Annotated in this window: 54 protein-coding genes; 43 read left to right on the forward strand and 11 right to left on the reverse strand. The window is 35.5% G+C overall.

Going from position 1 to position 57,671, the window contains the following annotated elements; all coding sequences use genetic code 11:
• The 27 genes from BLV53_RS00005 to BLV53_RS00135 all read left to right on the forward strand — a co-directional run.
• The coding region (locus tag BLV53_RS00005) for a UPF0236 family transposase-like protein (protein WP_170830712.1) at positions 1 to 654 on the forward strand (654 nt) is incomplete at its 5' end.
• 439 nt (positions 655 to 1,093) lie between these two features.
• Positions 1,094 to 2,188, forward strand: coding sequence for a hypothetical protein (locus BLV53_RS00010; protein WP_139298908.1), 1,095 nt, complete (start codon positions 1,094 to 1,096; stop codon positions 2,186 to 2,188).
• A 24-nt stretch (positions 2,189 to 2,212) separates the two neighbouring features.
• Positions 2,213 to 2,701: a hypothetical protein gene (locus tag BLV53_RS00015; protein WP_090295333.1), complete on the forward strand. Its 489-nt coding sequence runs from the start codon at positions 2,213 to 2,215 to the stop codon at positions 2,699 to 2,701.
• A 29-nt stretch (positions 2,702 to 2,730) separates the two neighbouring features.
• Entirely contained in the window at positions 2,731 to 4,665 is a 1,935-nt protein-coding gene (locus tag BLV53_RS00020; RefSeq protein WP_090295335.1) for a P-loop NTPase fold protein, read from the forward strand.
• A 32-nt stretch (positions 4,666 to 4,697) separates the two neighbouring features.
• Positions 4,698 to 7,265, forward strand: coding sequence for a DUF4268 domain-containing protein (locus BLV53_RS00025; RefSeq protein ID WP_090295338.1), 2,568 nt, complete (start codon positions 4,698 to 4,700; stop codon positions 7,263 to 7,265).
• A 313-nt stretch (positions 7,266 to 7,578) separates the two neighbouring features.
• Positions 7,579 to 8,109, forward strand: a complete 531-nt coding sequence (locus BLV53_RS00030; RefSeq protein ID WP_090295341.1) for a hypothetical protein — start codon at positions 7,579 to 7,581, stop codon at positions 8,107 to 8,109.
• A 17-nt stretch (positions 8,110 to 8,126) separates the two neighbouring features.
• Complete coding sequence (locus BLV53_RS00035; protein ID WP_090295343.1) at positions 8,127 to 9,059, forward strand: DUF4747 family protein; 933 nt, start codon at positions 8,127 to 8,129, stop codon at positions 9,057 to 9,059.
• A 359-nt stretch (positions 9,060 to 9,418) separates the two neighbouring features.
• Positions 9,419 to 10,453: a ribonuclease III domain-containing protein gene (locus tag BLV53_RS00040; RefSeq protein ID WP_090295346.1), complete on the forward strand. Its 1,035-nt coding sequence runs from the start codon at positions 9,419 to 9,421 to the stop codon at positions 10,451 to 10,453.
• Between the two features lie 205 nt (positions 10,454 to 10,658).
• Entirely contained in the window at positions 10,659 to 10,979 is a 321-nt protein-coding gene (locus BLV53_RS00045; RefSeq protein WP_090295348.1) for a DMT family transporter, read from the forward strand.
• Between the two features lie 17 nt (positions 10,980 to 10,996).
• Positions 10,997 to 11,569, forward strand: a complete 573-nt coding sequence (locus BLV53_RS00050; RefSeq protein ID WP_090295351.1) for an NUDIX hydrolase — start codon at positions 10,997 to 10,999, stop codon at positions 11,567 to 11,569.
• A 246-nt stretch (positions 11,570 to 11,815) separates the two neighbouring features.
• Entirely contained in the window at positions 11,816 to 12,157 is a 342-nt protein-coding gene (locus tag BLV53_RS00055) for an arsenate reductase family protein (protein ID WP_090295353.1), read from the forward strand.
• 245 nt (positions 12,158 to 12,402) lie between these two features.
• Positions 12,403 to 15,453: a DEAD/DEAH box helicase gene (locus BLV53_RS00060; protein ID WP_090295356.1), complete on the forward strand. Its 3,051-nt coding sequence runs from the start codon at positions 12,403 to 12,405 to the stop codon at positions 15,451 to 15,453.
• A gap of 20 nt (positions 15,454 to 15,473) precedes the next feature.
• Positions 15,474 to 18,620 (forward strand): sacsin N-terminal ATP-binding-like domain-containing protein, encoded by a 3,147-nt coding sequence (locus tag BLV53_RS00065; RefSeq protein ID WP_090295358.1) that lies wholly within the window; start codon positions 15,474 to 15,476, stop codon positions 18,618 to 18,620.
• A 9-nt stretch (positions 18,621 to 18,629) separates the two neighbouring features.
• Complete coding sequence (locus BLV53_RS00070; protein ID WP_090295361.1) at positions 18,630 to 22,382, forward strand: helicase domain-containing protein; 3,753 nt, start codon at positions 18,630 to 18,632, stop codon at positions 22,380 to 22,382.
• 187 nt (positions 22,383 to 22,569) lie between these two features.
• Positions 22,570 to 22,914, forward strand: coding sequence for a hypothetical protein (locus BLV53_RS00075; protein ID WP_090295362.1), 345 nt, complete (start codon positions 22,570 to 22,572; stop codon positions 22,912 to 22,914).
• An 11-nt stretch (positions 22,915 to 22,925) separates the two neighbouring features.
• Positions 22,926 to 23,228: a hypothetical protein gene (locus BLV53_RS00080; RefSeq protein WP_090295365.1), complete on the forward strand. Its 303-nt coding sequence runs from the start codon at positions 22,926 to 22,928 to the stop codon at positions 23,226 to 23,228.
• A 24-nt stretch (positions 23,229 to 23,252) separates the two neighbouring features.
• Complete coding sequence (locus BLV53_RS00085) at positions 23,253 to 23,468, forward strand: hypothetical protein (protein WP_090295367.1); 216 nt, start codon at positions 23,253 to 23,255, stop codon at positions 23,466 to 23,468.
• Positions 23,469 to 23,587: 119 nt separating this feature from the next.
• Positions 23,588 to 23,770 (forward strand): hypothetical protein, encoded by a 183-nt coding sequence (locus BLV53_RS00090; RefSeq protein WP_090295370.1) that lies wholly within the window; start codon positions 23,588 to 23,590, stop codon positions 23,768 to 23,770.
• 72 nt (positions 23,771 to 23,842) lie between these two features.
• A complete protein-coding gene (locus tag BLV53_RS00095) occupies positions 23,843 to 24,190 on the forward strand; it encodes a type II toxin-antitoxin system RelE/ParE family toxin (RefSeq protein ID WP_090295372.1) in 348 nt (115 codons plus the stop codon).
• Positions 24,187 to 24,477 carry a helix-turn-helix domain-containing protein gene (locus BLV53_RS00100; RefSeq protein WP_090295375.1) on the forward strand — a complete coding sequence of 97 codons (291 nt, stop codon included), beginning with the start codon at positions 24,187 to 24,189 and terminating at the stop codon, positions 24,475 to 24,477. Before BLV53_RS00095 ends, BLV53_RS00100 begins: the two co-directional genes overlap by 4 nt.
• 119 nt (positions 24,478 to 24,596) lie before the next feature.
• Positions 24,597 to 24,890, forward strand: coding sequence for an HNH endonuclease (locus BLV53_RS00105; RefSeq protein WP_090295378.1), 294 nt, complete (start codon positions 24,597 to 24,599; stop codon positions 24,888 to 24,890).
• Positions 24,883 to 25,308 (forward strand): hypothetical protein, encoded by a 426-nt coding sequence (locus BLV53_RS00110; RefSeq protein WP_090295381.1) that lies wholly within the window; start codon positions 24,883 to 24,885, stop codon positions 25,306 to 25,308. Before BLV53_RS00105 ends, BLV53_RS00110 begins: the two co-directional genes overlap by 8 nt.
• An 11-nt stretch (positions 25,309 to 25,319) precedes the next feature.
• A complete protein-coding gene (locus BLV53_RS00115) occupies positions 25,320 to 25,505 on the forward strand; it encodes a hypothetical protein (RefSeq protein WP_139298909.1) in 186 nt (61 codons plus the stop codon).
• Between the two features lie 25 nt (positions 25,506 to 25,530).
• Positions 25,531 to 25,785: a hypothetical protein gene (locus BLV53_RS00120; protein WP_090295385.1), complete on the forward strand. Its 255-nt coding sequence runs from the start codon at positions 25,531 to 25,533 to the stop codon at positions 25,783 to 25,785.
• A gap of 199 nt (positions 25,786 to 25,984) precedes the next feature.
• Complete coding sequence (locus BLV53_RS00125) at positions 25,985 to 26,698, forward strand: LytR/AlgR family response regulator transcription factor (RefSeq protein ID WP_090295387.1); 714 nt, start codon at positions 25,985 to 25,987, stop codon at positions 26,696 to 26,698.
• A 1-nt stretch (position 26,699) separates the two neighbouring features.
• Entirely contained in the window at positions 26,700 to 27,998 is a 1,299-nt protein-coding gene (locus tag BLV53_RS00130) for an ATP-binding protein (protein WP_090295390.1), read from the forward strand.
• A 120-nt stretch (positions 27,999 to 28,118) separates the two neighbouring features.
• Positions 28,119 to 31,184, forward strand: a complete 3,066-nt coding sequence (locus BLV53_RS00135; RefSeq protein ID WP_090295393.1) for a glycoside hydrolase family 3 N-terminal domain-containing protein — start codon at positions 28,119 to 28,121, stop codon at positions 31,182 to 31,184.
• A 125-nt stretch (positions 31,185 to 31,309) separates the two neighbouring features.
• On the opposite strand, the gene BLV53_RS00140 is transcribed toward BLV53_RS00135, so the two are convergent.
• The 6 genes from BLV53_RS00140 to BLV53_RS00165 form a co-directional block, all read right to left on the reverse strand.
• Positions 31,310 to 31,843: a 3'-5' exonuclease gene (locus tag BLV53_RS00140; protein WP_090295395.1), complete on the reverse strand. Its 534-nt coding sequence runs from the start codon at positions 31,841 to 31,843 to the stop codon at positions 31,310 to 31,312.
• A 28-nt stretch (positions 31,844 to 31,871) separates the two neighbouring features.
• A complete protein-coding gene (locus tag BLV53_RS00145) occupies positions 31,872 to 32,159 on the reverse strand; it encodes a hypothetical protein (protein ID WP_090295398.1) in 288 nt (95 codons plus the stop codon).
• A 50-nt stretch (positions 32,160 to 32,209) separates the two neighbouring features.
• The gene (locus tag BLV53_RS00150) at positions 32,210 to 32,437 is read right to left on the reverse strand and encodes a hypothetical protein (protein ID WP_090295400.1); all 228 of its coding nucleotides are present in this window, start codon (positions 32,435 to 32,437) and stop codon (positions 32,210 to 32,212) included.
• A gap of 64 nt (positions 32,438 to 32,501) precedes the next feature.
• Entirely contained in the window at positions 32,502 to 33,917 is a 1,416-nt protein-coding gene (locus BLV53_RS00155; protein ID WP_090295403.1) for a Y-family DNA polymerase, read from the reverse strand.
• A gap of 265 nt (positions 33,918 to 34,182) precedes the next feature.
• Positions 34,183 to 34,971 (reverse strand): hypothetical protein, encoded by a 789-nt coding sequence (locus BLV53_RS00160; protein ID WP_090295406.1) that lies wholly within the window; start codon positions 34,969 to 34,971, stop codon positions 34,183 to 34,185.
• 12 nt (positions 34,972 to 34,983) lie between these two features.
• Positions 34,984 to 35,628: a DUF4230 domain-containing protein gene (locus BLV53_RS00165; RefSeq protein ID WP_090295408.1), complete on the reverse strand. Its 645-nt coding sequence runs from the start codon at positions 35,626 to 35,628 to the stop codon at positions 34,984 to 34,986.
• 216 nt (positions 35,629 to 35,844) lie between these two features.
• Here BLV53_RS00165 and BLV53_RS16940 point away from each other — a divergent pair, with 216 nt between their 5' ends.
• The gene (locus tag BLV53_RS16940; protein WP_170830713.1) at positions 35,845 to 36,000 is read left to right on the forward strand and encodes a hypothetical protein; all 156 of its coding nucleotides are present in this window, start codon (positions 35,845 to 35,847) and stop codon (positions 35,998 to 36,000) included.
• Here the strand turns inward: BLV53_RS16940 and BLV53_RS00170 are convergent.
• Positions 35,971 to 36,594 (reverse strand): SOS response-associated peptidase, encoded by a 624-nt coding sequence (locus BLV53_RS00170; RefSeq protein ID WP_090295411.1) that lies wholly within the window; start codon positions 36,592 to 36,594, stop codon positions 35,971 to 35,973. The two genes, BLV53_RS16940 and BLV53_RS00170, sit on opposite strands and share 30 nt — an antisense overlap.
• Before the next feature lie 525 nt (positions 36,595 to 37,119).
• Between BLV53_RS00170 and BLV53_RS00175 the strand changes: the two genes are divergently transcribed.
• The 10 genes from BLV53_RS00175 to BLV53_RS00220 all read left to right on the forward strand — a co-directional run bounded on the left by BLV53_RS00175 (position 37,120) and on the right by BLV53_RS00220 (position 49,485).
• A complete protein-coding gene (locus BLV53_RS00175) occupies positions 37,120 to 37,746 on the forward strand; it encodes a GNAT family N-acetyltransferase (protein WP_090295413.1) in 627 nt (208 codons plus the stop codon).
• A gap of 116 nt (positions 37,747 to 37,862) precedes the next feature.
• Positions 37,863 to 38,687, forward strand: coding sequence for a phosphatase PAP2 family protein (locus BLV53_RS00180; RefSeq protein ID WP_090295416.1), 825 nt, complete (start codon positions 37,863 to 37,865; stop codon positions 38,685 to 38,687).
• 30 nt (positions 38,688 to 38,717) lie between these two features.
• Positions 38,718 to 39,509: a M15 family metallopeptidase gene (locus tag BLV53_RS00185; protein WP_090295419.1), complete on the forward strand. Its 792-nt coding sequence runs from the start codon at positions 38,718 to 38,720 to the stop codon at positions 39,507 to 39,509.
• A 133-nt stretch (positions 39,510 to 39,642) separates the two neighbouring features.
• On the forward strand, positions 39,643 to 40,911 hold the full coding sequence (locus BLV53_RS00190; RefSeq protein ID WP_090295422.1) for an extracellular solute-binding protein: 1,269 nt from the start codon (positions 39,643 to 39,645) through the stop codon (positions 40,909 to 40,911).
• 63 nt (positions 40,912 to 40,974) lie between these two features.
• Positions 40,975 to 42,306, forward strand: a complete 1,332-nt coding sequence (locus BLV53_RS00195) for a carbohydrate ABC transporter permease (RefSeq protein WP_090295425.1) — start codon at positions 40,975 to 40,977, stop codon at positions 42,304 to 42,306.
• Positions 42,306 to 43,148 carry a sugar ABC transporter permease gene (locus BLV53_RS00200; RefSeq protein WP_090295428.1) on the forward strand — a complete coding sequence of 281 codons (843 nt, stop codon included), beginning with the start codon at positions 42,306 to 42,308 and terminating at the stop codon, positions 43,146 to 43,148. The genes BLV53_RS00195 and BLV53_RS00200 overlap by 1 nt, the downstream gene beginning before the upstream one ends.
• 2 nt (positions 43,149 to 43,150) lie before the next feature.
• Positions 43,151 to 45,007 (forward strand): type I pullulanase, encoded by a 1,857-nt coding sequence (pulA, locus tag BLV53_RS00205; RefSeq protein ID WP_090295431.1) that lies wholly within the window; start codon positions 43,151 to 43,153, stop codon positions 45,005 to 45,007.
• Between the two features lie 3 nt (positions 45,008 to 45,010).
• Complete coding sequence (locus BLV53_RS00210) at positions 45,011 to 46,585, forward strand: response regulator transcription factor (RefSeq protein ID WP_090295433.1); 1,575 nt, start codon at positions 45,011 to 45,013, stop codon at positions 46,583 to 46,585.
• A gap of 1 nt (position 46,586) precedes the next feature.
• The gene (locus BLV53_RS00215; protein WP_090295436.1) at positions 46,587 to 48,329 is read left to right on the forward strand and encodes a sensor histidine kinase; all 1,743 of its coding nucleotides are present in this window, start codon (positions 46,587 to 46,589) and stop codon (positions 48,327 to 48,329) included.
• Positions 48,319 to 49,485, forward strand: coding sequence for an ABC transporter substrate-binding protein (locus tag BLV53_RS00220; protein ID WP_090295438.1), 1,167 nt, complete (start codon positions 48,319 to 48,321; stop codon positions 49,483 to 49,485). The genes BLV53_RS00215 and BLV53_RS00220 overlap by 11 nt, the downstream gene beginning before the upstream one ends.
• A gap of 135 nt (positions 49,486 to 49,620) precedes the next feature.
• Here BLV53_RS00220 and BLV53_RS00225 read toward each other — a convergent pair whose 3' ends face one another.
• Together BLV53_RS00225 and BLV53_RS00230 are read right to left on the reverse strand one after the other, a co-directional pair.
• A complete protein-coding gene (locus BLV53_RS00225; RefSeq protein ID WP_090295441.1) occupies positions 49,621 to 50,136 on the reverse strand; it encodes a SprT-like domain-containing protein in 516 nt (171 codons plus the stop codon).
• Between the two features lie 76 nt (positions 50,137 to 50,212).
• On the reverse strand, positions 50,213 to 50,680 hold the full coding sequence (locus tag BLV53_RS00230; RefSeq protein WP_090295444.1) for a methylglyoxal synthase: 468 nt from the start codon (positions 50,678 to 50,680) through the stop codon (positions 50,213 to 50,215).
• Between the two features lie 274 nt (positions 50,681 to 50,954).
• Between BLV53_RS00230 and BLV53_RS00235 the strand changes: the two genes are divergently transcribed.
• From BLV53_RS00235 to BLV53_RS00250, 4 genes are read left to right on the forward strand one after another with little or no spacing between them, the layout of a single operon-like run.
• Positions 50,955 to 52,148, forward strand: coding sequence for an efflux RND transporter periplasmic adaptor subunit (locus BLV53_RS00235; RefSeq protein WP_090295446.1), 1,194 nt, complete (start codon positions 50,955 to 50,957; stop codon positions 52,146 to 52,148).
• 2 nt (positions 52,149 to 52,150) lie between these two features.
• Positions 52,151 to 52,855 (forward strand): ABC transporter ATP-binding protein, encoded by a 705-nt coding sequence (locus tag BLV53_RS00240; protein ID WP_090295449.1) that lies wholly within the window; start codon positions 52,151 to 52,153, stop codon positions 52,853 to 52,855.
• On the forward strand, positions 52,839 to 54,401 hold the full coding sequence (locus BLV53_RS00245; RefSeq protein ID WP_090295452.1) for an efflux RND transporter periplasmic adaptor subunit: 1,563 nt from the start codon (positions 52,839 to 52,841) through the stop codon (positions 54,399 to 54,401). The genes BLV53_RS00240 and BLV53_RS00245 overlap by 17 nt, the downstream gene beginning before the upstream one ends.
• Positions 54,401 to 55,654, forward strand: coding sequence for an ABC transporter permease (locus BLV53_RS00250; protein WP_090295453.1), 1,254 nt, complete (start codon positions 54,401 to 54,403; stop codon positions 55,652 to 55,654). The genes BLV53_RS00245 and BLV53_RS00250 overlap by 1 nt, the downstream gene beginning before the upstream one ends.
• Before the next feature lie 58 nt (positions 55,655 to 55,712).
• Here the strand turns inward: BLV53_RS00250 and BLV53_RS00255 are convergent, their stop codons facing one another.
• On the reverse strand, positions 55,713 to 56,183 hold the full coding sequence (locus tag BLV53_RS00255) for a hypothetical protein (protein WP_090295456.1): 471 nt from the start codon (positions 56,181 to 56,183) through the stop codon (positions 55,713 to 55,715).
• Between the two features lie 18 nt (positions 56,184 to 56,201).
• Positions 56,202 to 56,957, reverse strand: a complete 756-nt coding sequence (locus tag BLV53_RS00260; RefSeq protein WP_090295459.1) for an exodeoxyribonuclease III — start codon at positions 56,955 to 56,957, stop codon at positions 56,202 to 56,204.
• A 172-nt stretch (positions 56,958 to 57,129) separates the two neighbouring features.
• On the opposite strand from BLV53_RS00260, the gene BLV53_RS16945 reads away from it, so the two are divergent.
• Positions 57,130 to 57,294, forward strand: a complete 165-nt coding sequence (locus tag BLV53_RS16945) for a hypothetical protein (protein WP_170830714.1) — start codon at positions 57,130 to 57,132, stop codon at positions 57,292 to 57,294.
• The last annotated feature ends 377 nt before the right edge of the window (positions 57,295 to 57,671 follow it).

Consider the following 57,671-nt stretch of genomic DNA (forward strand, 5'->3'; position numbering starts at 1 on the left):
GACGGAGGCGCCTGGATAAAAAGTGGATACAGAGGATTAGCTGATGTCACATTTGTACTTGATGAGTTCCACTTGTCTAAATATGTTTTGAAAATGACAGGCCATATGAAAGATTCTCAGGATGATGCAATAGCAGAAATATATGACTGTATCAGAAGCAAGAAAAAAGCTGATTTTCTTGAAGTAGTAGAAAAACTTAAGGGGTGTACTGATTCAGAAAAGATACAGGCAAAGATAGATAAAGCAGCTCAATATATATCATCTAACTGGACGGCCGCTAAATATAGATTGAGAAAAAGTGAGAGTGTTAAAGCCTGCTCTGCTGAGGGACATGTTTACCATGTATTATCGAGTAGGATGAGTACACAGGCTATGGGATGGAGCAATCTTGGAGCAGGTAAAATGGCTCATTTAAGAGAGTATTATTACAATAACGGAGATATGCTTGAACTGGCAAAGTTCCAAAAAGAAGAAATGCAGGCGGCTGCCGGTGCTGAAGAAGTGGTTCTTAGTGCTTCAGCAATACTTGCATCTGAAAAAGGTAATAGAAGTAAAATGATGATGGAGTATGGAAAATACTCTGAAAGAATACATTCAACGTTGTCACTGCAAAATTCAAAACAGCTTATGTTTTATCTAAATGGAAAAATCTAAAAGGAAACAACACCTAACGGTGTTGCCTTGAATAAAAGTGCTACGCACAGAGTTAATCTTTCATTTGCTTGATTACAGCGTATCTGCTCTGAAATGGGTGTCAAGGATGCTTTGCACCGAAGGCGTTGTCCTTGAACACCCATTTCAAAGCAGATAAAATATCAACAAGCAAACGAAGGATTATTTGTTGTACAAAAAAGTACGCATCAAGCACTAAATCAGAGGCCTTCGTAGCAGGGCTTCCTTTTGAAAGAGAAAAAGAGTAAGATAGTCACAAATCTAATTCTTATCACAAACACACAGGGATTGTCTTTTCTGTGATTTCCGAGAAAAAATTTACGCTGCCATTATAACTAGATTTCGTTGAACGAAATCGGTGAAATGATATACTTTTAATTAGGGTATTTTCTGGAATATTGATATTTATGAAAGGTAGGAGATGGGTAATAAATATTGTGGGAAATTAAAAAAGACTGCGGAGCGGATGGTAATTCGCGATGGACAAACGATATCTTCCGTTCTGATTAACAGTCCTTATAGGACAATAGTGTCAATGTTGTTGTTGCCTTACGCAGGTCTTTATTGCAAAGAGGCAGAAGAGTTTTATGGGAAAAAGGTTGTTTCTCCAGAAATCGATACTCAGATTGTAGACTTACGAAATTCAATCAAGATATTTTGCGGAAAGTATAACGCATTAGAAAGAGAGTTCTTACTTTCAGATGAAGAACAAGATGAATATTTCAAGAGTCTTCTCAGATTTGATTTCGTTAGACAGATGAATATTCATTATAATTTAGGAATATATTTTGATAATGATGGGCATGTTATCGGCAATACTCAGTTAATCAATTTTCATTTGAAAACTGTGACTATGGGGGATTCTGATGCAAGTGTGAAAGTATATAAGCTTGGAAATGCAGTTGGTGTATCTGTTAAGCGTATATTAATGTTTTCGAATACAAAAGTTAACACTTGGATTCCTAAAGGAAATCGAAATTTCTGTGTAGGATATATTGATTATAACTCAAATAATGATAATTCTCCTTTTGTATATGATGGACAAAAAGGGCTAAATCTTTTGATGCTTCATATTCTTGGGTTACTTGGTATATGTAAATATGTGCTTAGAGTTTTTTTTAATGATAACAATCAGTGGTTATATCGTTGTGAATATGTTATTTCTCATAATATATGGACAGGGTTGAGGATAATAAAAGCTCATTATGAACAGGATAAATCACTTGATATCGATTTAGATTTTTTAGCGAAACTAGTCGAGCACGGAAGGAATTTATTCCCATCCTCATATAGAAATTGTATGATGCATTACAATTTAGTTCATGAAGGGGAGCCTTGTATTAAAGAAGAGTATTACAGACCTGACATTCCATTATATGGTTTAGTTGAAAGCTGTTTTTCTGGTAAAACAGCTGCAGAGTATTACAGTGATTTAAGGTCGTATATAGATGAGGTAGAAGATTATCTAATTACTTGGTTTACTTTTGATTATGCAAAAATTCGTTGGGATTTATAGATGTAATGTTGTGAAGGGAGTTTTATGGATTTAAATGGATTAGATAGAGTATTTGCTAATTCTGCAAGGCGGGTTGCGGAAATACATAATGCCATGGATGCAATGAATAGTATTAAAATTGAAGCAGACAAGAAATATGAACGGCGTGAAAAGGAGAACCACGATAATATTGAGTATCTTTCAAAAAGCGCCCAAGAATCGAATCAGATTCTAAGGGAAATGAATGAAATGCTAAGACAGAATAATGCATTACTTTCAGAAAAAAATGAAATGCTTGAGAATTCTTTAGAAGGAATAAATCAGTTATTACAGAATATATTTGATTTGAATACAATAAATAGCGAGGAGCAGAAAGAATTGCTACAACAGGCAAATGCATTAGCTTGTGAAATAGCGGTTTCTCTTGATAAAGGAGAGAAAATAAACTGGAAAGATAAAGCTGCTGATGTGGGGGTTCAAACTGTTGTATCAGCAATAGGATTATTGCTTCGCATGAAGGGAATTATTATTTAATAACGAATAGAATTATTTGAGGGAGAGGTATGACGGAGAAACAGATAGTAGATGAAATTCTTAGATATCTAAAAGATGATACATATAATTATGCGGTTCTTATTGATGGGGAATGGGGCTGTGGTAAAACTTACTTTGCAAAGAATGCTCTTACAGATGCTATAGAAAATCAAGAGGAGCATTGTGGAAGAAAAAGGGCAATAAAATATATTTCACTGTATGGCTGTAAAACAATTAGTGATGTACAAGAGAACATTGCATGGAATTTTGCAGAAAATGCACAGGCTAAAATTAGGGATAGGCTTCATTGGAAAGATAGGGCAGACACAGTTGTTGGAAATGCGGTTAACACATCAAGACAAATCGGAAACATTATCCTGAAAAAGTATTTACCTGAAGCAGCTGTTTATAAAATAGCGGCTGAATGGTTAGACTTGGGGTCATTTATTTTTCTTATAGATGATTTAGAGCGTTGTGAGTGTCCTATTAATGAAGTTTTTGGCTTTTTCAATGAATTAGTTGAACATGAAGATACAAAAGTGATTTTTTTAGCTAATGAGAAAGAAATTTCAGGTTTCGCGGAGAATAATAATCTTGAATTGCAATACCTATTGTCATTGAGTAAAGAGGTCGAATGGCCAAAGGGTGAAGATAGTTTCTTTTATCAGTTAAATAAAAGAAATAGTAATTTGCTTACATTCGACGAGATGGAACGAAGGAGATCATTACTATTTCCACAGAAAGAGGCCAATGGCCAATATAGAAGGGTTAGGGAAAAATTAATTGGTGAATCATTAGAGTATACCCCGGATTTGAATAGCATAATTCCTAAGATGATTGCGCATACCTCTTGTTCAATGGAAGCAAAGGAAATCTTAAAAACTGAACTTGATTATTTCTGTAGTTCTATGAAGAGTTATAGACATTGTAATCTTAGAACGTTCCAATTTTTTATATCAAAGGTTATTTTTCTTTTGGATGAATTAGAAAAAGTCGATGGAATTGATGATGAACTGAAGGCAAAACTGCAACTTCGTATTTCATCTGATACATTTGTGAGTGTAGTGATATATAAATCGAATTATAAGCCACCAAAAGCATCATTAGAATGGCTTAAAGATGAGCAAGAAGAAAAATCGACATTCATAAAAGAGTATATAGAAAATGGAAGATATGATTTTAAGACGTTTAGAGATAATGTTTTTGTTTTACAAGAGATGCTTGCTACACATTTAGATGCGGACGATCCATTTAATATCGTATATCATGAGTACTATACTAAGACTCAGGATGAGTGCGAGAAAGCCTTAAATAGATTAGTACAAAGACTAAGTGAGGGAAGATATCCGACTTCTTTATACGCAAAGATAATTATGGGAACTCAGAGACTTATCGATTTGGGGTTTGCTGAGGCATACATGGATGATATAAAGAATTCCATGCTTAGAAATATTGAATCAAATGGTAATGTAGATAAAATTGATCCAGAATTGTGGTATTTAGATGATAAGGCATTTAAGGAACGAGTATCAGTTCACATTAATGATATAAATGTGGCCATAACTAGTCGTTCTAATGATGCGAAGCAAAAGAGTATTCAAGAATTGTTAAATGAAGATGATTGGGTAAACAAACTGCAGACTTATGTTAATCCTACTAACGAAAGGTTTGTTCAGGATATTTCAGTTTTTGAGAAGGCACCGGTAGAACAATGGATTAAGGCTATTCATAGTGCTACACCAATTGTTATAAATGATTTCAGAAAAGTATTAGGAGAAGTGTATCCTAGAGATGTGCATAGAAAATCATTTGATATAGATAAGACTACGATTCTGGATATAAGAAAACAGTTAGATGAATTGGAAGAAACAGATTTGATAAAAAAAGCTTCGTTGGGGTGGTTAGCATACCAGTTTGATGAAATTATAAGGCAACATATGCCTTTAGTTAACAATGAAGGATAAGAACAAAAATTATAGAAAAAGAATGTAAAAAGATGGACGGAAAAGCAATTCGATTAGTACAATATTTGGAGGGGTCAGATAAACGATTTATTATTCCTGTTTATCAGAGAAATTATTCATGGAAAAAGGACAATTGTAGGCAGCTGTATGATGATTTGATTCGTGTAATAACTAATAAGCGAAAGATGCATTTCTTTGGGAGTATAGTTAGTGTTTACAATAGTTCTTACGAGGAATACTTGGTTATTGATGGTCAACAAAGACTAACAACAATTTCGCTTTTGCTTCTTGCAATACATAATGCTTTGAAAGATGGGAAAGTTAAAAGTGATGATGACAAACTTGAAAGCAGAGTTCTTGATGAATATCTTGTAGATAAATATGAGCCAACAGAAAAAAGAATAAAGTTAAAGGCTGTAAATAAAGATCTTGAAGCATTTACAAAGCTATTTGAAGAGGAACCGGAAGATTACCTTCATGATTCTGATATTACATTAAATTATGAGTATTTCTATGATCGGATTCAAAAAGAGGAAATAACAGCTGATCAATTATTCGATGCAATTAAAAAATTGATGGTTATAAATATAACAGTTAGCCCGGAAGATAATCCGCAATTAATATTTGAGAGTCTTAATTCAACTGGCGTAGATCTGACAGAAGGAGATAAGATTCGTAATTTCATTTTGATGGGACTTGAGCGTGATAAACAGGAAGAGTTCTATAAAAAGTATTGGGTCAAAATTGAATTGAACACAAAAGGAGATAATAACACTGATGTAAGTGCGTTTATTCGTGATTATCTCAGCATGAAAAATCTGGAGACACCTTCGTTAGATAAGGTATATCCCGTTTTCAAGCTTCATGTTCAAGGTAAGGGTATTGAAACAGAAGAGCTGTTACAGGATTTGTTGTATCACTCTAAAAATTATTCTGTATTATTAAAGGCCAATTTTGGAGATGAAGTGGTAGATGCAAGTATTGCAAGATTAAATCATTTAGAAACGGTTGTTTGTAGGCCATTCTATTTAGTTGTTTTAGATCATTATAAAAATGATGAATTATCAATTCAGGATGTTCGTGCAATAAGTAATGTTGTTGAGAACTACCTTTTTAGAAGAAATATATGTGATGTAGCTACAAATGCGTTGAATAAGATTTTCTTGCTATTAGATAGAGATATTTCAAAGCTGGAAGGTAGTTCATATGTTGAGAGGATGAAGTATGTTTTATCCATGAAGAAAGAGAGTGGACGCTTCCCAACTGATACCGAATTTAGGCAGGCGTTATCTGAAAAGCAAGTATATAAAATGCGCGGACGCTATAAGACTTATCTATTTGAGCGCTATGAAAACTGGGGAACGGATGAGATTAAGGATGTATATCAAAGAATTGAATCTGGGAAATACACGATTGAGCATATTATGCCTCAACATCTGACTCCGGCATGGGAAGAAGCTTTAGGACAGGATTATAAGCTGGTTCATGAAGAATGGCTGCATAGATTAGGAAATCTTACTTTGACTGCTTATAACAGCACATATTCAAATAATACTTTTTTGGAAAAACGTGACGCTGAAAATGGCTTTGCTAATAGCGGAATTAGAATGAATATAGAGATTGCCAAGAAGGATAAATGGACATTAGAAGAAATCGAAGAACGTAGTGATAGGATGGTTGAGAAAGCCATATCAATATGGTCTTACCCGTACACTAATTATAAGCCAGCTGAGAAGGAGTTAGAATCTGTTTCATTAGACGATGATGATGTTGATTTGACTGGATGCACTCTTGCTAAGTTTTCATTTAAAAATGCTGAGCAGCCTGCAGAGAGTTGGACGGATATGTATGTTAAAGTGCTGAAAATGCTTCATTCAGATGATGCATCGTTATTGACAAGATTAGCATATGAAAATGATGTTAATGTAGACTTATCTACATATTTTTCCACAAATGAAAATGCGTTCAATAGTAATTCAGAAATTGCAGCAGGCATATATGTACTTACTGGTTTATCAACTCAACAAAAAGCTTCTGTTCTTAGACGTGTTTTTAAATTATATGGAGTTGATGCGTCAGAATTAGTATTTTTTTTGAAAGATCAGGAAACAGAGGAAAAAGCGGTTAAGAGTGAAGCTGCTAGATTTGAGTTAAGAAGACGTTATTGGAGTTTTGCATTGCCATATATTCAGAAAGAGCATGGTGTAAATGGTTCTTTCAGTAATGTTCATCCTGGCAAGGATAATTGGTTATCAGGGTGGTTTGGAATTAGTGGATTCAATGTGAGCTGCGTAGCAAATTATGACTTGGCGCGTATAGATTTTTATATGGGTAAATCAAATAGAGATTTGAATAAACAGGCCTTTGATTTGCTTGTGAAACATAAATCTGAAATTGAAGAAGAATTAGGTGTTTCTCTTAACTGGGATCGAGGTGAAAATATAAAAGCTTCTTTTATATCATATGCCTTAAATGGTGTGAGTATTACAAATGAAACTGATTGGATACGTATGGCAAAATTCCATGCTGAGTGGAGTAAAAAAATATGTGATGTGTTATTGCCATATTTAAAGGATTTGTATCCAGATGTTAAAGCGTAGTTTATTGAAAAAAATAGTCTTATGACGCGGTGTTGTTATAAGCGGGGTAGAGATAGTATTGTAAATACGTTGAAGAATTACTACAACAGTAATACAATAAGTACTGGTCGCATGGCATCTTTCAGGAGGCTTTTTAAGGAGGTTTTATGAAGTGGTTTTATGATATTATCCCTGGCAACGTAAAAAAATATGAGGCAACGAATAAAGAAAAAATTCACAGAATAAAAGTGTATCATTTTTTCTACATTGTGGCTATTGTTCAATAGTATCTACATACTTGGTTTTCTATAACTGCATTGATGAAAATAGAAAATTGTCAGATACCATAGCTCTTGGTTCAATTTTTGCTACGTTTGGCTCTTCAGTGGTTGCTATTTTTTCTATGAGCTTAAATACTCTTTATGATAGATTTTTATCTGATTTTATGATTTTTTCTAAATCACTTGAGCCAGAGAAATATTGGATTCGTTGGTCTTTTATAAAAAGAAAATCGCATCATATTTTATATAACGGAGTGTCTACATATCAAGAATTGACTAATTCTATGGTAAAGTTTAATGTTGGAAGTCATACTATAGAGTTTTTCATTCCAACGATAAAGGAAGATTTTTATGATTTACCTAATTGGAAATCTCTTTTAGTGATGAAAAAAAGAAAAAAAGATTATGAAAGCTATGTTTTAAATAATAGTGAGGAACCAGCAAATGCGCTAATGATATGGGATTGTATTTATGATGAATTGTGTTGTATAGCAAAATATAGAATGGCTAGATTTGCTGTTGTACTTGGAGAAGCATACATATTAACAAGTATTATTATGGCGTTTTTATACAGATTAATATAACTGGGAGGTAAGATTAGTTGGCAGCAATCGCATTATATTTTGGAAAAGTAAACTTAGTGTCAGGAGAAATTAATGGTGTTATATATAATGAAATATCATTAAGAAACATTTTAGAGCAGGTGTCAGTTGCATTAGTAGATGGGATATCTTTTAAAACAGAGAAACCTATAAAAGTTGATGATGAATTTAAGTCAGAAGAAATAGAGTATTCATTAGCAATAAAGGAAAAAAATGATTCTTATGTGAGAGGATATATATATAAAAAATCATATATTCATTACAAAGATTATAATGAGAATACAAAGGATTTAGATTCAAAAAAAATACCAAATACAGAAGGAGTAGAATTTCTTTATGAGTATTATAGAGAAATGATTGCTTACCAGCGTACACAAAGATTTGGATATAAAGAAGTATTAAATGCATTTGAAGGAATTATAAATTGTGCGTGCACAAATAATGGTTTGTCATATAAGTTCTCAATAGCACAATATACAGAAGGACTTGAGCTGGATCAATTAAAAGATTATTTAATTGAGAGACCGGTTCAGGAATTAAATATTAAATATCAAATTCCTAATCCAAACTCAGAATTATTAGATAGTATACGAGCTAATCGTGAAAAAACTATAGAGGAGTTTACTGCTGCAAATTTAACAACTAAAAGTGTGATATATCACACAAATTCGAAGAAGGGAATAAATATAGAATCTGAAATGATTGAAAATGAACTAAATCATATTTCAAGTTTACATAGTGAAATAGATGTAAGTCATGCTTTACGAAATGGTTATGTTGTTGTTGAAGCAACAGACATTAATGGAGTAAAAAAATCTTCGGCTGATATGAGACCGTTAATAAAGCATATTGATGAAAGCATTGATTTTATGGAAGCTGCGCATAGTACTATTACGGCGTCAGTTGAACGAGAGATAAGAAAAAATCAGTAAGAAGATTTTAATTGTTAATGAGAGATAATAGTATATAAGCTTGTGATTATTTGGTCATAAGTTTATATACAAAATTACTCTTCGCTCAGAAAATTTCATAATAATGATGATGTTTTCGACTTTTTCGTTGTGCGAATCTAAAAAATAGTTATAATTGTATATGTAGATGTTGTAAGGTATAAAAGCTTAAATTGAAGACAATGTATCTGTTTATTTATTAGTGTTTATGCAAGTGGGCATTAGTAAATAGTTTGAAGCAAAGAATTTAATTTAATCTTATTAGGTCTGGCAAGTCTTTTTGTGATATCAAAATGCCAGGCTATTATTATGCCTTCTTATAGCAAAAGGAGGTGTCTATTATGGATAGAAACGATATTTCTGCTATCCAAAAAATCATTGGTTATGAATTCCATAACAGCGACTTGTTACAGCAAGCATTTATTAGAAGGTCTTATTCTAAGGAAAAGGGCGGAGAGAATAACGAGGTCCTTGAGTTCATAGGAGATAAGGTCTTAGATTTGATTGTTGTAAAAATTCTCTCAGAAGAATTTGGCTCTATAACGAGCGGAGACTTTCATGAGTTTGCATCTGAATATCAAGAGAATAAGCTCACTGAGATAAAGAAGCGTCTTGTTGAAAAGGATACACTTGCAAATTGTATGGATGACCTTGGATTAGCTGATTACCTAATTATGGGTGAGGGCGATCGAAAGAATCACGTTGAGAATTCGCCTTCTGTAATGGAGGACTTATTCGAGGCAATTCTTGGTGCTGTAGCTATTGATTCAAATTATGATTTACAAGCTTTACAGGATGTAGTTGAACTTATGCTTAATCCAGAGACTTTGATTTTTGAGGATGAAATCAATTATATTCAAGAAGTTCAAGATTGGAGTATTCGAAGAACAGGAGAATTACCTGAACGTGAATTTCAAGTAAACTATGGATATTATACGCCTAATCCAGCAATATTAAATCCACATTCTCCAGGAGTAAATGAAAGACATACTTGTTACGTTACTGTGGATGGCGTAAAAAAAGCTGTTGGACATGGAACATCTAAAGTAAAAGCTCATGAAGAAGCTGCGAAAGCAATCTATGATTATTTAGATGAAAATAATATGCTTTATACCATTCAGGATGAAATTGATGAGCCATCACTGAATATGGCAATTAATCAGCTTGAAACACTTGCGCGAAGGGGCTATTTTTCCTTGCCAGAATATACAGCTGAAGAACACCACGATGAGAATGGTAATCCCATTTGGCATGTGGAATGTCATATTGAAGAGGTTGAATATTACTTTGATGCAGAGTCTTCCTCAAAGAAGCAGGCAAAGAAACAAGCGGCTTATGATATGTTGATGTACGTTTTGGATGAGGAGGAACGCTAGCGAATGTTCGATGATGACGATGACTTATGGTAAACATATTCATGAATGCATGATTATTGACTCTGCCTAGTAGTATGCGTTATCATCACATCAATTAAACAAACAGGCGTCCATTGCTACCGAGTAGTGGGATTCACGTCATTCCTTTACCGTTAGGTCTTAGCAGGTGGAGGAATGGCGTATTTTATTATGTGGAGGTTTTTATATGAAGTGGAGTTATCTATTGATTGCCGGAGCGTTGGAAATCACCTGGGCTGTGGCAATGAAAATGTCAAACGGATTTACGGTATTGATTCCATCGATTGTTACGGGAGTGGGCTACATAGCCAGTGCAGTATTTTTGGCAATTGCACTGAGACAGTTGCCGTTGGGTACCGCCTATGCTATGTGGACGGGAATGGGAATCCTTGGAACGACGCTGCTTGGCGTAGTTCTTTTTCATGAAAAACTGTCGGTTCCACAGGTCATATGTGTTATTCTTATTGTAGTTGGAATTGCAGGACTTAAGATTCTTGCAAAAGAATGAGAATAAAAGGGAGCAACATGGCAGAAGAAATTTTTGATATCGTAGATGAAAACGGGCAGCCTACAGGCGAAACAGTGACCAGATTACAGGCGCACGCTGAGGGTATTAGACATAGAACAGCTCACATATGGGTGGTTCGTGAAAAGGAAGATAAGACAGAGGTTCTGCTGCAGAAGAGAGCTATGAATAAGGATTCTTTTCCAGGCAGATATGACACTTCATCAGCTGGGCACATTCAGGCTGGAGACGAGCCATTGGAATCCGCAGTCAGAGAATTGTCTGAGGAGCTTAGTATCCAGGCGGATCTTGATGATTTGCATTTTGCAGGAACATTTTCAATTCAGTATGAAAAGGAATTCCATGGAAAGCCATTCAAGGACAATGAAATAGCATTTGTCTATGTCTATGACGAAGAGGTAAGAATCGATGATCTTACCATCCAAGATGAAGAACTGGACAGTGTAGAGTGGTTCGATTTGGAAGAAGTGTATCAGGCTTGTCAGCCACCGAGAGATGAGAAGCTATGCGTTCCTACGGGCGGATTTGAGATAGTACGTAAGCGCCTTTCTTGCAGAGTGTTAAACATATGACCAGTTTATTAAGAAGGATGGATTGTCAGGTGGATATGGAAGAAGGTCTTCTGGAAGTTCATATGTTATCACTAAATTAATCAAATGGTTTGTAATCCTATTTGTTGTCTGCTTATTAGATGTAATTATTTGCGACATAGGCAGATACTAACTATATTAAATAATCACTATTTGTAGTGAAATATAAGTGGATCACTTTCAAGCTAGCGGAGGTGGCTCAAAATCAAATCAGCGCACGGAGGTTTTATGAATATACAAATTTTTGGCACGAAAAAGTGCAACGATACAAAGAAAGCTGAACGCTTTTTCAAGGAGCGTGGCATCAAATATCAGTTTATCGATATGAAAGAAAAAGGCATGAGCAAGGGGGAACTAACATCAGTTGCTTCTGTTAATGGTGGTATCGCAAATATGGTTAACGTAAATGCGAAGGACCAGGATGCTGTTGCCTTATTTCAGTATATTGCGGATGAAGACAAACTGGAGAAGCTTCTTGAGTCTCAGCAGATTATCAAGACACCAGTTGTAAGAAATGGAAAGCAGTCTACACTTGGCTATCAGCCAGATGTATGGAAAAAGTGGGAGTAACCGTACAGAAGCTTGTCATTGATTCCCATCGGCAAAGCCGATTACAATCCTTCCTTAGTGTAGGTTCAATTATAGATTTCGAGTAGTGAAAAGTCTTGCAGTGGCAATAAATCAGCTACAAATTCAATTACTACCAGTTAAAGAAATGTAAAAGTAAAAGTGAAAGTATTATTTAGCCATAATACTTTCACTTTATTATGTTAAGCTGAATTATTATAAGATTATATTCGTGAGGGGTATAACAAATGGCTAAGTATTTACAAGGTCAACTCATAGTTCTTAAATCTGATAAAAGTGTAGAAGGTGCTATAATGCAAGTTATTGAGGGCACGCCAGAAACACGTTACCAGGTTTTTACAGCTAGTGGTCCGCAGATTTACTATGAATCTCAGTTAGAGGATAAAAAAGATTTATCTAATCAGTTAGAGCAGGTAGATGTTGAGAGATTCAATGCTGGACTAACAGCATCATTGATTAGAAATCCATCGTTGTCATCATTGTATTCGTTGAATGCAGCTAAAATAGATTACATTCCACATCAGTTTAGGCCAGTTCTTAAGTTTATACGTTCTGACAGACCACGTATTCTAATTGCAGATGGTGTTGGTGTAGGTAAGACAATTGAAGCAGGTCTTATTTTAAGAGAGATGCAGGCCCGAATGAATCTGGAGTCTGTTTTGATAATTTGCCCTCGTCCACTAGTTGCGGAGCGCAAGTGGGAAAGTGAAATGAAACGTTTTGACGAGGAATTTACAGCTTTAGATGGTGAAACATTTAGATACTGCATCAAAGAAATGGACATGGAAGGTGATTGGCCTGATAAGTACAAGAAATGCATAATTCCATATTCTCTTTTTGATGATTCAAATATTAACGGTTCAAACAATGGTAGCCGTGCTAGATTAGGATTAACTGAAGTAGATCCACCTAAATTTGATTTAGTAATTGTTGATGAGGCTCATCATATCAGAAATACCGCCACATTTGGTTATAAGGCAGTTGAATATTTTGTTGATTGCGCGGAAGCAGTAGTATTCCTTACAGCTACACCTGTGCAGTTAGAGCAGGATGATTTGTTTGTGCTGCTTAATTTATTGCGTCCAGAATTAATTATTGATAGAAATACATTCCATGACATGGCTGAGCCTAATCAATATATTAATGCAGCAGCTATTGCTATTCGCGCTATGAAGGATGGTTGGCAAGAAACAGCACTTGAGGCTATAAAAAATGCTTGTGTTACTAGTTGGGGGCAGAAAGTTTTCACAGGAAATCCAATTATCAAAAGAATTATTCAGACACTGCAATCAGACGGGATATCTGCAGAAGATAGAGTCCAGCTTATCACAGATATAGAAAATTCTCATACATTCTCAAATATTATCAGTAGAACTAGGCGTAGGGATATTGGTGAGTTTACAGTACGTAAGCCATTTACAAGATCTATTGAATTTACACCTGCTCAGAAGCAATTGCATGATGGTATTTTGGATATTATTCATCAGATTTTTTCAGCGATTTATTGTACCGACAATACTAAATTCATGATGACTACAATAAGGCGCCAGACAGCAAGCTGCTTGTTTGGTCTTGTTCCTATGCTTAATGATATTTTGTACAAGCACGTTTATGAGCTCGTTGATGATGGCGAAGACTATGGCATCTCTATGGATAAAGAGAAAGATGCTAAGACTATTATTGAAAAGATTAAGGACATTATTGAATTAGCGGAGAGGCTTCCAGAGGATGATCCCAAACTAGAGGATATGCTTAAAATTGTAGATGCAAAGCTGGCTTCCGATAAGCCTAAGGTCATGATATTTAGTAGCTTTAAGCATACGCTTAACTATATTTATAAAAAGCTGATTTCAAGAGGATATAGAGTAGGTCTAATTCATGGTGATGTTCCAGATGAGGAGAGACGTAGCCTCCGTGAAAGATTTAATCCTCAGCAGACACCATCGGATAATCCATCAGCAATTGATGTATTACTTTTTTCAGAAGTTGGTTGCGAAGGTTTGGATTATCAATTCTGTGATTGCATGATTAATTATGATTTGCCATGGAATCCAATGAGGGTTGAACAGCGTATTGGTCGTATCGATAGAAATGGTCAGACAAGCGAGAGTGTGTCAATCTATAATTTGATTACTCCAGGAACTGTTGATGCAGACATTTATGACAGGTGCCTTATGAGAATCGGTGTTTTCCATAGTTCAGTAGGTGATTGCGAGGATATCCTTGGCGATTTAACAAGTGAGATTAAACGCATAGCAGAAGATTTTGAACTTACAGATGAGGAACGTAGGGCAAAGCTTCAGCAGCTTACTGATAACAAAGTCAGATACCTAAAAGAGCAAGAGGAACTTGAAGAGAAGCAGAGAGATTTATTTGGTATCAACATGCCTCAGAATGCTTTTGATGAAGAGGTAAAAGATGCTACTAATTATTGGTTATCAGCTGAGAATATTCAAAACCTTGTTAGTGTTTATTTAAAGAATAGAACTGGAGAGGATAAAGATTATTTTTTAGGTGATAAGGAGCTGAAGACACTCAGATTATCTAAAGAGGCAAGACAGCTTTTACTAGATGATTTTAAGAATGAAAAGTTCAAACGTAGTGAGATGACTCGTTCCTGGGAAAAGTGGCTAAAATCAGGAGAGCAGCATATTCAAATAACATTTGATAACAACTGTAGTAAAGAGAATCCGAGAGTGATGTTTATAAATATTACTCATCCACTGGTTAAACAGGCTGCAGACTATCTTCAGAGCAAGGGTAAAGTTGTTTCTACACTGAAAGCTAAGACGAATGAAGTGGCACCTGGAGTATACCCATTTGCTATTTTCCAGTGGAAGCTTTCAGGAGATAGAGAAGATATTCAAATGAAGCCTATATCTGCTAACGATGAATTGAATAAGGTGATTTTTGATTTACTAAAGACAAGCAGGCAGGCTTCTATAGATGTAAATATGACAGAACATGATTGGGAAGCTGTAGAAACAGTGCATCATCAAATATGGGAAGAGGCGTTAGAAGAACATAAAAGTAAGACACGCGAGATGATTCTTTACAAGGAAAGTAGTTTGAAAACTAGCCATAATGCTCGTATGGCTAGTCTTGAGGAGTCGTTACATAAGAGTAGTAATGCTACTAGAAGAATGCTTCAAGAAGGAAAAATCAAACGTGCAGTAGATGACTTTGAATATCATATGGCAAAACTGGAAGAGGCTAAGGAGAAGGCTGATATTTTATTTGAGTTGCTTTCATATGGATTACTTGAGGTTGAAGCTTAATAATTAATTGGAGTTCAATAATGGATTTATATGAGAAGATAAGGCAAGATAGCAAAGTTAAATATGGAACTGAAGTAAGCAATTATATTCAGCTTATTATTCAGCAGTATAGTGATCGTACTCACTTTATCTATGAGCTTTTGCAGAATGCTGAAGATGCGGGTGCTACATATATAAAGTTTCATTTATTCCAAAGTAATCTCACTCTTTATCACAACGGAAGACCTTTTAACGAAGCAGACATAAATGGTGTCTGTGGTATTGCAAGGGGAACAAAAGGTGACGGCACACGCATAGGTCACTTTGGAATTGGATTCAAAGCCGTCTACGGATATACCATGAATCCAGAAATTTATTCTGATAATTATTGCTTTAAGATTGATAGTTTTGTAAATCCGTATGAAATAAAGGGAAAGCCAGGCTTAGCTGCAAAGGAAACTTGTATGATATTGCCATTTAATAATGAGGCAGTATCAGAACAAATTGCTTTTAGAGAAATAAAAGATGCGTTACTACATAAAATTAGTGCTGAAAGTATACTTATTCTTGACTCAATAAAAGATATTGAGATAAAGATTGAGGGAATGCCCGAAACCATCAGCATAAATAAAGAGAAGAGAGCTATAGATGGAGATAATGTTTACGAGTTAAACCTATTATCAGCTCATGGTGATAGAGAACAAGAACAGAACTATTTGTTCTTTACTGATGCAGAGAAAGAGGCTAGTGCTTTAATCTTTAGAGTAGATAATAAAGAGATTCAAGCAGTAAAGAACAGCAAAATATACGCATTCTTTCCAACAGCAAAAGAAGCGCATCAAAATTTTTATATACATGCCCCATTTGATACTACACCAGCCAGAGATAACTTCAAAGAAGGCGAAGACTTTGGTAAGCATAATATCAAGCTTGTAAATAATATTTGCAGACTTATTCAGTTTACATTTATTTGGCTAAGAGATAATGGATATTTGACTTTCGAAGCTTTAAACAAGGTCTATCCAATATATGAGTATGAAGAAACTGATTTACTGTATGCCATATATGAAAATAGTATAGATTTTATTAAATCAGGAGAGCCATTACTTCCAACAAATACTGAAGGTGTTTTCAAAAGCATAAATGATATCTGTGTTCCAGAAAACATGGGAATAGTTAATGTTTTCAATGATGAGGATCTTCAAAGAATAATTGGTAATCACAAAATCTTTTGGCTTTCTAAAGAAATATCAACAAGAGAATACGTTGATTTTAAGAAATTTTTGGATAAGAATTTTGAGTTTAAGACATACGAATGGCGGCATCTTGTCCTAAAGCTTACCGCAAGATTTCTAGAAGCGAAAAGCATAACGTGGCTTGAAAGACTATTAGGAAATATAGAAGGATTTTGTGTAAAGAGAATAGACAACAAGAGTCATTATATGAATGTGTCAGCTATTCCATTTGTGAGGTTAAATAGTGGACGCCACATATGTGCCAAAGAAGATGGCAAATCTCTTGTTTATATCAATAATCCTTCCTCAGCCCCATATAAGATTGACAAAGCCTGCCTAGAAAATGACAGTATTCGCAGTTTTTATGAACGTGCTCTTAACGTATTTCCGTATAATATTGAACAGGATACTATCGATAAGATCTTGCCTAAATATGATTCTCCTGATGTTAAGTTTAAAACAGATAATCATATCAGAGAAAACATTCAAGACTTGAATCAGATTAAGGATGCCTTGCAAACTAGCCCTTATATGATAGATGCAATTATTAATCGATATCTGGTTACGGACGGTCAAAATTGGTATAGACCAAGTGATTTATATATTCGCAGTAATGATGTTAGATGTGGCTATGATCTAGTAAGAGGAATAATAGACATAAAGTATCTTGCTAATAGTTATTTTGATGATACAGTTCTGAATGTTTCTCTTGATGAGGATTTCTTTAAATCTATTGGATGTCCAAAAGGATTAAAAGAATTGAATGTATCTAGAGAAGAGTATATAAGTAAGGTTAAAAAATACTGTGGAAAAGATATCGCTTTAGAATTAAAAACACGTGTTGTAGACAAAACATATATTTCTGAAAAATGGGGGTGGAGTTTTTCTTTTGAAGGATTTCCGCAGATATTTACTGATATTACACAAGAAAAATCCAACAATATTGCTAGGTTTCTTAATGCAAATGAGCCTTACTTTACAATTAATGGAAATCTTGTAGGTTCAGATAGTAAATCATTTTCCGGTAATAGTGTAGATGGAATGGATGCTTACTCAATGTTAGGACTCTATCTGTGCTTCGAAAAATGGGTATATATTAAGTCAGACGATGAGGCGCATAGACCAATTGATGTAGATAGAGATGATTTATTAGATTTCTATAAGGCTTCCAAAAGAATTATTGATGCTCTTCCATTTAAAGAGACTAACTCTGAATTAGAAGAGCTTTTAATTGAAAAAATGGGGGCTAATAATGCTGAAGTTGCCAAGTTTATTCAAACGTTAATTAATAATCCAGAAGAAGCGTTAAGCTATAAGCGAGCCAAGGAAAAAAGTGAAGCTAAATTAGCAGCCCAAGAAGAAAAAAAGCGCAGTTTAAAAGATAGATTAGAAAGCAGTGATAGAGCGCAGCGTGAGGCTGTCAAGGGTAGGGAGTTTGAATCTAATCCAATTTCTGAGAAAGCATTAGAAAAACGTTCTAAGAAATTGGAAGAAGAGTTGGCTGCTTCTTTAGACAACCATATTAATGTTACAAGGGGAGTTCATTTCGCACGACGTGACTGTAACCTAGAGGAAAGGATGTTTTTAAAGGAGGAATATGAAGGCTATTGCCAGATATGTCAGAAAAGAATTGTTAAGTATGATGGTTCTTGTTACTTTGAGGCAATAAATGTCATTAAGCAAAGCACAATTTATGACGAGCTTGCTAATAGTTTTGGTCTGGGTTGGAATTCACTGAGTCTTTGTCCCAATTGTGCAGCTGAATACAATTATTGCTCAAAAAAAATTTCTTCTATATATGAGCAGGTTATGTCTACTGAAATAGAACCAGAATCAGAAGAATTCATTGATATTGATGTGGAAATCCCAGAGGGAAAACAACGGACGATTAAGTATAGTCCACGCCATTTCTTGGCATTAAAAAAAGCCTTTGAAGTATTAGCAAAGGAATAAGGGATTTTTATGGCGCTTAGTTTTTTTACTCAAAGAGATATTGATAATTTTGATTTAAATAATATTCCAGAAGAGTTTGTTAATTATTTTAATGGGTTATCAGATGAACGAAAATCTGGGATTATTTCTTCGCGCCCAGAATTAGGACCAGCTCTTGGTTATAGTCAAAAAGCATCTTTTGATAATGCTGCGGTAGAAGATGATTTTATTGAATCTAATGAGGACATCTTAGAAAGTGATTTTGAAGATAACAATCAGGGTGAAGTGGTAATAGAAAAAACAGATATTGAATCGCAAGAGGAATCAGATTCAGTTCGTTTGAAGGATATAGCCAATAATATTTATGAGTACATTGATTTTTCTATGTATTTAAATAAAGATTTGAATCCATTTGAAGCATTAATTATTTCAAACGGGCAGAAAAAGTGCCGCATTCATAGAAAATCATTCAGTAATCTTCAATTTAAATATAAGGCTGAACGAGGGGGCGTTTATGGCGTAGCCCCTTTGTATTGTGATGAATGTAAGCGTCTGTTCTTAGAACAAGATAGAAGTTCTACTGTTGAGAAAGCTCTGACAGAGCGAAACATTCAAGTGAAGTTGTACTCATTAGAGTTAACCAAAGCATTTATTAATTCATGCTTACCTGTAATTGAAATAACATCTGAATCTGAGATATATTTTCCAGATTCTTGGGTGGAAGATAATCCAATGTGTCAGATTCATCATGAACCACTTGATGAAAGTGATTGCATTATAGGCGCAGAGGAAAATTGTATTAAGTTAAAGGTTTATTATTGCAGCACCTGTGACAAATATCTATTGCGTCGTTCTGCTGCTTTAGATTTAGAAGAGGAATGCTCATCTAAAGGTATACCAATGCCAATAATAAAGCCATTGGTGGCTAAGAGTGTAAATGCCAAGCAGATTTTTAATCGAGATATTATTCCGGATTTCTTTATCCAAGAAGGTGAACAGTTTAATTACAAATATGGTAAGAATGATGAAATAGTTAATCTTTCAGAGAATGATACTATTGTTGTATCTGATTCTATATATTGCAGCTTATCTGGTCATGATTGTGTTGAAACCATGGCTAACTTTGTTGTGGAATTAAAGAAGAAGAGCCATGTAAAGAAGAACTATGTTTGTTCTGTTGGTTATTGTAGTCAATGTAATAAATATTATTTAGCAGAGGAAGACTATAAAGTTGTATATTCTTTAGGACGTCCAGAAGTTAATGTCATAAGTGATATAGAGGATGCAGGTTATCAAATTACATCTGGTGAAGTATTTGAACTTGAAAAACAACATTTAGACGATTTAGAAAACGAATTTGATGAAATTACAGATTCAATTCATGATGCTAAGGATTATGCTAATCAATATGCAACATATAAAGGTGGCTATGATGAGGGAGGACTAAGTGTAGCCAAAGAGCGCAGCAAGAGAAAGTATGGAAAAAAGCTTGGCGATATAGATAAATATAGAGCAAAACCATATTCTTATCGTGTCGATATTACATTTGCTGGTAAAACAGAAGTTTATTACATAGGTGCTGATGATATTGAATTTGAAGACGGAAAACGCGTCTATTCTTTCAATAGTGATTTTGGTAGACAGCTTGTGAATATTAGAAATATCAATATTATCAAAGATGGAAAGCAGTATGATATTGCGCTTACTAGACAATTTGATATCGAGGCTGCTCAACTATATGGTTATGCGAATTTAAGAACAAAAGATGATTTAATATTTAGAGAAGGTATCACAGATCCATTCCTTGTAAAGGTATTAAAGTTAAGAAAACAACAGCATAGTTTGGTTGATATTATAGCTACAGTTCAGGAGAATCAGAATGCAATTGTAGATGAAACTCTTTATAGTAATTTAATCGTACAAGGATGTGCTGGCTCTGGTAAGACAATGGTTCTACTTCATAGATTATCAGCTCTAAAATACAATCATCCTGAATTTGCTTTCGAAGATGCAGTTATTTTAACTCCGAATGAACAGTTTAATCTTCATATTCAGGGGTTGGCAGAAGGATTACAGCTTGGTAATATTCGAAGATTATCTATAGAAGAATATTATCAAGAAGTATTATTAGACTATGATGAAGCTTTTGTTCCATCGTCTAGGGTGGCTAATGAAATAAATGTAAATCAGCAATTTGTAGATTATATATATTCCGATGAATTCATAACAAAGATGAACGAGGCATTTGTCGAAGGTTTAGATGAACGAGGAACTTTAGGAGAAATGCTCGATAGTGTATGCTCATTTTTTAATGAGAATACCATAGATTTTGATAAATATTCACCAAGTGAATTGATGCCAGCTATTAAGCAGAAAAATGTCCATTTTGAAGCAATTGTAGCTGCTCAAGATCAGGAATATAAAGTTGTCAAAGACAAATATGACAATTTATTATCTGAACTTGAGAAAATTAATAAGGAATTACCAAAGGCAAAGAAGAGAGCAAATAATATTGTGAAGGAGGTAATTCCATCTGTATACTTTAAGCTAAGTGAATATGATAGTAATCATGAGAAAGGAATCTATGGAATACAGTCAGAATTAAAACGTTTGCAAGAAGAAGTAAAAAAGACGGAATCACAGTTCTTACCATTTGGGAGAAAAGCTAAACTTGAGGAACTAGATCGTGAAATAGATAAAATCAAACGGCATCGTGCAAATATAATAAAAAAGTTTAAATTAGCGAATGAGGAACTAGCGGAAGATTTAAGTGAATTATCAGATGAAGAGATTATTTCATGGATACAAAAGGTGACATTGTATGTTCCTGAAGTAATGGATGAAGTAAGGCAATGCGTGAATATCAAAAATGCCTATAAAAATCTACAAAAACAAAAGGAAGATACATTAGCACTAACCCTAGAAGAAAATACAACAATGTTGCAAATGGAAAAGAATCTTTATCCAGATGAAATTAAAAAGGCTATAGTATATATTTCTTCAAAAATAGACGAGTATTCTGATTATAATTTTTATTTTAAAGTTTTTGAAGCTGCGACATCAGGATTTCTTAAAGAACACAAATTAAAATCGCTTAAGGGGATTCATAGATATGATTTATATGCAAGAATTCTATTCTGTATAAAATACTATGGAAAAGTAAATGGGACATTAAAGCTTGTATGCGTGGATGAGGGCCAAGATCTTGCATTGAACGAATATAAGATTATTTCGTCAATCAATCAGAATAAGCTATTGTTTAATATTTTTGGTGATACAAATCAATTGCTTAAGCCAGGACGAGGGATATCTGATTGGTCTTCGTTAAAGAACCAATTTGACATGAAAGAATTTGTTCTTAACGAGAATTACCGAAATACTAATCAAATTACAAGATTTTGTAATGATAGCTTTGATATGAAAGTTATGCAAACAGGTGTAGATGGACCTAGCATAAAAGAAATCCGACGAGTTGAATTAGAACAAGAGCTGTCAAATACACCTATTGTAACCGAAAGGGTTGCTATTTTACTCCCCAGGTCTGTACGTAAAACTAGCTATATTAAGAAAGATTTATTACCTACAAAAATATCAAGACTCATTAGTAATAAGATTGATAATGGTCTGATTTCCCTAATGTATGTAGATGAGGTAAAAGGTATTGAATTTGATAGAGTATATGTCATTTCCAATAAGATGACAAAGAACGAGAAGTATATTGCCTTTACTCGTGCACTTACGGAATTGATCGTTGTTGTAGATAATAACATTACTGCAAAATAACATATTTAACCGAAAAGCTTCTGACAGAATACTTTGCAGGAGCTTTTTTGAATAATGACTATAAATTGTGGAAAAGATTAGTAAAATCAAGGCTTTGAGCTGTCCGATAAACCGCGCTAAGATTTGATAATCTATAATCACAAAGAAACAACCAATTGATTAAGGAGATTATCCTGGAGGTAGCACAATGAAAAAGACAATTATTAGCGTATTTGTAATCGCATTAGCTTTTACATTTATAGCACCTATACCAACTCAGGCCAAGACAAAGAGCACCACTAGTTATTCTACATCTAAGTCAAAGTCTACAAGCAAGAGCAAATCATCTAAGAGTAGCCAGTCAAATAGTAAGTCTAAAAGCAAATCATCAAGTAAATCTAAGAAGCATGATTCGTATAATAGCAGCCGTTACAAAGATGCAGATAGTTTTGCAGAGGATTATTACGAAGAGTTTTACGACTACGAAGATTACGAAGATGATGACGATGCTTATGATGGCGCAGTAGATTATTGGCACGATATGAATGATTAGTGAGGAGCGATATGAGATATAAAGTTACACAGACAGAAACAGTTGAATATGTGCTTGAAGCAAAAAATGAGGAAGAGGCATGGGAGTTCATGAAATGCTGTACTACTAGAGAGTTAAGAGCATTGAAGCATGACATAAAAACTCAATACAGTGCAGCTATAGTTGAAAAAACTGTTATGCCTGCAGATTTTCATTATGAGGATGAGGTGCCTGAAATATTTGATGATGTACCGGATTTCCTTTTACATAATAGTAATAATGAAGATACTGAAAAATTTGCTGAGGATATTGATTTATCCTTACCTTTTAATTAAGTGTTTTTTTTAGGAGGTATCCCTATGTTTCCAGGAAGACCAGTAAGAAATGTAGATGAAATGGCTTTTGATTTCGATGGTGATGATTATCTTGATCCTGCAGAGGAAGCAGAAATGGCGCGTTATCTTGATGATGACAAAGAAGACGAAGATGATGACTTTGATGAGGACATGGAAGATGAGGATGAAGATGACTGGGATTTAGATGATGGGGATGATTTTGACGGCGATGACTGGTAAGAGCATTTTCTAAAAAATAATTCAGTTTTTAGTGGTGACTATATTTCTTATAATTGAATCTAATTTATTATAATGGCTGCTGGGCTTGACTCAGCAGCATATTTTAAAAGGAGAAAGTTATGAATAAAAAAGATCAAATGACAGTAGAAAACTTTGTAAGCACAGGTATGGATTTAGAAACCTTATATATTTGTTTTAAAGATTTCTCTAAAGAGGAAATTGCTGACATTTACAATAATTATAAAGAAAATCAGGTTAATGTTAATACGGATAGTACTGGTGTCAGCATTAATTGTTCTTAATATAATAGAATTGTATTTGTATTGACAATATGTTTAATACGACATATTATAATGTTAAGAAAGAGGAGAATTATGTACGAAATTGAGTTTTATGATACCGAGGATGGTCGGTGCCCGGTGCAAGAGTTTTTAGATGATTTAGATCCAAAGATGCATGCTAAAACACTTAGGACTATCGACTTATTGGAGGCTAATGGACCAGCTCTTAGAGAACCTCAGTCAGGATCGATGGGTGATGGTATTTTTGAATTGAGAACAAAGCAAAGTTCAAATATTACAAGAATCTTTTATTTCTTTTTTGTAGGTAAAAAGGCTATCTTGACAAATGGGTTTATTAAGAAAACACAGAAAACACCCAAGGCGGAATTGGAATTGGCTAAAAAATATAAAGCAGATTACGAACGGAGGTATTGTAAATGAGTAGCTACAAGGAATATAAAGAAAAAGTTCTGAAGAATCCTGAGATTAAAGCAGAATATGATGCGTTAGAAGCAGAATATGATATTATTCAGGCTATGATTGATGCCAGAAACAAACAACATATTACCCAAAAAGAATTAGCTGAAAGAACAGGAATAACTCAGGCTGATATTAGTCGTATTGAGAATGGTACAAGAAATCCAAGTTTAGCAATGGTAAAACGTATTGCTGAAGGATTAGGAATGCGTCTTAAGCTTGAATTTGTTCCTACTGCAGCGAAACAATAATATTGTGTTTTAAATTAACCATGGTCGTTTGGATCATGGTTTTATTATTATGTTATGTCAACATGCAACCCTAAAGAATAGTAATATAAACGGAAAACCATGGGTATTTTTTATTACTTATGAAAAGAAGAAAACGAAAAGAAAATCTTAAGAACCTAATATGGGCCAAAAACGATGGAATCTGCGCCAAATGTGGTAAGAGAGTTGAAGCGGACAAACGTACTATTGATCATTTCATCCCAAAATATCATGGTGGCACTGATGACATCAGGAACCTTATTCCTTTGTGCAAAGCTTGTAACAGAGCAAAAAGCTCTAGGCTTATGAGTATAGAGGAATGCTGTCCATATCTAGGCGAAGAATATAGGATACAAATTAAAAATTACGCCGGAGGAGAATTTGACCATGAATGAAATGGAAGCTAGAGAAATTAGAGAAGCTATAGATGCTGCGGATAATGCACTTAATCATCTTCGTTCAGCAAGAAGATATCTTGATAGTGCAGGTAACTGGGGCTTGCTTGATATGTTCGGTGGTGGCTTAATCTCTGGATTTATGAAGCATAGCAAAATGAGTGATGCTGAGCGAGAGATTGACGATGCCAGATATGCGCTCCAGAGATTTAGTAAGGAGCTTAGAGATGTTAGTGGCTACAGTTCTATTCATATAAATGATTTCCTGACTTTTGCAGATTTCTTCTTTGATGGATTTGTTGCAGATATCCTGGTACAGTCAAAAATCAGTGATGGCAAAAGACAATGTGAAGATGCTATTAGAAGAGTTGAGGGTATCAAAGCTGAACTGCAAGATAGATTAAGATCAAATAATTAAGGGGAGACCAGATGATGAACAAAAGAGACCAAATGACTGTAGAAAATTTCGTAAGTACAGGCATGGATTTGGAAACACTTTATGCATGCTTTCAGGATTTTTCAAAAGAAGAAATCGCTGAAATCTATAATAATTATAAAGCAAATCAGCCAACTGATGCTGTAGGAGAAAATAGCATGAGTATAAATTGCTCGTAAGTTTGACGGAATGGGAGAGATTAGTTTGAAGTACATTGTAAAGAAAATCCAGGAAGCAGATTTCGGATGTGAAGAACGTCCAGAAGGATATACACCACAAGTTGTCATCAGACTTCGTGATGAGGCTGGCCATGAAATAGAGATGGAAGTTGCAGATGCAGATCTTTATGCAAATGACATTAACGAAGCTGACTGGGTTTATTTTGATAAGGATAATCAGATTTATAAGGAAGTACATTTAATAAATGAATTTTTATTTGACAAGAAATTCAAGAAATAACTTATCAGAAGGAAATGTGAAAAGGCGTAAACCTAATGTTTTGAAATAAGGTTTCGCCTTTTCAGCTGAGTTATGTTTATCAATCGTTTAGCATCATATCACGAATTTTTTATTTTTAACCTATTTTGACATAATATGTTGATTTGTTTACATAAATGGTATATTTTCAGATAAACATATTTGAAAGGACTTCAGATTCATGCTTAGAATTGCAATAGTTGAAGATGAAAAGGAATGTCAGGCAAGCTTGATAGAACAGCTGTCACGATATGAAAAGGAGCATTCAGATAATTTCATAGTACGTACTTTTTTTGATGGTATAGATATTTTAGACGACTATACTTCAGAATATGATTTGATTTTTTTAGATATTCATATGAAGCATCAGGATGGTATGACTACTGCTAAAAAAATTCGCATGTTGGATAGTAGTGTAATTATTGTATTTATCACAGCTCTAGCCCAATATGCCATAGAGGGGTACAAGGTTAATGCTCTTGATTTCATTTTAAAGCCGGTGGTTTATGAGCAGTTCGAAGGAACAATGGATAAAGTTCTAAAGACAGCTGATAAGTATCGAAAAAGTAAAGAGCTGATTGTGTCCGATGATGGTAGCAAAAGAAAAATAGATACTGATGATATTTATTATATAGAGGTAGTTGGTCACATTATTGTAATTCACAGTAAATCAGGGGTTTTTGAAACTAGAAGCAAATCCCTAAAAGCCATCGCTGATGATTTAAAAGAATATGGCTTTATACAAAGTGGTCAGTCACATTTGATTAATCTTAAATTCGTAGACAAGATAAAGGGGGATGTAGTTACGGTAGCAGGAGAGGAATTGTTTCTAAGCAGAAGCCGTAAAAAAGAATTTATTGCTGCATTTGGTGACTATGTAGGAATGGAGATATAGAATGAATACTACATTTAACATTGGTTATTTACTGGAAATGCTCTTGCCAGTGCTTGGAATATGCATTGTTTTAAACAAACATAAACATCCCATTCTAAAAGGTGCATTGTGTGTGGCTATTGGTTTGATTGTTGACATGGCTATAATCTGGATTTTTAAATTGTTAGGCTATGAGGGGTCGGAATTTTCGGATGTAAATTCTATGTCAAATTATTTTGTACTGTTAATTTGGTTTATGGCAATTTGGCTTATTGTGATAATAGGAATTTATATTGTCTTTGAAGTGACATTCCAGGAAGCACTTTATCTGTTTGCAGTCAGTTATGCCATAGAACATATTTTTTACTGTATCAGAGAATTGGTAAGCTTTGCATCGGGGAGCAATATTTCTGACAATCATCCAGTTTTATATTCTATTTGCTTAATTGCTTCATTCCTTTTGGCGTATTTATGGTTCGCTAAAAAAACTGTTATGAACGGAAAATATCTAATAGAGACTCTTTCAGCAACTGGTGCAACAGTCATTATTTTGATTGTGGTATGGTTTTTTAGTCTGGTGGCAAGCTTTAATAATATAGGTCATATTCACGCCATTTATGCAATTCTTTCATGTCTTTTTATTTTAATAAATCAAAGGGCTCAGCTTATTAATGAAAACGAAAAGCAGAAATTTAAAATAAAGGAACAGCTGTGGAAGGATACGCAGATTCGTTATCAATTTTCAAAAGATGCCATGGCTGTTGTAAATCAGCATTACCATGACATGAAGCATCAGATAAATGCTTTGGCTAGTATGGAAAATGATGAAAAACGAAGAGGCATTCTTGCAGAGATGGAAAATGACATAGCTGTATACGATGCTGTGGTGCGTACTGGCAACGAGCTGATAGATACAGTTTTAACTGAGAAAAAACTGATTTGTCATAGCAAGGATATTCAAATGAGCTGTATTGCTGATGGCATGCAACTTAAATTTATGGACGAGATCGATTTGTATACGCTGCTGGGCAATGCCTTAGATAATGCTATCGAGGCGAATGAAAAAATATCAGAAGCCTCCAAAAGATGGATATCCATTCAGATTCAAAATAAAAAGGGCATAGTACTTGTTGAGATAATAAATCCATTTACTGGAACTATAAAAATGAAAAATGGTATGCCTGTTACATCCAAAACTGATAGGCTTAATCATGGGTATGGCACCCAGAGCATAAAAAATATTGTTGAAAAATATAATGGGCAGATGATTATTAAAACTGAAAATGAAAAATATTTACTTAGAATCATTTTTACAGATTAATATGCCAAATATGTCAAAAAATATGCAGGCTAGGACAAAGCCTGCTTTTTTTAAAGCTAATTTGCTATTCTCTGAATAGGTTATAAATCAGGGCGATTGCCTTAGAAAAGGAGAATGTAAATGAGCAAAACAAGGAAAATTGTAGGAACAGTTATCCGCTCTGTATTAATTATCGTATTTACGGTAATTATCGCTGCGGTTAACATCATTCTGCCTAACTATACACGAATGGCAGACAGTATGGTGGGTGGCTTTAACACCAAAATTGATAATTCAGATATTGATACTACAGGACTGGATCTTCAGTACAACAAGGCTGATTATGATGCAAATTCTATCAAACCAACAGAGGCAAAGCTTCATCAGCAAATTGCCGATGAAGGCACAATTCTGCTTGAAAATGAGGATGGATTTTTGCCAAAAACTGCTGACGCAACATTTAGTTTTTTTAGTGTAAATTCAGCAACAGTTACAGCTAATGACAGTATGATGGGCGGAAGAAGTCTTTCTCAGATTTTTGATGGTGCAAATGTGTCATTAAACAAAACTCTTTATGAATTCTACGGTGAACAGACTGAAAGCTATGGCTTAGGAAAGGGATCTATTTCTTATGGTGATGAAGAGGACTTTTCAATTAATGAGGTTCCATTATCAGCATTAAAAGAAAACACTGAAGTTATGAATTCTCTAAAGGATACTGTACCAGTATATTTCTTAAAGAGAGTGGCTGGCGAGGGACGAGATATGCCTCGCTCGATGTACAATCATGCTAAAACTGATGAGGATAAGACAAAGACATATCTAGAGCCAGATAGTACAGAGCTTGAAATTATTTCATACTTAAATGACAACTTCGACGGAGTAGTTTTAGTTTCAAACTCAAATGCGGCACTGGATTTGGATTTTATAAAGGATTATCAAAATATTAAGGCTGTAATTTCGGCAACAGCAATAGAAGCTTTACCATATATTCTCACTGGTCAGGTAAATCCATCAGGTAGAACAGTAGACACCTTTGCAGCAAACCCTCTTGAGTCACCAGCAGCTCAAAACTTTGGTGATTATCAGTATAGTGATGCCAACGGAGAACTCACAAAATACAATTATGTTACATATGAAGAAGGTATCTATGTAGGTTACAAATACTACGAAACCAGATATGAGGATGTAGTTTTAGAGCGCGCAAACGCAGGTGATTTTGATTATGACTCTGAGGTAGTCTATCCATTTGGATATGGTTTGTCTTATACAACATTTGAATGGTCAGATATGAAGACAAGCTGGGATGGTGATGAATGTAACGTTCAGATTACAGTAACAAACACAGGTGATGTTGCAGGTAAAGACGTTGTAGAAATATATGCACAAAGCCCATACACAGAATATGATATTGAAAATGGTGTTGAAAAGGCTTCTGTAGAACTTGTAGCCTATGACAAAACAAAAGAGCTTGAGCCTGGTCAGTCACAGAGCCTTACCCTTAAGTTTGATAAATCTCAGTTAAAGGCTTATGACGCAAACAATGCAAAGACTTATATTTTTGACGCAGGAGATTATTACATTACTGCAGCAAAAGATGCACATGAGGCAGTTAAAAATATTATTGATGTAAAAAGTCAGGCAGTTAATTCAGAAGCAGTTGAAGCTCAAATTGCAGAGAAACCAGAGATAACATCTGATTTTGTAGCTGTATACACACCTGATATTACAGAGGTTGATGTAGTAACTTATTCAAAGGATAGCTACTCAGGCGAAAAAATAACAAATCAGTTAGATGATGCTAGAGGAGATGCCACATATCTTAGCAGAAATGATTGGGTTGGAACCTTCCCAACACATGATGGAAAAGCAAGCACTCAGATAAGTACCTGGGGCAATGAAATTAATGGTGATGATGGCAAGTCATATACTTTTACAAAGGAAGCCTCAGACGAACTTATAGCACAGCTTGATAGCTTCGATTCTGGTTCACCAGTTGATCCAGCTACACTTTCAGACACAAAAATTGTCTATGGAGCAGACAATGGACTTAAGTTAATTGATATGCGTGGACTTGATTTTGATGATCCTCTTTGGGACGATTTGCTCGATGAACTTACAGCAGAGGAAATCTACAACGCAATCGGCGTCAGTGGTTATGGCATTGAATATATCAAATCTATAGAAAAGCCATTTAACATTGATGCGGATACAGCTGCAGGACTTATTTATGGTGGTACAAGTGCTATGTTTCCTAATGCCATGACTCTTGCACAGTGCTGGAATCCATCCCTTGCTCTAGAGTTTGGTACTATGATAGGAAATGAAGGCTTAATAGGCGGTGCTGATGGCTGGTATGCTCCATCCATGAACATCCATCGCACTCCATTCTCAGGTAGAAACGGTGAATATTATTCTGAGGATGCATTCCTTTCAGGAACTGTAGCTTCAAACGCAGTGCAGGGTGCAGCATCAAAAGGTATGTACACTTACATCAAACATTTTGCATTTAACGACCAGGAGAACCATCGTGGTGATAGAGATGGTCAGTTTAGTATAGCCACATGGCTTAACGAGCAGAGTGCACGTGAAATATATCTTGTTCCATTTGAGATGTGCATGAAATCTGGTGATGTAACTCTTAACTATGTAGAAAAGCAAGATGATGGAACCTATGCCAATGCATCTAAGGATATCAGAGCTTCACAGGCTGTTATGACATCATTTAACAGAGTTGGTGCTACATGGGCAGGTGGAGATTACGGTCTTATTACAGGTATTCTTAGAAATGAGTGGGGCTTTGATGGAATTGTTTTAACAGACAATGCTAACACAGGAGTATTTATGGATGGCTACCAAATGACAGAGTCTGGTGCTGACATTAAACTGACATCACTTCCATCAGCTGCAAGATATAATTTTGATAAAAACGATCCTGCAACATACTATTATGCAAGACAGGCAATGCACCGCATGCTTTATATAATAGCAAACTCAAAGGCCATGAATGGTGCAATGCCAGGCAGCCATATTATAGATGGCACAAGACTCACAACTCATCTTATGAGAATTGTTACAGTAGTATTTTTACTTTTAATCATTCTTGAAATATACAAGATATTTAGACTCTTCAAGCCTACTGCAAAAAAGCTGGCAAAGCTTCAGGCCAAGGCTGAAAAGAAGGCGGCAAAAAAGGCTGCAAAATAAATAAAATAAGGTAATAAATTACGAGGCAGTGGATTTTCCGCTGCCTATAAATTATACGTATAGATATGTTACTCTACTAAAATAATTGATTTTATCAGGGCAGGAGAAATCATCCTGCCTTAAATTTATTTAAAAGAACAAGTTCTGATAGCACCCTTTATATACCCACCATCCTGAAAATATCTCAAAAGAATTTCAGCGCAGGCATGGCTATCGCTGTCTGCCTGATGGTGGTTTAATTCTATTCCGTAGTAGTCGCATAAATCATTTAGTTTGTGACTGATGCCGGGGAGTAATTGTCGGCCCATTAAGACTGTGCAGACGTATCTAGCGTATGGCTTCCATTCGATATTGTAGTCCTTTAAGCATTTTTTCAGTACATTCATATCAAAGGATGCATTATGAGCCACAAGCATGCCACTACTCATAATAGGTTCAATCTGTTCCCATAATTCAGGGAAAGTAGGAGCATTAGCGACCTTGTTTTCATCAATGCCTGTCAGTTTCACATTGAAATAATCAAAATGAGTCTCTGGGTTAACCAGGGAGAAGAATTCTTCGACAATATGATCATCTTCAATAACGCTAATACCGATAGCGCTCATACGGTTGTTACTTCTATTAGGCGTTTCTACATCAAAAACTACAAATCTGGACATATTAAAATCCTCCCCATAACTTAGTCTATTAATCCATCCCTAATAGCCAAAGATGACCTTCTGGCTGAAAATAGAGACGTACTAATTGAAGCTTATCATCTATAGTAATTTGGCATTCAAATACAACGGTGCTGAACGTGACAAATATATCATCAACAGTTGTGTATGTTCCCTTTTTAATTATTTGTCGATATCCTTTAATTGAAAATGCCTCTGGTTTGCCAGCGGCATTTATCATTTGAATACGCATTGGGATGATGCTGCCATCATGTTTAAATTGAGCTATAACATCTATTTCATCTAGTACTTTTGGCATATGTTGGTATGGTTGTTATTCTTTCTTAATTTTTTAATTTTTAGATTTTCCTATGGATATTCCTCTGCAGGTACTCGCTCTAAATCAGAATAGTTAGACTCAAATTCTGATTCGGTACTAGCAATTTCTTCATTAAATCCTTTTAGTGCATCAAAGGGGCTAAAAATCTTAGCACGCCGTGATAAGTCCATAGCAGGATGTTTGATTGAAAAATCATCGTTTGGTTCGTGCTTTGGTTTACCTCTTTCATACACTTTTTTGTATCTATCAGTAATCATATCATTTCATCCAATCTCATAAAATATAGATAGGCAAATTAAAGTTTATGAAATCCTAAAGTTTTTATTTTTTGTGCCCACCAATTTGAAGATTTCTTTCTCTTGTAGTTGCCCCATCTAGAAGGTTAAATCCTTTTAATATTGCGTTTGCTCCGTACTTAGTTCTTACCTCTAAAAGTGCAGAATGAATAAGTTGCTCCTTGTTAAGTGCTTCATAGTCAGTGAATAGATCCATTTGAAAATAACCACCGTTATTCTGAACATTGCAAGCGCATATTCCTAACCTACGAAACAATATTCTATGATCCGTTTTCTTTATTACATCATCCATTACAGCTTGAATTACAAGTTTAGATGCGTTTGTTGCATTACGTAGGTTTACTGTGCCATTAGAATGAGCTGGATGGAGTCTGCCATACCAATCTATAGCTAATGGACCATCGTAGTGAGGGCAGTATTCAAGACTTTTGTAATCGTAGCTTACCCACCAGGTAAATTTTGAAGAAACAAGATTCTTTTTGTACATGTCACAGCATAGGAGATCAATCATTTCTGTTAAAACAATACATGCTTCCTCGTATTTGTATGGTCTAGGTAGCACCTGGCCATTAGAAAGAGAGTGGTTGTCTGACTTGTAGTTCTTAATATCATGCATTGTAACAGGCTCTATTCCCCAGGCGTGATCAATAAGAATTTCTGCATCAATTCCAAATGTTTTATAGAACCATTCTTCATCTATCTGAGACCGCTCGGCAACATCGCCCATTGTATACATCATATTTTTCTCTAATCGACGAGCTTTTCCATTTCCAATCTGCCAAAAGTCAGTAAGAGGTTTGTGAGGCCATAGTAAAGATTTATATGATTCTTCGGTTAGGGCTGCTATGCGAACACCATCCTTATCTGCAGGAGCTTTTTTGGCTACGATATCCATGGCCACCTTTGCCAGATATAGATTTGTTCCAATGCCAACTGTAGCTGTAATACCAGTTTGTTTGAGAACATCTCTAATCATAGTCAGAGCCATGACGTGAGCTGGACTCTGTTTAGTTAGAATTGCTGCAGTTTCATACAGATGCAGGTAGGGTGTGCAATCAATGAAGCTCTCGTCGATGCTATAAACATGAATATCCTCTGGTGCAACATATTTTAGAAAAATACCGTAGATTTTGGCTGATACCTTTTCGTATTCAAGCATACGTGGGACAGCAGTAATATACTTAACAGTGGTGTGGTGAGAACGCTCATATTTTTCGATGGCTCGTTTGGCTTCGAAAAGTCTGGGTCTACTTGGAACACCTATAGCCTTAAGGGCAGGAGAGACGGCGAGGCAGATGGTTTGATCTGTCCTGGTTCCATCGGCAACTAAAAGATTTGCTTTAAGTGGATCTAGTCCCCGGGCTACGCATTCCACAGATGCATAGAATGACTTCATATCTATAGCTATGTAGCATTTAGGGAAGAAAAAATGATTAGACATATCCAGTTGCATTACCTCCTCTCTACATGAACATAGTTTCTCGAAAATATGTTTGTCTTTGTAAAATGATAATACACCCGGATACTTTACGAGTCAATCGAACATCGAAAAAATGTTCGAAGATATTTCTTGCTGAGGATAGAGACTATATTTTATTGAAAAATTTTTATTTTGCCTCAGGTTTGGCTGAGGACCTTTTTTTAAATTCAATACGAAGAACGTGCTACGATATTTTTTATCCTTTTCAATTATTACAGCACTGTTTCTATACTTCTTTCTCCTCACTATATTTTTCTAGCAGATATTTAATATTTCCAATGGTTGGAACAGAATAGTTTTGAGTAATAATAAACTTAAGTAGCCAAAATGCTAAAACTAAAATCAATATAGGAATGAGACAGGTTACCACTACCATTACGGCCAAGGCACGAATGAGTTGTGATAAATAGTTTCCAGCATTTGAAATGGTTGCTTCTGCAGAATTGGTAAGTTGAGAAAGTATGCCTGCATCTTCGACATCAGCAGAGGACAGTTCATTATTTTGAGCAGCTGAAATTGTCTCTTCGTAGGTATTAGAAACTAAATTTGTAATCTGCACAGTACAAGGGACTATTAAATAAATGATAATTCCTGCAAGCAGGAGCTTTACAGCTATTTCTTTAAATTTAACGTTATTAAAGAGTAGGTAAAGAACCAGCAATATGCATATGGCTGGAATAACAATATATGTAACGATAAAACCTGAAATTAGAGCAAAGTACTGTTCGAAAAACAGTGCGCTAAGGACAATTAAAAAGTATGTTGAGAAATTGGCCAGCTGGTCTGCAATTGGAGTACCTGCATCACCCGGTATGAGGGAAATAGCAGTTGAAGCAATTGCTGAACCGGCAGATAGGCCCATAACAGTATTTATTTTTTCATCAAATGACTCTATGTTTGTTTTATTGAATGAAAAGTCTGGATCAGTTGCAACTTTACTAAGCTTTGTAAAAGATAAGATCCCAATAAAAATGCATAGCGTGATAAGACAGTATTTTTTTATAGTTGAATTCATTAGTAGCGCCCCCTAATTAAAAGCTAAAGAATATTTATTTGTATCTATTAGCTGAGAAACAAAGTTTGCAATTATGGTTTTAGCTTGTGTATCAGCTTTATCTAATAAGCCCTTGCTTAAAGCATTCTTCTTGGCATTTTCTTTAAATTCTTTTTGAGCATTATTAAAGTCTTTTGGCTTGATTGGATTCCAAAATTTGTTATCAGAATCGTATTCTTTAAAGCTATTTTCATCTACAGTTACGGTGTGTACTTCTGAATCTGGAATCGTAATTGTTATCACTTTATTATTGTCGTCTACAGAAACTTTTATTTTTGAAAAGTCTACACCAGCCTCGACAACACCATCATAGCTATATGTAAATGATGATTTAGAGGTCCAAAATGCGATTTGCTTTTCCTTGGTATATTCTTCAACTTGAGTAAAGTAGTACTCTTGCGTAATAAGAAATCCCATATCATTTAGACCATCTTCAATTATAGAAAAGTCTGTAGTATAGCTTGTGTTAGTTTCGTCGTATGACTTTGGAACAAGATTTTGGAATGATGAATTGGAATCGTCTGAATTAAGATGACTAGTTATAATCAAATAAATTGAAGCAATTCCCAAGAGAATAATCAGAGTGATTCCTAATCTATTTAATGTCTTTTTATTCATATTTACCCCTATTATCTGCTAAAAGCATAGTGTTGGTAACATATAATAAACAATGTTTTATTAATTATATGCCAATTTTAGTTTGCTTGCACGTATATGAGACACATTTTCCCTTCGCCCGCGGCATCGGTTACTTTGTGAGTCATCAAAAGGAATATGTAGAGCAGTTAGAGAGATTTATATCTGCTTAGAGAACAGACAGGGAGGAAAAGTATTATGAAAACAGATTATAAAAATTGGATGCCTAAGGGCATGATTAGTGGATTTGCCACAGCAGCAATTCCCGGATATGATCCAGATGTTAGAAGTGATTTTAGCAGCATTGAGGAGATTTCAGCGGAACTAGAAGGCTTTTTCAGCAACTGTATCTGATAATGCAAATTGTATCAAATCTGCAGGATTAGAAGAAGGATTAATCCAATCATTAATTTTGTTCTTAGGAAGCATGAGTGGCATTCTATCATGTATCTTAGCCAGCTCTGCTGAGGGTTCTGTGGTAAGGATGACAAAGACAGGATATCCATCCTCAATACGATATAGGCCGCATAGCCAGGTAGTAGTGCAGCCGGCTGGCTGAATGGCGTATTTATCACCGGTTTTTATTTTTCCATCAGGGCTTTTAAAATGTTCCCATTCATAGTAGTAGGCTGCAGGAATGACACATCTATGAGATTGCCAAGCATCTTTAAAGGTAGGCTTTTGACCAGCTGTTTCAAGTCTTGCATTGAATAGGGTTCGCTTATTATCCCTGGCAGTGAAGCCCCATTGCATAGGAAACACCTGTTGTTCTCCTTTAGAGTTAGGCGCAATTACAGGTACTATATCTGTAGGGCGGACTTCTCCATCTGTGATAAGTGGTCTGGCATGAGTATCTATAAATTTGTCAGTGAGAGGTGATCTCTTTGCAATATCTATTATTTCTCTTAATTCAGGTTGAGTTATATCAAGTGCATATCTGGTACACATAATGGTTCTCCTATGGAAATTCCTCTGCAGGTACTCGTTCTAAATCAGAATAGTTCTTTTCATGGTGAATAGTTAATAATCTATAATAAATGTCGAATGTATGTTTGTACTTTTATAATACACCTGAATGCGCGATGAGTCAATCAAAAACAGAAAATTTGTTCTATTTCATATTATAAAGTCTTGTCTACTCTTTGTGCCTGAAATGACATATTTTAATTTCATTATGGTAAAATAAAATATAGATTTCGGATGCTGATGCCATAACGGAGCATGGCAAACAGGCTCACTTTAGGGGACTTGAGGAATTAAAAGCAGGATTTGTAGGAGAAAGTGTAATAGAGAGATTCGAGTCGACAATTAAGCCCTAAGGCTTGATTATAAAATTTATTAAAAGGAGAAGTGCTGTTTGACAAAGTACAACACACGAGAGATTGTAGGCTAACCGGGAGGTTTGCAGACAATCACACAAACCTCCCGCTGAAAAGCAACTTATGGTCACAAGTTTTCAGGAGGTAAAAAACATTGAATAAAAATGACTACACTATTCGATTAGAAGAAAAGAAAGATTACAGAGAAGTAGAGAACCTGGTAAGAGAATCATTTTGGAACGTATACCGTCCAGGGTGCAGTGAGCACTATGTGATTCATGTACTGAGGGATGATGAGGCTTTCATACCAGAACTTGATTTTGTCATGGAAAAAGATGGAGCACTGATTGGCCAGAACATGTTCATGAAGACTATCATTGAAGCAGATGATGGCAGAGTGATTGATATTCTTACTATGGGACCGATTGGTATTACTCCAAAACTCAAGCGCCAGGGCTACGGCAAGGCTATTCTTGACTATTCTCTTGAGAAGGCCACTGCAATGGGCTTTGGTGCAGTTCTTTTTGAAGGCAATATTGATTTCTATGGTAAAAGTGGTTTTGATTATGCTCGTAAATTTGGCATCAGATATCATGATTTGCCAGAGAAAGCTGACGATTCATTCTTTCTCTGTAAGGAGTTGATTCCAGGGTATTTGGATGGCATAACTGGAGTTTATCAGACACCACAGGGATATTATGTCAGTGACGAGGATGTGGAAGAGTTTGATAAAGCATTTCCGCCAAAGGAGAAGCTAAAGCTTCCAGGGCAGATATTTTAATTGAATAGTATTAGCCTCACCTATGTGTAGAATCACAGGTGGGGCTCTTTTTGTTGAATGTTTAGTTTATATATCATAAAATTTTAATATAAGGTTAATTGCTGGGGGATGAGGATTTGAAGATATTTGAGAAGCTAGTATGGAAGCCAGTTGCATGGATTGTTGTTTTTGTGATTGGCATGGTGGTTTTTACGTTTTTAGATTTACCAATTGCAAAAGCAGTATATCGGAATAACAACACCTATGGAAGAGTATTTGAAATAGTTGGTTTGTTTACTACACCAATGGCGGGAATCTTTTTTGCGATTAGTAATTTCTATACTATTAGAGTAGCAAAAAAGAGGATGCTGTCTTTCATTTTAGGGTGGTTAGCTCTGATTGCCTTTGTCGGAATAAATTGTCTTTCTATTTTTATGCTGAATAAAGAATGGTTCACTAATATGTTTTTGCTGTATGTTCTATTCATTTTTTTCTCAAGGTGGGCTGTTAGGTATATATGTAGTTATGCACAGGTGGTGGAATTAAGAAAAGTAATGATAGTTGGCCTGAGTGCTACACTTATGGCAGTTCTGGGCCAGACCTTGATTAAGTATTGTTTTAATCGGCCAAGATTCATCTGGCTTACAGATCCTGATACTCAGTTCAGGTATTGGTTTGTACATTATCCAATGTCTCATGATTCATCATTTCCATCTGGTCATGCTGCCCAATCTGCTCTTAGTTTTATTCTGGTAATGTTTAGACGATTCGTTCCCAATTTTAGGACTAAAAAATGGGACATAATAATGTGGACCGTTGCCATATTTATAACTGGGTCAACGATGATATCCCGTATGCTTTTGGGAGTTCATTACGCCACTGATGTTTGGGCAGGAGCTTTTTTAACACTATTTACTATATCGTTGTCAAATTGGTATGTAGAGAAAGTTTATAAGGAATAAACACAAGGATAAGCTTTAAGGAGGTAGCTAATGAAAAGACGACTGCTAACTTTGGTACTCGTTATTGTAATCGGTGGTGTATTTGCATGTGGTCAAGAACCTACAAATACACAGGCTAGTGTTCTTGAAGAGTCATCTGCGAATGTGACGGACAAAACAGAACAGGTAGCATCACGGGAAGGTTTTTATATTCAGGAAATATCAGACGAGTTGTTTGAAAGGATGAAAAGTGGGAATACCTATAAAGAGGATTGCATTGTTCCTCGTGAGGACCTTCGGTATCTTGTGGTTCTTCACAAAGATAAGGACGGCAATACTCATCAAGGGGAAATGGTGGTTCACAAACTGATTGCTGAGGATGTACTGGAAATTTTTGAGCAACTGTATGATGCTGGATATCCCATTGAAAGAATGGTGCTTCCGGATAACTATCTTGCAGATGATGAGATTATGATGCGCGACAATAACTCATCCAGCTTCAACTTCCGATTTATATCTCACACGAACAAGATTTCTAAACATGGTTTGGGAATGGCAATAGATATTAACACACTTTACAATCCTTACCATAAAGTCGTGACAAATGATGATGGCAGTAAAGAAGAAGTAATAGAACCTGCCACAGGAAAACCTTATCTGGACAGAACACAAAACTTCGATTACAAAATAGAAAAAGGTGATCTTTGCTATAGGCTCTTTACGGAAAAAGGATTTGAATGGGGAGGAGACTGGACAGATAGAAAAGACTACCAACATTTTGAACTACCTAGCGACATCACCGAGAAGTATTCTGAAATGTATAGCCTTAAAAATGTAAAATGACATCAGCTAAGGACTCTAAGACAACCGGTTGCAAAGTATATTTTTTTATATACTGTGTTTTAAAATTTATATTTGTAATAGTTACTTTTTGTTAACCTATCCCTAACTTAAAAGAAAGGGATAGGTTTTTTAGATGAAAAAGAAATTATTATGTTTACTGTTAAGCAGCACACTATTGATGGGGATGGTAGGCTGCGGTGATGCAACTGGTTCAGCAAAGACCACAGGGACCGACGATGAGGAGAGCCTGTATGCTGAAGATGCAAAGCTGAAGCTTTGGGGCTCACAGGATGATCAGGAATATCTTCAAGATGCCATCGATAGTTTTAAGGAGGATTTCCCAGAAGCTGCAAATTGGGACATTGAACTTGCTGTAGTTAGTTCAGCTGATGCCAAGGACCAGGTTCTTAAGGATACAGAAGAAGCAGCTGATGTATTTGAGTTTGCATCAGATCAGCTATACAGTCTTGTTACAGCCGGTACACTTTATAAAATAACATCTGATAGAGAGGATGTTGAATCTAGAACAACAAAAACTGCAGTAGATGCGGCTATTTTAGATGGCAATTTATACGGATATCCATCTACATCAAATTCATACATTATGTATTATGATAAATCAAAGTATACAGAGGATGATGTAAAGAATTTGGATACAATACTTTCTAAGGATTTAGGAAGTGATGTTAATTTTGCAATGGACCTTGATAATGGTTGGTACATGGCAAGCTTCTTCTTTGGAAATGGATGTACACTTTTCGGTACTGACGGACAGGATGCATCAGAGTGCTCATTCAACAATGAAAATGGTTTAGAGGTTGGAAATTACATCTTAGATTTGACACATAACAAAAAGGTTGGCAACTATGATGATACATTATTATTATCAGGATTTGCTGACAGAACTCTTGGAGCTGCTATCACAGGAACCTGGAATGCAGTAGCTATTAAAGAGTACTTAGGTGACGATTTTGGAGTAACAACATTCCCAACAGTAAATCTCGCAGAAGGTAAAGAGGTACAGCCAAGTCCAATTGTTAACTTTAACATCTACGGTGTAAATGCACAGACAAAATACCCATTAGAAGCAATGGCATTGGCAAACTATATTACATCTGAAAAGATTCAAAAGCTTAGATTTGAGCAGCGTTCATCAACACCAGTATGTAACTCTCTTATAGAAGATAAGGAGCTACTTGGTTCAAATCCTGCAGTTAGTGCATTGGCAGAGCAGGTTGCTCTGGCTTCAACAGTACAGACATCAAACCCACAGATTTCAAATTTCTGGTCACCAATGGAAGCATTTGGTCAGGATTGTATTGCTGGCAACATCACTCATGATAATATGCAGCAAGCACTTGATACATTGGTAGAAAGTATTCTTGCAAAATTAGGCGAATAATAAAATGCTTTAGACTCTCTGAAGTTAATTTGGGGAGTCTATTTTTTAGGAAAGGAAATCCAAATGCTTAAAACATTTAAAAAGGGTGATAATATCACAAGATTATCTCTGTTGATTTTTGGCCTTGGAAATATAGTTAGAGGCCAGCTGGGAAAGGGATTGATTTTTCTGGGCGTAGAGATACTTTATATTTTTTATTTTATAGAATATGGAATAGGCGCTTTAAAGGGATTATTTACCTTAGGCACTCAAGAGCAGGGCTGGGTGATGGATGAAAGAAAGGGCATAGAGATTCTAGTAGATGGAGATAATTCTATGCTTCTTCTATTGTTTGGCACTTTATGTCTGATGATAATTGCCAGTTTGCTTATTGTAGCAAAGCTTAGTTTAGAATCAGCATATTTGGCGCAGGAGAGTATTGAAAAGGGATTAAAACCTGTGTCACTAAAAAAGGATTTAAGTTTTTTCCTGGATTCAAAAGTACATATAACTCTTTTATGCATGCCTATCATTGGTATTTTAGCATTTTCAGTTTTGCCACTTTTATACATGATACTTGTAGCTTTTACAAACTATAATCATGACCATCAGCCACCAGGAAAGCTGTTCGATTGGGTTGGACTTGATAACTTTTTTGTCATTTTAAATACCCACTCACCTTTAGGAAAAAGCTTTTGGCCTATATTAAGCTGGACTATTGTTTGGGCTATAGTTGCTACAATTACATGCTTCCTTTTTGGATTAATTCTTGCTATGTGGATTAATTCTCCTTATGTAAAAATCAAAAAGGTGTGGCGCTCAATTCTAGCAACCAGTGTGGCAGTTCCACAATTTGTTTCACTACTTATAATTAGAACAATGCTTCAGCCAGAAGGCTCAGTCAATGTGTTATTAAAGGAACTTGGAGTGATTGACAACGCATTGCCATTTTGGGCAAATGCTACCTGGGCTAGAATTACAATCATACTTGTAAACCTGTGGATTGGAGCACCATACACAATGATGATTGTTACAGGTATTCTTATGAATATACCAGCTGAACTATATGAAGCAGCAAAGATTGATGGAGCCAATACCATTACTATATTTAAAAAGATTACATTGCCATATATTGTTTTTGTAATGACCCCATATTTGATTACTCAGTTTATAGGTAATGTAAACAACTTCAATGTTATTTTCCTGTTAACCGCAGGAGGACCAAGTACCATCGATTACTATCAGGCAGGAAAGACCGATTTGCTTGTTACATGGTTGTACAAATTAACTGTTGGTAGCAAGGATTATTGCTATGCATCTACAATCGGTATCCTGGTATTTATTATATCTGCAGCGGTTTCGTTATTGACCTATCACAGAACCTCTGCATATAACAATGAGGAGGGCTTCCAATAATGAGAACAAAAGCACGAATAAAAACAATTTTATCTCATATATGTTTAGTATTACTATCGGTGGTTTGGTTGTTCCCTATATTTTGGGTAGTGCTGGCATCCTTTAGAAAAGAAAGAGGTTCCTATACCTCATATTTTTTCCCAAAGGCCTACACTGTAGAAAACTACAGAAGATTACTTTTTGAAACAGATCAGTTTCATTTCGCTAAATGGTTTGGAAATACATTTACAGTAGCAGTTTTTAGTTGTCTCATTTCAACTATATTTGTATTATCCGTATCATTTTGTATGAGCCGACTTAGATTTAAAATGAGAAAGCCATATATGAACATAGCAATGATTTTAGGAATGTTTCCTGGCTTTATGTCTATGATTGCTGTCTATTATATTTTAAAGGGAATCGGCATAACACAGTCATTGCTTGCACTTATTTTAGTTTATTCGGGAGCTTCTGGAGCAGGATTCTTTGTAGCAAAAGGATTTTTTGATACCATACCTAAGTCAATGGAGGAAGCAGCAAGTATTGAGGGCGCCACAAAGATGCAAATCTTCACAAAGATTATTCTGCCTCTGTCAAAACCAATTGCGGTTACCACGATACTTACTTCATTTATGGGACCATGGGTTGACTATATTTTTGCATCTGTAATAATGGGTGATAACTACGATAAATATACAGTTGCAATCGGTTTAGCAAAGATGCTTGAAAGAGAATTTATTTCTGAGTATTACACTCAATTCGCAGCAGGCTGTGTGCTTGTTTCAATACCTATTTCAATTCTATTTATGGCATTGCAAAAGTATTATGTGGAAGGAATAACCAGCGGAGCATCAAAGGGGTAATAATGGGCATATATAAAGGAAAACTATCTGAAGATTTTAATGAAAAATATAATTATGATGGGTCTCTAGGATTGGAGGTAAAAAGCGACAATCTAACTTTTAGAGTATGGGCTCCAGAAGCAGATAATGTTTGGCTTTTAGTATATGAGTCAGGAGATATTTTAGATACAACCAGCAAGACGAAGGTCCCAATGATATACGAGGGCAAAGGCGTATTCAAGGTAAATCTTAGCAAATGCTTTTTGGGCTGCTTCTATACATATCTTGTAAAAAGAAATAATGATATAACAGAGGCCTGTGATCCATACGCAACTGCAGTTGGAATAAATGGTGACCGTGCAGCTATCGTTGATATGAAAAGCACAAATCCATCAGGCTGGAATGAAGATAAAAATCCTAATAGTGGCCTAAGTGCAAATGAAAGTATTATCTATGAAGCCCATGTGAGAGATTTGACCATTTCAGATTCATCAAATGTAAAGCATAAAGGTCTGTTTAAGGGAGTAACCGAGACTGCAGAAGATAGCAGTGAGATTGGCTTGAACTACATTTCATCATTAGGCGTTACTCACATTCAGTTCTTACCAATATATGATTTTGGAAGCGTTGATGAGAAAAATCCATCCTTTAATTGGGGTTATGATCCTAAAAATTATTTTGCTGTAGAGGGCTCTTATTCTACCAATCCTTACAATCCAAGCTCTAGAATAACAGAGCTAAAGGAAATGATTATGGCTTGCCATAAAAAGGGACTTAGCGTAGTGATGGATGTGGTTTTAAATCACGTTTTTGACGCCAAGGATTTTAGCTTCAATAAAATTGTCCCAGGATATTTTTCAAGAATAGATGAGGATGGAATATATAGTAACGGTTCATTTTGTGGAAATGATAATGCCTCTGAACGATACATGGTGAGTCGGTTTATAGTGGACAATATTTTATATTGGGCAAAGGAATATCATATCGATGGATTCAGATTTGATTTGGTGGGTCTGATAGATGTAGACACAATCAATCGAGTTGTAGCCACAGTGAAGGAATATAGATCTGATATTATCTTTCATGGTGAAGGCTGGGATATGCCTACCGTGATGACCGAGGAAAAACCACTTGCGATTCAGATGAATTCTGCTGAGACAAAAAACTTTGCTTATTTTGACGACGTCATAAGAAACCTTTTACGTGGGGACAATTTTCATCCTCAGGAAAAAGGTTATTGCAACGGTGGAAAGGGAATGAAAAACCTTTTAAAAAGTTGCATCCTTGGAAAAAGATATTGGTCAGAAAATGCTAATCAGCTGATAAATTATGTGAGCTGTCATGATGATTTCACTTTGTATGACAAATTTAAAACCGCATCAAAGGATGCATCCGATGACATATTAATGAAGCAGTGCATGTTGGCAGCAGGTATCTGTTTTATTTCAAAGGGAATACCACTTTTTTTGAATGGTGAAGAATTTGGAAGAAGCAAGTTAAACGAGGATGGTACACTTAATTCAAATTCATACAAATCAAGTGACTATGTAAATGCAATAGATTGGAATGTTCTTAAGGATAATAAAAAACAGGAAATGATCCAATATTATAAGGAGCTTATTGCATTTAAGAAAAAAGCTGTAAATCTTCATTATGAAAGATTTAAGGATGGTATAGATGATGAGAGTTTAATGGTATTATGTAGCTTAGAAGGGGAAAGGATAATTATTCTTATGAATCCAGAAGAAAAGGAAGTATGCTATGACCTTCCGGAAAATAAGTATAGTACCATACTTTCCTCAAGTAATATGGTAAGACAAAACTATGAGACTCAAGTTGTTGTCCCACCAGTAACATTTATGATTTTAAAGAAGAAATAGTTTATGGAATTATTAAAACTTGTAATAGTTGATGATGAACCTATTATTTTAGCAGGCCTCAGTCAAACATTTGACTGGGAGTCTGTAGGTTTTTCTGTGATTGGCACTGCAATGTCTGGTCGTGAGGCATTATCTATTATTGAAAAAGAGCACGTAGATATTGTACTTACAGATATTTGCATGAAAAATATGGATGGAATAGAGCTGATGGAAAAAGCTGCTCTAGTCAGTCCAGACACTAAATTTGTAGTGCTTAGTGCTTATAAGGATTTCGAATATGCCAAAGCTGCCTGTGATAAGGGGGCTTTGGCTTATATTGTTAAGCCGGTAAATGATGAGATGCTTATAACTATGGAAAAGATAGCGCAAACTATTATTTCCGAAAAAAAGAAGGATAAAGTGATAGAGGCCTGGGAAAAGATTTTTATAGAAAATCAGGGCAGCTATATTACATATATGATTGGTCGCCTGATAGATGGTGGTCTTTCAAAAGAGCAGTTTATTTATGGCTGCAAGGATATTCTTTCTGATTCCGCTGACAGTCATTATTATGCAGCGATTATTGCGGATGTGGATGTTATATACATGATAAGCGAATACGATAATTTCGACAGGAAGCGTTTTGCACTGTTTTCATATCTGGAAAATGAATTGTCTAAAGAGTACAAGGTCTGGACCAAGAAAAACATTGATGGGAGCAGTATTTTTATAGTTGATTTAGGGGATAGTAGCAAGTCCTATAAATGTAAGCTGATATTAAATAACGCTAAAATTGAGTTAGGCTTTGATACTATTTCAGCAGTCACTGATGGCTACTATGGTTTAGACGGGATGATTACTGCTGTAGATTCTGCCAAAAAACTCTATGACTTCGCCTGTGAAGTGGATGCTGACATGGAGGATTGTGAGATAGAAGATAATACAGCCAGCTATCCATACGAGGTTGAAGCGGGAATTATCCATGCTATTAGAAAAAATGATGAGGAGGAATTCAAAGAGAAGCTTATCGTCTTCTTGGACTCCTTTGTGTCAGAAGAGTCAGTTGACTTAGCCTTTGTTCATCACCTTGTGGTAAATACTGAAATATTCCTTAGAGAGAGCTATGGAATGGACAAGGATTTGTATAAAAGAATCCGTGGAATGTACGAAGCTTTATTTAATTATCCCACACACAAGATTGTTAGAATGTATTATGACTTAGGGCTTTATGCTATTTCAAAACGCAAGAGAATGGCCATGGGAGATGAGAATCATCGCACCAATGAATACGTGTATAGTGCCTGCAAATATATCGAGGCTCATCTGGAAGATGATTTAACCATAGGAAAGGTGGCAGAAGAAGTTCACTTAAATCCTGTGTATTTTGGAAGGATATTCAAGGCTGTGACCAATTGTTCATTTAAGCAATATGTTTTAAATCAAAAGGTGGAAGTAGCCAAGGGACTATTAGTGACTACCGATTTAAGTATATCCGAAATAGGAAGACGACTTGGTATAGCAAATGCTTCCTATTTTACAAAAATTTTCAGAGAAGCAACTGGGAAAATACCTAGTGATTATAGAGTAGATTCAAAATAATATGACAAAGAAAATATATGGTATAAGAAACAAAATATTGATTTTTGCAATGGCACTAATCCTAGGACTATCTTTATCTTTTTTGCTTGTAATGGTTAGTTTTATCCATGAGGAGAGAACGGCCATCATAGATATTGGTATGAATACCTCAAGCCAGATGGTGGATAGTATGGATGAATTGTTTTCTGATATAAAGGAAGATACTGACGGGATTATTGTTGACTCCTTTGTTCAGAAATGCATATTAAACACCAATCTAAATGTAAAGGAAGAAGAAAATTTACTTCATAATCTTTTGACCTATACAGAGGATTTACAAGCATCCACATACTATATAAAAAATACAGGAGAAATATATTCATATTCTGGAGGAAATATTAATACCAAAAATCAATATGTTGATACCTTGCTAAATACCGATTATGCAAAGCTCCATTTATTCTGGCAGAACGCTTCCGACATATACAAAGACAAGAGTGTTGATTCTGTTGGAATGTATGCCATTAGAAATATTCGAAGTATAGATACTTTAATAGACCCAGATCGTATTTTAATTGAAATACAGCCTGATAAAATTTCACAGGTGCTTCAGGTAAACAGCGATGAGCGCTTCAATTATTTCATAGTAGGGCCAGATAAAAAAATATATGCAAAAAAATGTTTTCATGAAATAGATGATGAAACCCTCATAAAAATCCAGAAGGCAGTATCAGATCAAAACATGGTAAAGCTTCCTGAAGGCTATGTATTTACCAGCTATCACAAGGATAGCGATATGTATTTTGTTTCCTATATCAGTGATGCTGAGATGTACCAGTCTGTAAAAAGTGCTTTGGGATGGATGTTTATATTTATGGGTGCGGCTATTGTTTTTGCAATAGTTTTTGGTTTTACAGCATCACAAAAATTATCTGAGCCTGTACAGATGATTTCAAAGGAGATGCAGGATTTTTCGGAGAATTCTCTTTCAAAGGAAATGCATATTAAAACTAATACTGAGCTGGATGAAATCGGTAAATCCTATAATACCATGCTGCACAAAATAAAGGATTTAATGAATCAGGTTCAGGATAAGGAAAAAGAAGCCAGAGACTTAGAGATGGAGTCACTGATGTATCAGATTCATCCTCATTTCCTATACAACACCTTAGAAAACATATATATGCTGGCCAGAATTAACAAGCAGGAAAATATAATGCTTATGGTAGATTCCTTGTCTAAGCTGCTTCGCATTACCCTTTCAAATGGGCATAAGATTATATCTCTTGAGGATGAATTGACTCACGTTAAATCCTATTTGGACATCCAAAAATATAGAAATAACAATCTGTTCGAGTATGAAATCATATGTCAGGATAATCTCAATAACAAAAAGGTGCCTAAATTATTCTTGCAGCCAATAGTAGAAAACTGCATAAAACATGGATTTAGCCAGATTGATTCCGGTGGACTGATAAAAATAGAGGTCAAGAGTGAATACGAAAATGGAGATGAAAAGCTGATTTTTATTGTAAGGGACAATGGAAAGGGAATGGATGAAAAAGATATTACCATCCTAAATGAAAATATTAAAAACCAAAATCTGGCACAACCATCTGTAAAAGAGGGTGGCTATGGAATTATAAATGTGGCAAGACGCCTACAGCTTATGTGTAAAAAAGTCAGTATGCACTACAGCAGCATAGTGGGAATGGATTGTACCATTGAAATTGTAATGGGCGAGGATTATATGGATGAAGAATAAAATCTTTTCTATTAAGTTAAAAATGGCTATTTGCCTAATGGTGATAGGGGTCAGCTTTTATGGATGTGGTGTTAATGAAAAAAGTGCCCCTGAATCACAAGGTGCGGACACTGAGGAAGAGATTGTAATAACAATTCTTTTAAGAAGCGAACCGGATGGAATTAACAGTACGTATTCCGACTTAATTACTGAGTTTAACCAAAAATATGAAGGAAAATATAAGGTGGATGTCACTCTTATCAGTGAGACTGAAGAGGGATATCGTACTAGACTGCAGGAGTTAAATGCTATCGATGATCTTCCAGCCATAATTACAGATGCTGCCTTTGGCTCAAATTTTTTGGCGTTGATGGAGGAGAATGGCAGATACTATGACCTATATCCATTAAATGATGGAATGTATTCTTCGGCAGGGATGTTTTACAATGCCGACATTTTTAAAAAGTGTGGTATTGATGGTTATCCTAAGACTTGGGATGAATTTCTAGAAGATTGTGAAATTATAAAATCAGCAGGATATACACCCATATCTCTACATGGTGGTGGGGATTATTGGTCTGCCCTTCTTATTGGTACTGCCTATATGTGCAGTGAAGATACTGGCATGGACTTTCTAAAGGAAACTCTACCCAAAAGCTATGATAATGAATCTTTTAGAAAAATGCTCAGCTTCGTAAATACGATTTATGACTATACCTTTAGCGATGCACTTAGTATCAGTCATGATGAATCTTTATCAAGATTTATTTCTGGTGAAACAGCCATGATACCAGGAGGATATTGGATGGTTCCACAGATAGAAGGCGCTTTTTTTGAACAGGGATTTTCTACTTTTAGTGGTGGGATAATGCTTGTAGATAAACGAATGTCAGCATGGGGAATCGTAAATCAAGATGATAAAAAAGTCCTTGAAGGGGCCAAGCTTTTTATGGATTACAGAAGCACCAAAACATCTCAACAGGAAAAATCACACAGTGATATTGGCATGAAATATATTGCTGAATATGAATCCCATGCAAATGAGTTTCCTAATTATCAGCTGCAGTGGCAGGATAAAGTAATCAAAGAAGATTTTGATGTGTTGTTTCCAAAACTTATTAAACATGATATAACGGTAGATGATTTTATCGACGAGTTATCTATAGCAAATAATTAGCAGAGTTTGATAAAGCATTTTTATTAAAAGGAAAAGCTAAAAGCGTCCTGGTTAGTTTTTTGGTTTGGAGTAATTTATTTTATGAACAAAAGTCAAGCACGCAAAATTTTTGGATTCGATGGGACTGAATAATTTTTATTTTACAGTTTGTTTTCTCCAATCTACAGCGCCGCATCTGGCACATCCGTAATTACGATAATTTTTTGTAAAACGACTATCGCGTTTACGATAAATGGTGGCACCACAGTTGCCGCAAGTGAATATGTATTTGATGGTCATGGAGTTGATGGACTTATAGTCCTCAACTCCTTTTTCAGTACCAGATGTGACTCGCTTGATGTTGTAGCCGTAAACCTGATTCATGACCTCGGCATAATGTTTCCACTGCCCAGTGTGCCTCATGCAACCCTTGCAGGTGTGAAGAATCTCATGGATAATTGTTTCCTTGCAGGCTTTCTCAGAGATTCTGTCATCGGTCAAAAGCTTATCTGCTATCTGAATTTCAAAAGTTTTATCTGGGTTCTGTTTACAAAGTCCCCAGCGAGTTTTTGCTCTGTTATTTATTGTCCATGATGTAATGACCCCAGGCTTGATGCCAATCCTGGTCACCTCTGCCATGGATTCTGTAATTAATCTTTCTAAGTCTTTCATAAAGATTATTTCCAAAAATATAATGAAAATGAAAAGTGTAAAAGTTTTAGTAATTAATAGTAAAAGTGGTGACACTTTATAATGTATTTGCTCTATCTGCGATATTCTTTTGGAAATTGATAACGTCGTGATTGTATGCCATATCCATGTAAAGTGACTTAATCATGAAATCTGCTGACGCTTTGTTCACTGCGATTGGAATATCATAAACCTGTGCGATTCTGGTAAGAGCCTTTACGTCTGGATCGTGTGGCTGCGCGGTGAGAGGATCTGAGAAGAATATAATCATATCGATTCTACCTTCAACAACCTTGGCACCAATTTGCTGATCACCACCTAAAGGGCCTGAGTTGTAGCCTCTGACAGGAAGGCCTGTTTTATCAGAAATCATTTTTGCTGTAGTACCTGTACCACATAAGAAATGATTCTTAAGAACTTCTTTATTGTCTTCACACCACTGAATAAGAAGTGGTTTTTTCCCATCGTGAGCAATAAGAGCGATAGTCTTTTGCTTGTTTATAGTAAGTGTTATTTTGTCTTCCATAAAAACCTCCAATTTCTTTTTGCTAGTGATATTTTATAAGCTGAAATGGAAAATCACAAGAATAAAAGTGGTGATTTTTAAAATATTTTCAGATTATACAGATAAATATGTAGTAACACTAAAAGATGAGGAGTCAAAGGAAAAGTTTACCATATTAATAATGTGGCTGATTACATTGTGGTCAGTGGCATTGCATTACATTTATATTAGTGTTATAACTGTATTAATGAAACTAGAACACTTATAGGGAGATGTTCTTGGAAAGGATGATGTTATGAAAGCGAAAATAGTACTACCTATTGTTATAGCAGCTATAGCTGTGGCTGGAGTAGCCGTATATAAGTCTGGAATTTTGGAAAAGGTGGGGGCAACCACATCAGATTCATCAGAGGTATATGTTATGCCTCTATCAGAAATAATGGGAGCAAACAGTTCCTATTCTACGAATGTCTTTATGGGTGTTGTAGAGGGTCAGGAGTCTACAAGTCTAACCAAAAGCTCAGAGCGTGAACTGGATAAGGTTTTTGTATCAGAAGGAGATGTGGTAAGTGTCGGTACACCGCTATTTTCCTATAAATCTGATAAGCTTACTGCAGAAAATACACAGTACGCATTTGATATCGAAAGATCTAATCTTCAAATACAAGAGTACACAGATAATATTGCCAAAAATCAGGCGGCTCTTGATAAAATAAAGACTGACACTGAAGAAGATAAGAATAATAGGGAGCGTCTTAATAATGAAATAAATGGTTGGACTACAGATATTGCTATTGCCCAAAACAATATAGCTCAGACCGAAGCCAAAATAGAAGAGAATAATAAAAAAATAAACAATTCTACAGTCTCATCAACCGTTGCTGGAACTATCACAAAGGTTGCGGATGATACAAACCCATATACGACTGATGGAACATTTATTACCATTCTTGCTTCAAAAGAAATGAGAGTAAAAGGCCAGATAAATGAGCAAAATGTGTGGGCTATTAATGTGGATGAGCCTGTGACTTTACGATCACGTGTAGATAAATCGCAAACCTGGCATGGAACTATTTCTAAAATAGATACTGAGTCTAAGCAGGAAGAAAATAACAATTCCTATGACGGTAGTTCATCGGAAGGCAGCTCTACCAAATACCCATTTTATGTAACCTTGGATGACAGCGAAGGACTTATGATGGGACAGCATTTATACATAGAGCTAGGTCAGACTGATGCTGCTGAAATGGATTTTTCTGATGGAACCTATATCTATGACTACTACATTTCTTATGACGAGGATGGCAATCCTTTTGTATGGGCATCAAATGGTGGAAAGCTTGCAAAACAGTCTATTGAGCTAGGGGATTATTATGAGGATCAAATGGTTTATGCTGTTTCAGGAATTGATAAGGATACTCAGATTGCATACCCTATGGAGGACTTCACTGAAGGAATGAAGACTGTGAGTGGCACAGAGGGAGAGTAGCTATGATTGTAAAACTTGAAAATATTTTTAAAGTATATGGTGAAGCCGGTACCGACACCTCAGTTCCTGCGCTTAATGATGTCAGTTTAACTGTTGACGAAGGAGAATATGTAGCCATAATGGGACCTTCTGGATCTGGGAAAAGTACCCTTATGAATGTTATTGGCTGCTTGGATAAACCAACCTCAGGTTCATATTTTTTTGAGGACAAAGATGTTTTAAAGCTTAACGATAGAAGAATGTCAGATCTTAGACTGCATTCAATTGGTTTCGTCTTCCAAAGCTTTTATCTTATGAATGAAGAAAATGCTATAGAAAATGTAGCTCTACCACTTAGCTATGCAGGTGTATCAAAAAAGGAGCGAGAAAAAAGGGCTATAGAAGCTCTTACAAAAGTAGGACTTGCCGATAGAGTGAAATTTAGGCCAGATCAGCTTTCAGGTGGACAAAAACAACGTGTTGCTATTGCAAGGGCTATTGTTAATAATCCAAAGGTTCTTTTAGCGGATGAACCTACAGGAGCTCTAGATCAAAAGTCTGGTGCTGCTATTATGGAATTATTTCAAAAACTTAATGATGAAGGCACTACCATCATTATGATTACCCATGATTCTGGCATTGCAAGTCATGCAAAAAAGACATACAGAATAGTGGACGGTAAACTATATCATGGTTTAGAGGAGGCGGACAATGAAGAAAATAATTAAAGTTCTCCTTATTATAGTAGTCATATTTGGATTAGCCGCAGGTGGTTTATATTTTTATTATAATTATGAACAGGGCAAAAAGATTGCTCAGGTTGTCAGTCTTCAAAATATTGCCATGGACAATTATTGGGGCGATACAATAGAAAGCTATGGTCAGGTCACCGCTGAAAAGGCTCAAACCGGATACATTCCAACAGGTACAGAAATCCTAAATATAAATGTAGCAGTTGGAGATCATGTTGAACCAGGTGATGTGCTGATATCAGTAAAAAAGGAAACTCAGGATATAAATGGCAAGAGATTAGAAGTACAAAAAGCTGAACAGGCCTATATTGCTGATAAAAATCGTTTGGAAAGATTAGAGAATACAAAACCTATTCCTGAATATATTGCCAGCGCTCCTGACACTAGAGATATTAAGGTTTCCACCAAAAGCTATTTCCTGAATGAAGGTAAGTCTTTGGAGGGATACAGTTATGGCAAAGACGACGTAGTATTTATGATTTCAGATAACGGAAGAGGTAACATTACTATAGATTATTACGAGCCAGGCGGAAAACTAATCTATTCGGACAAAGAAGAAAATAAAGCCAAAATAAATGAATTAAAAACAAAAATTGACGCTGCAAAGGCAGCTGATTCTGATTTCTTTAGAGAGTCTGTTGTAGAAGACACTGTTGAGATTCAGGTAGGAACTTTCTATTATGATGGCGAGACAGGAGCTCTTATTGGTCATGAGGGAATCGGCCTCAATGGAGAAATCCGTGAAAGATATGATGAACCAAAAGGTTATAAGCCATCTGAGTTAAAAAAGCTAATCGAAGAAACCACCAAAGCTTTAAAGAAATCTGACCTCGAATATCGTGTTCAACAGTCTCAATTGGAGCAGATGGTAAATACCAACGAGAATGGTGATATATGTGCCAAAATATCAGGCACTGTTTCAAAGATACAAGGTGCTGAAAACTATAATGCAAACCAACCTTTTTTTATTATTACAGCAACAGATGATTACTATATTTCTGGAAGCATAGGTGAATTTTATCTGGATAAAGTTCATATAGGCGATACTGTATCTGTTAATTCCTGGGAAACTGGAAATGTTGCGGAAGCAGTTATCACTTCTATAAATGATACACCTTCAAAAGACGATAATTTTTGGGGTGGCTCCGGAAATACGAATTCAAGTAATTACGAGTTTAAGGCTTCCTTTGATAAAAGTGCTGGAATAGATATAGGGGCACCCGTTGATATCACAATTACACCATCCACAGATGAGGAGGAAAGTTCAGGTCTGTTTATTCCAAATTATTTCATCAGAAAAGATGCTACAGGCAATTATGTTATGAGAAAAAGCTCATCTGGTGTGTTAGAAAAGGTTAATGTAAAAGTTGGACGAAGCCTTTATGGCAGCATGACAGAGATTAAATCTGGAATATCCATCAAAGACTTCCTTGCATTCCCTTATGGAAATGGTGCAGTAGAGGGAATTAAATGCGAAGAAACAGAATCAATGGATGGATTTTATGATGGAGGCTTGGGATAATGTTTGAAAATATACGTTTGGCCTTTCGTGGTATATGGACTCACAAGCTCAGGTCTTTTTTGACAATGCTTGGTATCATTATCGGTATAGCAGCTATTATAGCTATAGTTTCCACAATCGAAGGCACTAATCAAAGAATAAAAGAAAATCTTATAGGCTCAGGCTCGAATACAGTAGATATTCAACTGTACCAGAACGACTGGCCATATGAAATGGGCTATAATGGTGCACCTTATGGTGCCCCACAGGTTTCAGATGATGTATTAGCTGAAATCAGGCAGATTACTGAGGTCAAAGCCGCCAGTCGATATGCCAATAGACAGATATATAGTGGAGTATATTATCAGAATAACTCCATGAGTGGAGGATATGTAAAAGGCGTTGAGCAGGATTATTTTTCCACAGCCAACCTCACTGTAAAAGAAGGCAGATTGTTTACTGAAAAAGAAGCAGATGCTTTTACAAAGGTTTGCGTAGTAGATGAAGCCATTGTTGAGGGGCTTCTTCAAAATGAGGATGCAATTGGAAAGATACTTGAAATAGGTGGAGATTCTTATACCATTGTTGGTGTGGTCAGAACACGCTCAACATTTGAACCAGTCATTAATAATCTATCTGATTATGAGACTTACAAACAGGATGAATCTGGATCAATCTACATACCACTTTCAGATTGGCCTATCAGCTATAGCTACGATGAGCCGGAAAATGTTTTGGTTAAGGCCACATCCACAGATGATATGACAGCTGCGGGAAAGAAGACTGCAGATATTTTAAATGCATACATTCATCCTACAGACGATACCATAAAATATCAGTCCAAGGATTTGCTGGAACAGGCACAGCAGCTACAGCAGCTCTCTTCATCTACCAATTCTATGCTTATTTGGATAGCAGCCATTTCTCTTTTAGTAGGTGGAATAGGTGTTATGAATATCATGCTTGTTTCTGTAACAGAGCGAACTGCTGAAATTGGTTTGAAAAAAGCCATTGGAGCTAGAAAAAGTAAAATTATGTGGCAGTTTTTGACAGAGGCAGCAGTGCTTACATCTATGGGTGGTGTTCTTGGTGTGGCAAGCGGTATAGGATTGGCTCAGATTATTTCTATAATGAGTGGCACTCCAGTAGCTATTTCATGGCCAGCAGCCATTGTAGCAGTTGTGTTTTCTATGATAATAGGTGTCGTATTTGGAATTTTACCAAGTCATCAGGCTGCAAATCTTAACCCAATAGATGCTCTTAGAACAAATTAATATACATTACAAGAGCGTAAAAAAAGCGGTTCTCACGAATATGTGAGAACCGTATTTTTTAATGATGATCAAGAAAATAAAACTTTCCAGAATCCCCTTTTTTAGGAGCCTTCTGAGGCTTTTCACCCATCTCGGGATTAAAGAAAACACCGTTTAAATTGTTGGTGCGTTTTTTTATACAATCAGGACAATAACGGCCGAAACGAATGCTACAGCCACAGCTTTCACATTCGATATAAACGTCACTTCCTTCTGGAATTTCAAGTCTGCCTTCACGAAGCATTCCATTGACCAAATCAATTGGGATATTCGTCTGTTCAGAAATTACAATGGCAGGAGATGGACCATATTCTTCGATGAAATCTTTAATCTTGCCAAAATCATCTACTTCTTTGTTTCCGCAGTCATAGCATTCATAATATCCGCCACCTATGTATTTCAGTTTGCCTTTACATTTCGAACACTTTACTGGTTTACGTTCGATAAATGCCTTCAGAAAAGCCTTTTTTTCCTCTTTTGAATATCCCATAAAAATCCCCCTATACTGTTATTCAAAATCCAGTTCGATAGGACAATGGTCTGACCCCATTATATCAGTGTGGATTTTAGCATCCTTCATCCTGTCCTTAATGTCATCAGAAACAATAAAATAATCAATACGCCAACCAGCATTTTTTTCTCTGGCTTTAAATCTATATGACCACCATGAATAAATGTCTGTCATATCAGGGTAGAAATATCTAAAGCTATCCACAAAACCTGAGGCTAAAAGCACTGTCATTTTGTTTCGTTCCTCGTCTGTAAAGCCTGCATTTTTGCGATTGGTTTTTGGATTTTTTAAGTCTATTTCCTTGTGGGCAACATTTAAATCTCCGCAGAGTATTACGCCTTTTTTCTCATTTAATTTCAGAAGATATTTTCTAAAATCATCCTCCCAGGTCATACGATAATCAAGTCGTGCAAGCTCGTTTTGAGAGTTTGGAGTGTAGCAGGTGATGAAGTAGTAATCCTCAAATTCAAGGGTGATTACGCGCCCCTCATGGTCATGTTCATCGATTCCGATACCATAGGTTACAGAAATAGGCTCTATTTTAGAAAAAATAGCAGTGCCAGAGTATCCCTTTTTCTCTGCATAATTCCAATAAATGTGATAGCCTTCCTTTTCACAGTCAAGCTGTCCTTCTGATAGTTTGATTTCTTGTAAACAAAAGATGTCAGCATCTGTAGAATCAAAGTAATCCCAAAAGCCCTTGCCGATTACGGCCCTAAGTCCGTTTACATTCCATGATATGAATTTATTCAATATGTTTTCCTCCGGAAAATTATCCTATTTATCTAATTATAACCGAATTTTAAGGTAAAATCATCAATTCATATGTAATTGTAGTAATAATTATTTTTTGTATAATGATTTATGTAACGTTTAATGTGTTATTATGTATAAAGATATAGGAAACACATGGGAGGTGTGAAAAATGGCTGATAATAAAGATGCAACATTTGTGGTACACGTTAATAAATGCGAAAATGAATCATGGCAGGGACAGATTACCTGGGCTGACAGAGATGAAAAAATCAATTTTCGCAGCGCTTTAGAGCTGATAAACATCATGGATGCAGCTCTTGATTCAGAAGAATAATTGAGCTTAATTGGAAAATCCTTTGCGTAAAGCAGAGGATTTTTTCATTTTTGTAAAAATTTATTTAAGATTTTGTGATTTTGGCCATAAAAACAAAAATTAAAATTATAATTACAAAAAGGATATAAATGTGATAATTAGTGACGCTTTATTACATTTTACACAATTTTTTTTAGTTCTACAGGGGGGTAGTACATGGGTAGAGAAGAATTTAAAAAGAAAGTAGATGGAAGGCTTACTACTGAACAACGAGATAATCTCAAAGGCGTAGGAAAGGTGGTTGAGAATAGTAAAGGAAATTTCTTTCAATCAATTACTTTTCAAAACATTATAGTAAATGCTCTTATTTTGGTGGCATTTGTTATTTATGCTATAGT

The organism is Pseudobutyrivibrio sp. ACV-2, assembly GCF_900107545.1.
Lineage (GTDB): Bacteria > Bacillota > Clostridia > Lachnospirales > Lachnospiraceae > Pseudobutyrivibrio.

Coding starts and splice junctions, on each gene's coding strand:
- BLV53_RS00115 (WP_139298909.1), top strand. CDS start 25,320: ATGATGAACAAAAGAGACCAAATGACTGTAGAAAATTTCGTAAGTACA.
- BLV53_RS00190 (WP_090295422.1), top strand. CDS start 39,643: ATGAAAAAGAAATTATTATGTTTACTGTTAAGCAGCACACTATTGATG.
- BLV53_RS00195 (WP_090295425.1), top strand. CDS start 40,975: ATGCTTAAAACATTTAAAAAGGGTGATAATATCACAAGATTATCTCTG.
- BLV53_RS00095 (WP_090295372.1), top strand. CDS start 23,843: ATGTACGAAATTGAGTTTTATGATACCGAGGATGGTCGGTGCCCGGTG.
- BLV53_RS00245 (WP_090295452.1), top strand. CDS start 52,839: ATGAAGAAAATAATTAAAGTTCTCCTTATTATAGTAGTCATATTTGGA.
- BLV53_RS00210 (WP_090295433.1), top strand. CDS start 45,011: ATGGAATTATTAAAACTTGTAATAGTTGATGATGAACCTATTATTTTA.
- BLV53_RS00055 (WP_090295353.1), top strand. CDS start 11,816: ATGAATATACAAATTTTTGGCACGAAAAAGTGCAACGATACAAAGAAA.
- BLV53_RS00155 (WP_090295403.1), bottom strand. CDS start 33,917: ATGTCTAATCATTTTTTCTTCCCTAAATGCTACATAGCTATAGATATG.
- BLV53_RS00135 (WP_090295393.1), top strand. CDS start 28,119: ATGAGCAAAACAAGGAAAATTGTAGGAACAGTTATCCGCTCTGTATTA.
- BLV53_RS00235 (WP_090295446.1), top strand. CDS start 50,955: ATGAAAGCGAAAATAGTACTACCTATTGTTATAGCAGCTATAGCTGTG.
- BLV53_RS00060 (WP_090295356.1), top strand. CDS start 12,403: ATGGCTAAGTATTTACAAGGTCAACTCATAGTTCTTAAATCTGATAAA.
- BLV53_RS00065 (WP_090295358.1), top strand. CDS start 15,474: ATGGATTTATATGAGAAGATAAGGCAAGATAGCAAAGTTAAATATGGA.
- BLV53_RS00090 (WP_090295370.1), top strand. CDS start 23,588: ATGAATAAAAAAGATCAAATGACAGTAGAAAACTTTGTAAGCACAGGT.
- BLV53_RS00185 (WP_090295419.1), top strand. CDS start 38,718: ATGAAAAGACGACTGCTAACTTTGGTACTCGTTATTGTAATCGGTGGT.
- BLV53_RS00255 (WP_090295456.1), bottom strand. CDS start 56,183: ATGGGATATTCAAAAGAGGAAAAAAAGGCTTTTCTGAAGGCATTTATC.
- BLV53_RS16945 (WP_170830714.1), top strand. CDS start 57,130: ATGGCTGATAATAAAGATGCAACATTTGTGGTACACGTTAATAAATGC.
- BLV53_RS00080 (WP_090295365.1), top strand. CDS start 22,926: ATGAGATATAAAGTTACACAGACAGAAACAGTTGAATATGTGCTTGAA.
- BLV53_RS00225 (WP_090295441.1), bottom strand. CDS start 50,136: ATGAAAGACTTAGAAAGATTAATTACAGAATCCATGGCAGAGGTGACC.
- BLV53_RS00250 (WP_090295453.1), top strand. CDS start 54,401: ATGTTTGAAAATATACGTTTGGCCTTTCGTGGTATATGGACTCACAAG.
- BLV53_RS00015 (WP_090295333.1), top strand. CDS start 2,213: ATGGATTTAAATGGATTAGATAGAGTATTTGCTAATTCTGCAAGGCGG.
- BLV53_RS00105 (WP_090295378.1), top strand. CDS start 24,597: ATGAAAAGAAGAAAACGAAAAGAAAATCTTAAGAACCTAATATGGGCC.
- BLV53_RS00125 (WP_090295387.1), top strand. CDS start 25,985: ATGCTTAGAATTGCAATAGTTGAAGATGAAAAGGAATGTCAGGCAAGC.
- BLV53_RS00045 (WP_090295348.1), top strand. CDS start 10,659: ATGAAGTGGAGTTATCTATTGATTGCCGGAGCGTTGGAAATCACCTGG.
- BLV53_RS00100 (WP_090295375.1), top strand. CDS start 24,187: ATGAGTAGCTACAAGGAATATAAAGAAAAAGTTCTGAAGAATCCTGAG.
- pulA (WP_090295431.1), top strand. CDS start 43,151: ATGGGCATATATAAAGGAAAACTATCTGAAGATTTTAATGAAAAATAT.
- BLV53_RS00040 (WP_090295346.1), top strand. CDS start 9,419: ATGGATAGAAACGATATTTCTGCTATCCAAAAAATCATTGGTTATGAA.
- BLV53_RS00160 (WP_090295406.1), bottom strand. CDS start 34,971: ATGAATTCAACTATAAAAAAATACTGTCTTATCACGCTATGCATTTTT.
- BLV53_RS00070 (WP_090295361.1), top strand. CDS start 18,630: ATGGCGCTTAGTTTTTTTACTCAAAGAGATATTGATAATTTTGATTTA.
- BLV53_RS00215 (WP_090295436.1), top strand. CDS start 46,587: ATGACAAAGAAAATATATGGTATAAGAAACAAAATATTGATTTTTGCA.
- BLV53_RS00140 (WP_090295395.1), bottom strand. CDS start 31,843: ATGTCCAGATTTGTAGTTTTTGATGTAGAAACGCCTAATAGAAGTAAC.
- BLV53_RS16940 (WP_170830713.1), top strand. CDS start 35,845: ATGAAAACAGATTATAAAAATTGGATGCCTAAGGGCATGATTAGTGGA.
- BLV53_RS00220 (WP_090295438.1), top strand. CDS start 48,319: ATGAAGAATAAAATCTTTTCTATTAAGTTAAAAATGGCTATTTGCCTA.
- BLV53_RS00130 (WP_090295390.1), top strand. CDS start 26,700: ATGAATACTACATTTAACATTGGTTATTTACTGGAAATGCTCTTGCCA.
- BLV53_RS00050 (WP_090295351.1), top strand. CDS start 10,997: ATGGCAGAAGAAATTTTTGATATCGTAGATGAAAACGGGCAGCCTACA.
- BLV53_RS00010 (WP_139298908.1), top strand. CDS start 1,094: ATGGGTAATAAATATTGTGGGAAATTAAAAAAGACTGCGGAGCGGATG.
- BLV53_RS00150 (WP_090295400.1), bottom strand. CDS start 32,437: ATGATTACTGATAGATACAAAAAAGTGTATGAAAGAGGTAAACCAAAG.
- BLV53_RS00165 (WP_090295408.1), bottom strand. CDS start 35,628: ATGAATAAAAAGACATTAAATAGATTAGGAATCACTCTGATTATTCTC.
- BLV53_RS00020 (WP_090295335.1), top strand. CDS start 2,731: ATGACGGAGAAACAGATAGTAGATGAAATTCTTAGATATCTAAAAGAT.
- BLV53_RS00240 (WP_090295449.1), top strand. CDS start 52,151: ATGATTGTAAAACTTGAAAATATTTTTAAAGTATATGGTGAAGCCGGT.
- BLV53_RS00170 (WP_090295411.1), bottom strand. CDS start 36,594: ATGTGTACCAGATATGCACTTGATATAACTCAACCTGAATTAAGAGAA.
- BLV53_RS00200 (WP_090295428.1), top strand. CDS start 42,306: ATGAGAACAAAAGCACGAATAAAAACAATTTTATCTCATATATGTTTA.
- BLV53_RS00075 (WP_090295362.1), top strand. CDS start 22,570: ATGAAAAAGACAATTATTAGCGTATTTGTAATCGCATTAGCTTTTACA.
- BLV53_RS00085 (WP_090295367.1), top strand. CDS start 23,253: ATGTTTCCAGGAAGACCAGTAAGAAATGTAGATGAAATGGCTTTTGAT.
- BLV53_RS00145 (WP_090295398.1), bottom strand. CDS start 32,159: ATGCCAAAAGTACTAGATGAAATAGATGTTATAGCTCAATTTAAACAT.
- BLV53_RS00230 (WP_090295444.1), bottom strand. CDS start 50,680: ATGGAAGACAAAATAACACTTACTATAAACAAGCAAAAGACTATCGCT.
- BLV53_RS00110 (WP_090295381.1), top strand. CDS start 24,883: ATGAATGAAATGGAAGCTAGAGAAATTAGAGAAGCTATAGATGCTGCG.
- BLV53_RS00025 (WP_090295338.1), top strand. CDS start 4,698: ATGGACGGAAAAGCAATTCGATTAGTACAATATTTGGAGGGGTCAGAT.